The sequence below is a fragment of the Amycolatopsis sp. NPDC005961 genome (genome assembly GCF_040629235.1).
GTDB classification, from domain to species: Bacteria; Actinomycetota; Actinomycetes; order Mycobacteriales; family Pseudonocardiaceae; genus Amycolatopsis; species Amycolatopsis camponoti.
On sequence record NZ_JBEXVF010000071.1, the window covers coordinates 1 to 47,076 of the forward strand.

44 protein-coding genes are annotated in these 47,076 nt (G+C 70.5%); 21 read left to right on the plus strand and 23 right to left on the minus strand.

All coding sequences use genetic code 11. The features are described from left to right. From ABZ342_RS40095 to ABZ342_RS40110, 4 genes are all read left to right on the plus strand, one after another. Positions 1-746: ABC transporter permease (locus ABZ342_RS40095; RefSeq protein WP_360484726.1), on the plus strand; the 746-nt coding region annotated here is incomplete at its 5' end. Positions 747-778: 32 nt separating this feature from the next. Beyond that, on the plus strand, positions 779-3,274 hold the full coding sequence (locus ABZ342_RS40100; RefSeq protein WP_360484729.1) for a LamG-like jellyroll fold domain-containing protein: 2,496 nt from the start codon (positions 779-781) through the stop codon (positions 3,272-3,274). Positions 3,275-3,358: 84 nt separating this feature from the next. Continuing rightward, positions 3,359-5,722 (plus strand): DNRLRE domain-containing protein, encoded by a 2,364-nt coding sequence (locus ABZ342_RS40105; RefSeq protein ID WP_360484732.1) that lies wholly within the window; start codon positions 3,359-3,361, stop codon positions 5,720-5,722. A gap of 79 nt (positions 5,723-5,801) precedes the next feature. Then, the gene (locus ABZ342_RS40110; RefSeq protein ID WP_155544642.1) at positions 5,802-6,200 is read left to right on the plus strand and encodes a carboxymuconolactone decarboxylase family protein; all 399 of its coding nucleotides are present in this window, start codon (positions 5,802-5,804) and stop codon (positions 6,198-6,200) included. A gap of 17 nt (positions 6,201-6,217) precedes the next feature. On the opposite strand, the gene ABZ342_RS40115 is transcribed toward ABZ342_RS40110, so the two are convergent. Genes ABZ342_RS40115 through ABZ342_RS40125 form a run of 3 tightly spaced genes read right to left on the minus strand, consistent with a single transcriptional unit; the run spans position 6,218 to position 8,710 of the window. After that, a complete protein-coding gene (locus tag ABZ342_RS40115) occupies positions 6,218-6,874 on the minus strand; it encodes a TetR family transcriptional regulator (RefSeq protein WP_155544641.1) in 657 nt (218 codons plus the stop codon). 19 nt (positions 6,875-6,893) lie between these two features. Continuing rightward, entirely contained in the window at positions 6,894-7,310 is a 417-nt protein-coding gene (locus ABZ342_RS40120; protein WP_155544640.1) for a PGPGW domain-containing protein, read from the minus strand. Then, a complete protein-coding gene (locus ABZ342_RS40125; RefSeq protein WP_360484736.1) occupies positions 7,277-8,710 on the minus strand; it encodes a serine hydrolase domain-containing protein in 1,434 nt (477 codons plus the stop codon). Before ABZ342_RS40125 ends, ABZ342_RS40120 begins: the two co-directional genes overlap by 34 nt. Positions 8,711-8,833: 123 nt before the next feature. Between ABZ342_RS40125 and ABZ342_RS40130 the strand changes: the two genes are divergently transcribed. The 4 genes from ABZ342_RS40130 to ABZ342_RS40145 all read left to right on the plus strand — a co-directional run bounded on the left by ABZ342_RS40130 (position 8,834) and on the right by ABZ342_RS40145 (position 11,806). Then, complete coding sequence (locus tag ABZ342_RS40130; RefSeq protein WP_360484739.1) at positions 8,834-9,169, plus strand: metalloregulator ArsR/SmtB family transcription factor; 336 nt, start codon at positions 8,834-8,836, stop codon at positions 9,167-9,169. After that, positions 9,166-9,627, plus strand: a complete 462-nt coding sequence (locus ABZ342_RS40135) for an SRPBCC family protein (RefSeq protein WP_360484741.1) — start codon at positions 9,166-9,168, stop codon at positions 9,625-9,627. Before ABZ342_RS40130 ends, ABZ342_RS40135 begins: the two co-directional genes overlap by 4 nt. A gap of 1 nt (position 9,628) precedes the next feature. Then, the gene (locus tag ABZ342_RS40140) at positions 9,629-10,228 is read left to right on the plus strand and encodes a dihydrofolate reductase family protein (protein WP_360484744.1); all 600 of its coding nucleotides are present in this window, start codon (positions 9,629-9,631) and stop codon (positions 10,226-10,228) included. 162 nt (positions 10,229-10,390) lie between these two features. Then, positions 10,391-11,806, plus strand: a complete 1,416-nt coding sequence (locus ABZ342_RS40145; protein ID WP_360484747.1) for a DUF222 domain-containing protein — start codon at positions 10,391-10,393, stop codon at positions 11,804-11,806. Between the two features lie 481 nt (positions 11,807-12,287). Here the strand turns inward: ABZ342_RS40145 and ABZ342_RS40150 are convergent, their stop codons facing one another. The 3 genes from ABZ342_RS40150 to ABZ342_RS40160 are packed head-to-tail and all read right to left on the minus strand — an operon-like array spanning position 12,288 to position 14,451. Then, positions 12,288-12,722, minus strand: a complete 435-nt coding sequence (locus ABZ342_RS40150; RefSeq protein WP_360484750.1) for a VOC family protein — start codon at positions 12,720-12,722, stop codon at positions 12,288-12,290. Positions 12,723-12,760: 38 nt separating this feature from the next. Next, positions 12,761-13,348 carry a CE1759 family FMN reductase gene (locus ABZ342_RS40155; protein ID WP_360484753.1) on the minus strand — a complete coding sequence of 196 codons (588 nt, stop codon included), beginning with the start codon at positions 13,346-13,348 and terminating at the stop codon, positions 12,761-12,763. Beyond that, positions 13,345-14,451, minus strand: coding sequence for an LLM class flavin-dependent oxidoreductase (locus ABZ342_RS40160; protein ID WP_360484756.1), 1,107 nt, complete (start codon positions 14,449-14,451; stop codon positions 13,345-13,347). Before ABZ342_RS40160 ends, ABZ342_RS40155 begins: the two co-directional genes overlap by 4 nt. A 107-nt stretch (positions 14,452-14,558) precedes the next feature. Here ABZ342_RS40160 and ABZ342_RS40165 point away from each other — a divergent pair, with 107 nt between their 5' ends. From ABZ342_RS40165 to ABZ342_RS40175, 3 genes are all read left to right on the plus strand, one after another. Continuing rightward, positions 14,559-15,938 (plus strand): hypothetical protein, encoded by a 1,380-nt coding sequence (locus tag ABZ342_RS40165; protein ID WP_360484759.1) that lies wholly within the window; start codon positions 14,559-14,561, stop codon positions 15,936-15,938. 135 nt (positions 15,939-16,073) lie between these two features. Further along, a complete protein-coding gene (locus ABZ342_RS40170) occupies positions 16,074-18,125 on the plus strand; it encodes a DNA topoisomerase IV subunit B (protein ID WP_360484762.1) in 2,052 nt (683 codons plus the stop codon). 27 nt (positions 18,126-18,152) lie between these two features. Beyond that, on the plus strand, positions 18,153-20,636 hold the full coding sequence (locus ABZ342_RS40175; protein WP_155544629.1) for a DNA topoisomerase IV subunit A: 2,484 nt from the start codon (positions 18,153-18,155) through the stop codon (positions 20,634-20,636). Between the two features lie 281 nt (positions 20,637-20,917). Here ABZ342_RS40175 and ABZ342_RS40180 read toward each other — a convergent pair whose 3' ends face one another. The 7 genes from ABZ342_RS40180 to ABZ342_RS40210 form a co-directional block, all read right to left on the minus strand. After that, positions 20,918-21,754, minus strand: a complete 837-nt coding sequence (locus tag ABZ342_RS40180; protein WP_360484767.1) for an SDR family oxidoreductase — start codon at positions 21,752-21,754, stop codon at positions 20,918-20,920. After that, positions 21,754-22,584, minus strand: coding sequence for a MaoC/PaaZ C-terminal domain-containing protein (locus ABZ342_RS40185; RefSeq protein WP_360484770.1), 831 nt, complete (start codon positions 22,582-22,584; stop codon positions 21,754-21,756). Before ABZ342_RS40185 ends, ABZ342_RS40180 begins: the two co-directional genes overlap by 1 nt. Beyond that, a complete protein-coding gene (locus tag ABZ342_RS40190) occupies positions 22,581-23,012 on the minus strand; it encodes an SRPBCC family protein (protein ID WP_360484773.1) in 432 nt (143 codons plus the stop codon). Before ABZ342_RS40190 ends, ABZ342_RS40185 begins: the two co-directional genes overlap by 4 nt. A gap of 8 nt (positions 23,013-23,020) precedes the next feature. Next, on the minus strand, positions 23,021-24,205 hold the full coding sequence (locus ABZ342_RS40195; protein WP_360484776.1) for a lipid-transfer protein: 1,185 nt from the start codon (positions 24,203-24,205) through the stop codon (positions 23,021-23,023). 71 nt (positions 24,206-24,276) lie between these two features. Then, the gene (locus ABZ342_RS40200; protein WP_360484779.1) at positions 24,277-25,584 is read right to left on the minus strand and encodes a family 1 glycosylhydrolase; all 1,308 of its coding nucleotides are present in this window, start codon (positions 25,582-25,584) and stop codon (positions 24,277-24,279) included. A gap of 68 nt (positions 25,585-25,652) precedes the next feature. Further along, on the minus strand, positions 25,653-26,933 hold the full coding sequence (locus ABZ342_RS40205) for a ThuA domain-containing protein (RefSeq protein WP_360484782.1): 1,281 nt from the start codon (positions 26,931-26,933) through the stop codon (positions 25,653-25,655). A gap of 32 nt (positions 26,934-26,965) precedes the next feature. After that, complete coding sequence (locus tag ABZ342_RS40210) at positions 26,966-28,792, minus strand: glycoside hydrolase family 3 N-terminal domain-containing protein (RefSeq protein WP_360484785.1); 1,827 nt, start codon at positions 28,790-28,792, stop codon at positions 26,966-26,968. Positions 28,793-28,946: 154 nt separating this feature from the next. On the opposite strand from ABZ342_RS40210, the gene ABZ342_RS40215 reads away from it, so the two are divergent. The 3 genes from ABZ342_RS40215 (at position 28,947) to ABZ342_RS40225 (ending at position 31,450) form a co-directional block, all read left to right on the plus strand. After that, positions 28,947-29,438, plus strand: coding sequence for a DUF664 domain-containing protein (locus ABZ342_RS40215; protein ID WP_360484788.1), 492 nt, complete (start codon positions 28,947-28,949; stop codon positions 29,436-29,438). A gap of 32 nt (positions 29,439-29,470) precedes the next feature. After that, entirely contained in the window at positions 29,471-30,238 is a 768-nt protein-coding gene (locus ABZ342_RS40220) for a helix-turn-helix transcriptional regulator (protein WP_360484791.1), read from the plus strand. A 72-nt stretch (positions 30,239-30,310) separates the two neighbouring features. Continuing rightward, positions 30,311-31,450 carry a 4-hydroxybenzoate 3-monooxygenase gene (locus tag ABZ342_RS40225; protein WP_360484794.1) on the plus strand — a complete coding sequence of 380 codons (1,140 nt, stop codon included), beginning with the start codon at positions 30,311-30,313 and terminating at the stop codon, positions 31,448-31,450. A gap of 739 nt (positions 31,451-32,189) precedes the next feature. Here ABZ342_RS40225 and ABZ342_RS40230 read toward each other — a convergent pair. The 6 genes from ABZ342_RS40230 to ABZ342_RS40255 all read right to left on the minus strand — a co-directional run bounded on the left by ABZ342_RS40230 (position 32,190) and on the right by ABZ342_RS40255 (position 35,976). After that, entirely contained in the window at positions 32,190-32,684 is a 495-nt protein-coding gene (locus ABZ342_RS40230) for a YbaB/EbfC family nucleoid-associated protein (RefSeq protein WP_360484797.1), read from the minus strand. Positions 32,685-32,690: 6 nt separating this feature from the next. Then, entirely contained in the window at positions 32,691-33,071 is a 381-nt protein-coding gene (locus ABZ342_RS40235; RefSeq protein ID WP_360484800.1) for a YbaB/EbfC family DNA-binding protein, read from the minus strand. A 9-nt stretch (positions 33,072-33,080) separates the two neighbouring features. Beyond that, positions 33,081-34,214 carry an NlpC/P60 family protein gene (locus ABZ342_RS40240; protein WP_360484803.1) on the minus strand — a complete coding sequence of 378 codons (1,134 nt, stop codon included), beginning with the start codon at positions 34,212-34,214 and terminating at the stop codon, positions 33,081-33,083. Beyond that, the gene (locus tag ABZ342_RS40245) at positions 34,211-34,549 is read right to left on the minus strand and encodes a hypothetical protein (RefSeq protein ID WP_360484806.1); all 339 of its coding nucleotides are present in this window, start codon (positions 34,547-34,549) and stop codon (positions 34,211-34,213) included. Before ABZ342_RS40245 ends, ABZ342_RS40240 begins: the two co-directional genes overlap by 4 nt. A 110-nt stretch (positions 34,550-34,659) precedes the next feature. Further along, on the minus strand, positions 34,660-35,397 hold the full coding sequence (locus ABZ342_RS40250; RefSeq protein ID WP_360484809.1) for a thioredoxin domain-containing protein: 738 nt from the start codon (positions 35,395-35,397) through the stop codon (positions 34,660-34,662). Positions 35,398-35,469: 72 nt separating this feature from the next. After that, a complete protein-coding gene (locus ABZ342_RS40255) occupies positions 35,470-35,976 on the minus strand; it encodes a MauE/DoxX family redox-associated membrane protein (RefSeq protein WP_360484834.1) in 507 nt (168 codons plus the stop codon). Positions 35,977-36,064: 88 nt separating this feature from the next. Here ABZ342_RS40255 and ABZ342_RS40260 point away from each other — a divergent pair, with 88 nt between their 5' ends. The 4 genes from ABZ342_RS40260 to ABZ342_RS40275 all read left to right on the plus strand — a co-directional run bounded on the left by ABZ342_RS40260 (position 36,065) and on the right by ABZ342_RS40275 (position 41,223). Beyond that, positions 36,065-36,895: a glutamate ABC transporter substrate-binding protein gene (locus tag ABZ342_RS40260; RefSeq protein ID WP_155544614.1), complete on the plus strand. Its 831-nt coding sequence runs from the start codon at positions 36,065-36,067 to the stop codon at positions 36,893-36,895. Continuing rightward, positions 36,892-39,450, plus strand: coding sequence for an ATP-dependent helicase C-terminal domain-containing protein (locus ABZ342_RS40265; protein WP_360484813.1), 2,559 nt, complete (start codon positions 36,892-36,894; stop codon positions 39,448-39,450). Before ABZ342_RS40260 ends, ABZ342_RS40265 begins: the two co-directional genes overlap by 4 nt. A 70-nt stretch (positions 39,451-39,520) precedes the next feature. Continuing rightward, positions 39,521-40,435, plus strand: a complete 915-nt coding sequence (locus tag ABZ342_RS40270; protein ID WP_155544612.1) for an ATP-binding cassette domain-containing protein — start codon at positions 39,521-39,523, stop codon at positions 40,433-40,435. Continuing rightward, on the plus strand, positions 40,432-41,223 hold the full coding sequence (locus tag ABZ342_RS40275; RefSeq protein ID WP_360484817.1) for an ABC transporter permease: 792 nt from the start codon (positions 40,432-40,434) through the stop codon (positions 41,221-41,223). The genes ABZ342_RS40270 and ABZ342_RS40275 overlap by 4 nt, the downstream gene beginning before the upstream one ends. 256 nt (positions 41,224-41,479) lie before the next feature. On the opposite strand, the gene ABZ342_RS40280 is transcribed toward ABZ342_RS40275, so the two are convergent. Further along, positions 41,480-42,019 (minus strand): TetR/AcrR family transcriptional regulator, encoded by a 540-nt coding sequence (locus ABZ342_RS40280; RefSeq protein WP_360484820.1) that lies wholly within the window; start codon positions 42,017-42,019, stop codon positions 41,480-41,482. 51 nt (positions 42,020-42,070) lie between these two features. On the opposite strand from ABZ342_RS40280, the gene ABZ342_RS40285 reads away from it, so the two are divergent. Then, positions 42,071-43,219, plus strand: a complete 1,149-nt coding sequence (locus tag ABZ342_RS40285) for an FAD-dependent monooxygenase (RefSeq protein WP_360484823.1) — start codon at positions 42,071-42,073, stop codon at positions 43,217-43,219. On the opposite strand, the gene ABZ342_RS40290 is transcribed toward ABZ342_RS40285, so the two are convergent. From ABZ342_RS40290 to ABZ342_RS40300, 3 genes are read right to left on the minus strand one after another with little or no spacing between them, the layout of a single operon-like run. Next, a complete protein-coding gene (locus tag ABZ342_RS40290; RefSeq protein ID WP_155544610.1) occupies positions 43,164-43,838 on the minus strand; it encodes a response regulator transcription factor in 675 nt (224 codons plus the stop codon). The genes ABZ342_RS40285 and ABZ342_RS40290 overlap by 56 nt on opposite strands. Beyond that, positions 43,835-45,394 carry a histidine kinase gene (locus tag ABZ342_RS40295; protein WP_360484826.1) on the minus strand — a complete coding sequence of 520 codons (1,560 nt, stop codon included), beginning with the start codon at positions 45,392-45,394 and terminating at the stop codon, positions 43,835-43,837. Before ABZ342_RS40295 ends, ABZ342_RS40290 begins: the two co-directional genes overlap by 4 nt. A 46-nt stretch (positions 45,395-45,440) precedes the next feature. Further along, positions 45,441-46,148, minus strand: a complete 708-nt coding sequence (locus tag ABZ342_RS40300) for a dienelactone hydrolase family protein (protein WP_360484829.1) — start codon at positions 46,146-46,148, stop codon at positions 45,441-45,443. A gap of 25 nt (positions 46,149-46,173) precedes the next feature. Between ABZ342_RS40300 and ABZ342_RS40305 the strand changes: the two genes are divergently transcribed. Then, positions 46,174-46,383 (plus strand): hypothetical protein, encoded by a 210-nt coding sequence (locus ABZ342_RS40305; protein ID WP_086863938.1) that lies wholly within the window; start codon positions 46,174-46,176, stop codon positions 46,381-46,383. Then, a partial coding sequence (locus ABZ342_RS40310; protein ID WP_360484832.1) for a hypothetical protein occupies positions 46,380-47,076 on the plus strand: 697 nt, incomplete at its 3' end. The genes ABZ342_RS40305 and ABZ342_RS40310, both read left to right, overlap by 4 nt.

Sequence of the window (47,076 nt, forward strand, 5' to 3'; positions counted from 1 at the left end):
GTTCGAACTACGCGCTCGGTGGCGTCCTCGCCGCGTACGGCGCGCAGTACGGCCTGGTCGTCGCGATCCTGTTGCCGCTGGCCGTGTGTTCGCTGATCGGCTTCATCAACGGCGTGCTCATCGCGCGCACCGGGATGGCGCCCTTCATCGTCACGCTGGCGTCGCTGCTGTTCGCCCGGGGCCTGTTGCTCGCGCTGACCTCCGAAGGCGCGACGACGTACAAAGTGGACCCGGGCTCGGCGTTCCTCTGGCTCGGGCAGGGCACCATCTTCGGCATCGGCGTCCCGGTCTACCTGACCCTCGTGCTGTTCGCCCTCGGCGGGCTGCTGCTGCGCCGCACCCGGTTCGGCCAGTCGGTGTTCGCCATCGGCGGCGCCGAGCAGTCCGCGCTGCTCATGGGCCTTCCGGTGGCCCGCACCAAGATCAGCCTCTACACGCTGAGCGGCGCGCTCGCCGGGTTCGCCGGCGTCCTCACCGCCGCGTACCTGCAGTCCGGCGTCACGGTGATCGGCGTCGGCACCGAGCTGGACGCGATCTCGGTCGTCGTCATCGGCGGCACGCTGCTCACCGGCGGCGCCGGGACGATCATCGGCACGCTCGTCGGCGTGCTGCTGCGCACGCTGATCCAGAACGTCATCAACCAGATCGGCACCCTCGACTCCAACTACCAGACGGTGGTGAGCGGGGCCTTCCTGCTCGTCGTCGTGGTGATCCAGCGCCTGCTGGCGCGTTCCCGAACCCGCTGAGGTCCCTTCCCCCTCACCAGGAGGTCTCAACGATGTTCCGTCCTGCCCGAAAAACCCGGAGATGGCTGACCGCCGCCGCGGCGTTCGCCGTCGCGGTCGCCGGCCTCGGCACCGTGCCGGCCGCGAGCGCCGCCGACGCACCGCAGTGGCAACGGCTCACCCCGCCGTTGTCGACGCCTTGGACCAAGGACGTCTCGCCGTCGAACGCCCTCCCCGACTACCCGCGGCCGCAGCTGACGCGCGACAAGTGGCAGAACCTCAACGGCGTCTGGGAGTTCGCCAAGGCGGCCCCGGGTGAGGCCGCGCCGATCGGCAAGACGCTCGGCGAGCGGATCCTCGTGCCGTACCCGGTCGAGTCCGCGCTGTCCGGGATCATGCGCCACGAGACGAACATGTGGTACCGCCGCACGTTCGAGGTCCCCAAGAACTGGCAGATCGGCAAGGGACAGCGGCTGCAGCTGCACTTCCAGGCCGTCGACTACGACGCGACGGTGATCGTCAACGGCAAGACCGTCGCCCGCCACACCGGCGGCTACGACGCGTTCTCCGTCGACGTCACCAACGCGCTGACCACGGCCAAGACCCAGGAGATCGTGGTCGGCGTCGCCGACCCGAACGACCAGGGCGGGCAGCCGATCGGCAAGCAGCGCCAGCCCGGCGACGGCATCTTCTACACGCCGTCCTCCGGCATCTGGCAGACCGTCTGGATGGAGCCGGTCGCGACCGCGTACATCGACCGGCTCGACGTCACCCCGGACGTGGCGAGTGGCTCGGTCACGGTGAACGCCCTGGTCGGCGGGCCGGTGAAGCAGCGCGTCGAAGCGACCGCCTACGACCACGGCCGCCCGGTCGGGCACGTGTCCGGCGACGCGAACAAGCCGTTGAAGCTCAAGGTGGACCGGCCGCACCTGTGGTCGCCGGACGACCCGTTCCTCTACGACCTGCGGGTGAAGCTCTCCGGCGGGGACGAAGTGGGTTCGTACTTCGGCATCCGGTCGATCAGCGTCGGCAAGACCGCCGACGGCAAGCAGCGGATGCTGCTCAACGGCAAGTTCGTCATGCAGGTCGGCCCGCTCGACCAGGGCTTCTGGCCGGACGGCATCTACACCGCGCCGACCGACGCGGCGCTGAAGTTCGACCTGGAGCAGGAGAAGGCGCTCGGCTTCAACATGGTGCGCAAGCACATCAAGGTCGAGCCGGACCGCTGGTACTACTACGCCGACAAGCTGGGCCTGATGGTCTGGCAGGACATGCCGGCGATGAAGGACGACGTCGAGCCGTCGGCCGCGTCGCGCGTCAACTACGAGTCCGAGATGAAGCGGATGATCGACCAGCACCGCAGCTTCCCGTCGATCGTCACGTGGGTGCCGTTCAACGAAGGCTGGGGCGACTACGAGGTCGGCCGGATCGCGGACGAGGTCAAGTCGTGGGATCCCTCGCGCTTGGTGAACGCCGAGTCCGGCGTCAACTGCTGCAGGTCCGAACCGGACAGTGGTCGCGGCGACATCTACGACGACCACACCTACACGGGCCCCGGAACGCCGGTGCAGACCGGAACCCGGGCGGCCGTCGACGGCGAGTACGGCGGCCTCGGCCTCAAGGTCGCGGGCCACGAGTTCGACGCGGCGGGCAGCTTCGCCTACGAGATGGAGCCCGACAGCGCGACGCTGACCCGGCGCTACGGCGAACTCCAGCAGCGCCTGCTGCTGGTCGCCCAGCGCTGCGGCGTCTCGGCCGGCGTCTACACGCAGACCACGGACGTCGAGAAGGAGGTCAACGGCTTCTTCACCTACGACCGGCAGGTGAAGAAGATGGACTTCGCGGCGGTCCGCGCGGCGAACCTCGCGGTCATCAAGGGCGCGACGGGTACGCCCGTTTCGGGCCCGTCGGTGCCCGCGGGCACGCCGGGCATCGACGGCATCGCGGCGTACCCGTTCGACGAGAACGCGGGCACCACGGCCGCCGACAGCGTCGGCGACCACGACGCCACGCTCGTCGGCGGCGCGTCCTGGACGACGGGCAAGAGCGGCTCGGCGCTGGCGGTGAACGGGTCGGGCCAGTACGCCGACACGGGCGCGTCCCTGGTGAACACCGAAGGCAGCTACAGCGCGGCGGCATGGGTGAAGTTCAACGCCGTCGGCGACGGCTTCCAGACGATCGTGAGCCAGGACGGCGACAACACCAGCGCGTTCTTCCTGCAGTACTCGGGCCAGGACCACCGGCTGGCGATGAGCTTCGTGGGCACGCGTGCCCTGGCGCCGGCGGCGCCCGAGGCGAACCGCTGGTACCACGTGGTCGGCGTCCGCGACGCGGCTTCGGGCACGTTGAAGCTGTACGTCGACGGGCAGCTGGCGGCCACGAAGAGCGTCTGCCTCGGCGACGCGTCGACGGGCCACACGGTGATCGGCCGCGGCAAGTACGGCGGCGGCCCGGTCGACTACCTCAACGGCGCGGTCGACCAGGTCCACGTCTACGACCGGGCCCTGTCCGACGCGGACGTGAGCGCGTTGTATTCCAGCGGGAAGTAGGCAACCGGAAGTACACCTGAGGCGTGTTGAGCCCGGGGACCGCGATCGTGGTCCCCGGGTTTCGCACTTCAGGGGGTGAGCCTTTTGGGCTCTCGAAGAACGAAAGCGGGCATCGTCGCCGCCACGGCGGCACTGCTGATGGCCGGCACGGCGCTGCCGGCTTCGGCCACGCAGATCACGTCGATCCAGTCGACGTCGTGGTCGTACATCGACTCGGCCCAGCCGGGGAAGAGCTTCGTCAACCCGGCCGGCGACGCGCCGATCGGCGCGAAGGTCGACCACGGCCAGAAGCACGTTTCGAAGTCCTACTTCACTTTCGACCTCTCCGGGCTGCGCGGCACCAAGGTGCTTTCCGCGGAGCTGTCCGGAAAGGAGACGGCGGTCGCCGACTGCTCGGCGCCCCGCGGCACCGAGCTGTGGGTCACGGCCCCGGCGAAGAAGGCGCCGACCTGGAACGACCAGCCTCGCGAGCTGACCAAGCTGGCCGGGCCGGGCAGTCTCGACGTCTGCCCGTCGGACTACCTCGACTGGGACGCCGCACCGGTGCTGCAGCAGGCGATCGACGCCGGCCGGACGTCGCTGACGATGGTGCTGCGCCTGCCCGACGGCCAGCAGCACAACCCGCGGTTCGGCCGCACGTACCGGCCGCTGCTGTACGTGAGCCTGGAGAAGAACCAGCCGCCGTCAACACCGACCGCGCTCAAGACCGGCACGCACGCCTGCGCCGAGACACCGCTCGTCCGCCACGGCGGCGCCGCGATGTCGGCCACCGTCAGCGATCCGGACGACTACAGCTTCACGGCCGAGTTCGCCTGGTGGCCGGTGGACCACCCCGACCAGCGCGCGACCGGCACGGACGACGTCTACGGCTCCGGCGCGTACTTCGACCCCGACAGCCGGCTCGCGGACGGCGTCACCTACGCGTGGCAGGTCCGCGCGAAGGACAGCCTGGCCACGAGCGCGTGGAGCGAGACCTGCCGGTTCACCACGGACTTCACCCCGCCGGCCACGGCGCCGGTGATCACCTCGACCGACTACGTGTACGAGGTGCCCGGCAAGGGCGGCGTCGGCATCCCGGGTGACTTCACCCTCGACGCGGGCGGCGACACCCAGGTCGTCGGCTTCCAGTGGCAGGCCGGCTACACCGACAGCGGTTACGTCGCGGCCGACCGGCCCGGCGGCAAGGCCACCGTCCGGTACACCCCGCGCGACGACGGGCCGATGAGCATGTCCGCCTACGGCCTCGACGCCGCCGGGAACTACGGGCCGTCGGGCGACTACCGGTTCTTCGTGGCCCGCAACGGTCCGTCGATGACGTGCACCCCGGCCCGCGCCTTCCTCGGCGAGACCCGGCAGTGCACGTTCGCCCCGCATGGCACCGACGGCGCCACCGAGTACCTCTACAAGATCGACAACGGGCCGGAGGTCACCCTGCCAGCGGGCCCGGACGGCACCGCGGCGATCAGCGTCACCCCGACCGACGCCGCGAAGTCCTACCGCGTCAGCGTGCGGGCCCGGATGACCAACGGGAACCTGTCCGGCGACGGCGGCGGTCAGATCGACATCGACCGGGGCGCGCCCACGGTCGACGCGCCCGCCGACGCCATGGTCGGCAAGCCGGTCGTCCTGACGCTGCACGCCGTGCTGCCGGGGTCGACGTCGTTCACCTACGACTGGGACTACGGCGAGCCGGCGACCGTCCCGGTGGGCCCGGACGGCACGGCGCGGGTCACCGTGGTGCCGGACCGGCCGTACTACCACACGATCCGGGTGTCCACGACGACCGCGGCCGGGCTCGTGTCGGCGACGAACGAGGAGAGCGTGCAGGTCGGCTCGGACGGGCCGGCCATCACGAGCACCGAATTCCCCGAGTGCTGCGAAGGCGGCTACGTCACGACGCCGGGCACGTTCACGTTCTCGTCGCAGCTCCCGGGCGTCGTGAGCTACACGTACTCGTACTTCGGGGCGGCGCCGGTCACGGTGCCCGCGGGGCCGGACGGCACGGCGAGCGTCGTCCTCACGCCGCTCACCACCGACACGCAGTACCTCGACGTGACGAGCACGTCCGCCGACGGCTGGGTTTCCCAGCCGGGGTACTACCGCTTCTACCCGAAGTCGGCCGCCCCGCCGCTCGTCTGTGACGGGACGGGCAACCTGCGGCCCGGCCAGGTGGTCCACTGCACGCTGACGCCGGTCCAGCCCGGCTTGGCGGCGTACGGCTACCGCATCCGGCCGAACGGCGAGACGGGGCCGGACGTGGTGGTCCAGCCGGGCGCGGACGGCACCGGGGCGTTCGAGTTCACCGCACCGGCGACCGACACCAAGATCTGGCTGTACGTGGACGCGTGGAGCGTCAACGCGGCCGGGCAACGCACGGACAAGTCGTACACCAGTTATTACGTCGACCCGGCCGCGAGCGCGGCGAACCGGGCGACTCACGCGGTCTGACCGCGCCCCGTGACGGCCACCCGCCGGGGTGGCCGTCACGGTTGTCCTGGAGCGCGCTCCAGCCACTACCGTCGCGGCCATGACCGAAGATCGCTTCGAACGCGGCCGTGAGGCCCTGATCGACCTCAACGGCGAGCAAACCGCCCAACGCGTGCTCGACAGCCTCGCCGACATCTCACCGAAACTGGCCGACAGCCTCGTCTCCTGGGGCTTCGGCGAGATCTACACGCGACCGGCGCTCGTGCCACGGGACCGCCAGCTCGTGACGCTCGGCATGCTGACCGCACTCGGCGGGTGCGAGCCGCAGCTGGAGGTGCACGTCAACGCGTCCTTGAACGCCGGGCTCACCCCGGAGGAGATCGTCGAGGCGCTGCTGCAGTCGGCCGCGTACTGCGGATTCCCGCGGGCGCTGAACGCGACAGCGGTCGCGAAGAAGGTCTTCGGCGAGCGCGGTTTGCTGCCGGTGACCGAACCATGAGGGCGTGACCTGTGTGGTCACCGCCGCCGCGCGACAAGGCCGGCCAGCAGGTTCGTGAGCCCCTCGGCCAGCGCCTCCGCGAACGTCGGCATCCCGCCCAGCTCGGCCGCGGCCGCCGCGACGGCGTCGGTCGGGTTGGCGTAGGGCCACGCCCCCGACACGATGATCACCACGCCGAGGGCGAACTGCCGGGCGCCGTCGGCCGACAGCTCCGGCACCCGTTTCCGGACCAGTTCGCCGAGCCGCTCGGTGCTGGCCGCCGCGCGGCCCTTGAAGCTGCGGGCGAACTCCGGCGAGATGTTGCGTTCCAGCACCGGCGCCATCGCGCTGATCAGCTCGCACAGCGACCGCCGCTCGGCGAGCGTCGCGGCGATCTTCCCCGCGACACGCTCTTCGCGCGCGAAGCCGGGCTCTGCCGGGCCCGGCTCCCCGAGCGCGAGAGCGTCCAGCCACGCCGACCACTCGGCGTCGAGGACTTCGAGGAAGACCGCCTCGCGGCTGTCGAAGTAGCGGAGCACATTGGACTTCGCGAGCCCGACGCGGCAGGCCAGCTCCCGCAGGCTGATGTCGGCGACCGGCCGCTCGGCCAGCAGCTCCCGCGCGGCGGCGAGGATCGCGGTGCGGCGCGCCTCGATCTGCTCGGGCCGCCGGGCTCGCTGGAATCCGGCGCTCATGGCGCCGACAGTATCGCCCTCAGCCGCGGTGGGCGGCCTCCCGGCGCGTCTTGACCCGCCGGTAGCTCCAGATCAGCAGCGCGAACAGGATCACCGACGACAGGATCAGGCTCGACCCGGTGCTCCAGCCGCTGAACGGCAGCGACTTCACCGTGCCCCAGACGATCCCCGCGGCCAGCAGCGCCAGCCCGGCCAGCACCGACCCGGCGATCCGCAGCGGCGACGACACGCTCTCCTCGGCCGCCTTCATCGCGCGGTCGCGCACCGGGTCGACGTACCGCTCGAGCGCCGGGAACTCCGACGCGAGCAGCAGGAGCCCGGCGAGCACGAGCAACAGCCCGGGGCCGGGCAGGACCAGCAGCAGCACCCCGACGATCAGCAGGACGGCACCCGCCACCGTGATCAGGATCCGCTTCGCCTGTTTGCCGATGCCCACTGGGCGTCTCCCCTCGTTTCGCCCGATTCTTCCGGGTTGCGGGCCCGCGTGCCACTCACGAGGGCCCGCGCCCTCGCCACGGCCACGGCCAGGCCCGCCAGCGCCAGCACGCCGAGCGCGGCCACGAGCCCCGGCCAGACGTAGAGCACTTGGGCGTAGGTACCCCGTCTTCCGGCGAATACCACCCCGAGCAGCTGCGGCAGGAAAGCGAGCGGGACGAGCGGCAGCAACGGCGGCACGACCCGCCACCACCGGAGCTTCCGCCGGGCCCGCCGCACACCCACCACGGCGAGTCCCACGGCGATCAACGCCAACGCCGCGAGCCCCCGGTCCGCGAGCACCCCGGCCGGCAGCGCAGGCTCCGGCGATCCGCCCTGGACCAGCGTCGCGATGTCCTGCGCGAGCAGCTCGGCCTCGTTGTCCAGCGCCATCCCCATGGTCGTCACCACCGCGATGCCGTAGCCGTCCGGGAGCAGGACCTGCGCCGCGGTGTGGCTGAACCACTCGCCGGTGTGCGACACCCGGCCGTCCCGGACGCGCCAGCCCAGCGCGTAGTCGCGGCCGGGCGCGGGGGTGCGCGCCAGCGCGGCCGACTCCGCGGACAGCGCGCCGCCGCCGTCCCGCTGCGCCGCCAGCCACTTCGCCAGGTCCTCGGCGGTGGTGACGACGCCGTGGCTGCCGCCGGTGAACCAGTCCGGTTCGGCCACCGGGACCTCGAACCCGAACGCCCGGACGTACCCGGTGGTCCCGGCCGGCGGCCCGTCCACAGTGGTGCTCGACGCCATCCCGAGCGGCGCGAACAGCCGCGTCCGGAGGTGGTCCGCGAACGGCTGCCCGGCCACGACCTCGACGATCCGGGCGGCCACCTCGTAGTTCGGGTTGTGGTAGTGGAACTCCGCGCCGGGCTCGCTCGCGAGCGGGGCGTCCCGCAGCCGGTCGACGGCCTCGGCGAGCGTGTGCGGCTGGGGCAGCCGCAGGTCGGGGAACGCGGAGTCGGCCATCCCGGACGTCTGGTCGAGCAGCATCCGGACGGTGATCCGCGCGCCGCGCTCGTCGGCGAGCCGGAACCCGGGCAGGTAGCGCGTCACGGGCTCGTCCAGCCCGAGCCGGCCTTGTTCGACGAGCTGGAGCACGGCGAAGGCCGTCATGGACTTGCTCAGCGACGCGACCGGCAGCCGGGTCGACGCGGTGAGCGGCGCGCCGTCGGCGTCGTGGCCATAGCCGGCAACGCGGACAACGTCACCGTTGTGGGTGACGGCGACCGCGGCGCCGGGCAGGCCGGTGTGGTCGAGGTAGGCGCGGACGTACGCGTCGATGTCGTTCGTCGCGGCGGCCGCCGGGGCCGCGGTGCCGAGCAGGAGCACCGCGAGGACGAGGAAGAGCCTGGTCGTGAGGGTCAACGTAGGGAGCGGACGGGGTCGCGGGCCGCTGCCGGACGACGTCGGCCACCCCCGACTTTAGGCAGGTCTTGACAGCCCACCTATAGTCAACACATAGTTTGATAAACAGATTGGTTGATAAAGATGACGGTTGACGAGGAGGCGCTGGACCGGGCGTTCACCGCACTCGGCGACCCGGTCCGCCGGGCGCTGGTCGCGCGGCTGTCCCGCGGCGAAGCGACGGTCAACGAGCTGGCCGAACCCTTCGCGATCACGAAGCAGGCGGTGTCGCGGCACATCCAGGTGCTGGAGCAGGCCGGCCTGATCACGCGCAGCCGCGACGGGCAGCGCCGGCCGTGCCACCTCGTGCCGTCCGCCCTCGAAGCCCTGACCAGCTGGATCGACACGTACCGGCTGGCCACCGAACGCAGCTACCGGCGCCTCGACGCCGTTCTGGACACCCTGGAGGAAAAGCCATGAGCACCACGATCACCGCCCAGCCGGGAACGCCGTTCATCGAGATCACGCGCGAGTTCGCGGCCCCGCCGTCGGCGGTCCTGCGCGCGCACACCGATCCCGAGCTGATCGTGCGCTGGCTGGGCCCGCACGGGATGGAGATGGAGATCGTCGAGTTCGACGCCCGCTCAGGGGGTGCGTACGACTACATCCACCGCGACGAGCGCGGCGAGTACCGTTTTCGGGGCGTGTACCACACGGTGAGCGCCGACCGGATCGTCCAGACTTTCGAGTTCCTGGGCGCGCCCGGCGAAGTCACGCTCGACTCGCTGGCGCTGACCGACCTCGGCGACGGCCGCACGCGCACCGTGACGAGGTCGGTGTTCCCGTCGGTGGAGGCACGCGACGCGGCGCTGGAGAGCGGGATGAGCCGCGGGATCACGGAGTCGTACGAGCGGCTCGACAAGGTGCTGGCGGACTGAGATGACCGGCGTGGTAGCGAGCTTCTGCATGTCACTGGACGGTTTCGTGGCGCGGCCCGACGATTCGGTCGGGCCGCTGTTCGACTGGTACACGGCGGGAGACGTGGAGGTGCCGATGGTCGGTTACCCGATCACCTTCCGCGTTTCCCCGTCCAGCGCGGACTACCTGAGTTCCTTTTTGGACTCGGTTCGCCACAGCGCGTTCGTCTGCGGGCGACGGGTGTTCGAGTACACGCGCGGCTGGGGAGGGAACCCGCCTGGCGGAGGTGCCGCTTTCGTCGTCACGCACCGGCCTCCGCCTTCGGATTGGCCCGCTTCTTCCCTGGCGCCGTTCACTTTCGTGTCTTCTGTTCCGGAGGCGATCGAGTCGGCCAAGGCTGCCGGGGACGGGACTGTGGGTGTATCCGGGCCGAATATTGCGCAGCAGTGCTTGAAGCTTGGGCTTCTCGATGAGGTCCGAGTTGATCTCGTACCCGTCGTTCTCGGGGAGGGGGTTCGGTACTTCTCTTCTCTCGGTTCGGCTTCCTTGGAACGAGTCGAGGTTGTTGCCGGGGCTGGGGTTACTCACTTGCGTTATCGGGTCTGCTACCCACAGTCTTAAAGATGCGGCTTCGCCGGGGCGTGGGAAATCGGCGCTTGCCTGCGGTTGTTCGCCGCTCGGTGCGGGAGCGCCGATTCCCCACGCGACGGTGTCCCTGCCGGACTCCTTGCTTCCACCTGATCGAGTGATGAACATGCGTTCGGGCGGCGGTAATCTTGGTGTGTGGACAGTGAAGCGGTATGGAAAGCGGATGCGGTGGCCTTGGCCGACCGCATCTCCGCCCTGCTCACTGTTGTGCGGTCTGCGGAGGCCGAGATCGGTTCGCTGCTCGCGGAAATCGAGTCACGCGGGGTTATGGAGCTGTTCGGATATCGTTCTGTGGCACGGCTTTTCGAGCATCTGGCCGATGTTCCCAAGGCTGCCGCTGAGGCTGTGGTGAAGCGTGCCCGGGCTCTCACACCCAGCTGCGCGCTCGACGGCACTCCGGTGGCTGCCGTTGCTCCTGGCACCGGGGTTGCCGCCTTGAATGGCCGGTTGAGCACCCCGATGATCGACACGATCGTCGGGGTCATGACGCAAGTCCCACTCGAACACCGCGCCGACGCCGAGCAGCATTTGTTGTCTTTCGCCTCCGACGCTGGGCACAAGCAGGTCGCGGCGTTGGGTGCGCGGATCCTGGCCCACCTCGACCCCGACGGTGCCGAGCCCGACGCGACCGAACCGGCCACCCCTCGCCGCGAACTATCGTTGCGGCGCAAAAGATCCGGGACGTGGGAGCTGAACGGCCGTTTCGACGACGAGACCGGCACCCGGGCCAGCGCCCTGCTGGACTCCCTGGCCCACCGCCGCACAACCGACGAAGACCCAGACTTACGCTCCCCACTGGAGCGCTACGGCGACGCGTTCTCCGACGCGATCGACTTGGCGTTGAACTCCCCGGAGTTGCCGATGCAGGCCGGCGAGCGAGCCCACGTGATGGTCGCGGTGTCGCTGGAAGACTTGAAGACCGGCCTCACCCAGGCCCCTCACGGCGACAACCGAGCCATGCCCCCGACCGCCGGCCAAGCACTACCCGGCGGCAACGGCACCTTGCCCCAGTCCAGCGACCAAGCAACGCCCGCCGGCTACGGAACTCTGCCCAAAGCCGCCACCAACCAAGCCACCCACGGCGGCAAAGGAAGCACACCCAAGTCCGGCACCGGCCGAGCCACCCTCGGCGAACTCGGCACAATCTCCGCAGCCGAAGCCCGGATCCACGCCTGCGACTGCATGCTCATCCCCGCAGTCCTGGGCTCAAAGAGCGAACCCCTCGACCTAGGACGCCAACGCCGCCTGATCCCACCCGGAATCCGCCGCGCGCTCTACGTACGCGACCGCGGCTGCGCCTTCCCCGGCTGCCACCGCCCACCCCGCCACTGCCAAGGCCACCACATCCGCCACTGGGCCGACGGCGGCCCCACCAACCTAAGCAACCTCGTCCTGATGTGCGCCCACCACCACCGGCTCCTCCACCGCTCCGGCTGGCAGGTCCGCATCGCCGCCGACGGCCTACCCGAGTTCCTCCCACCAGCCTTCCTGGACAAACGCCGAAAACCCAGGCGCAACAACCTCCACCAACCCCTACCCTTCGCAGCCTGAACAGGACATGGGAAAGGCCCGCAGCCACCGGCTACGGGCCTACACCCACGTCCCGAACAATCCACAAGCCGCCCTCGGCGAGATCACAGCCCGGGCCCCCAGCTCAGCCACGCCCGACACCGACAGCTCGGCGACTCCGGCATGGTCCCCAGACAAGCCATGGCCTGCGCAGCGCACCATCTCTCCCGGCCTGCACCCCGGGTCAGTCACATCCCACGAGCGACAGCCACCGAACTCGTACCGGCAAGCGACTCCAAGCCCTCACCCAGCTCCGCCTGCCAGGCAACAAACTCCAGGCCAGCACACAACGCTTCAAGGCCCGCACTAACCAGCAGGCCCCGAGCAACTCCGAGCCAAACCATCCACGGCAGACCCGACCCGTGCCGCCTACAGCTCGCACCCGCCGCCCCCAACCCCACCGGCACAACGCGCCAAACCATCCACAGCAGACCATCCACCGCAGCGGCCGAACCAGCCCCCCTCAGTCGAGGCAGAACTCGTTGCCCTCCACGTCCTGCATCACGATGCAAGACTCGTTGAACCCATCAGCCCGCAGCACCTCCACGACCACGGCCCCCCGCTCGACCAACCGCGCAGACTCGGCCTCGAGCGCGGCCAGACGCTCCTCCCCCACCAGCCCGGTCCCCACTCGCACATCCACGTGCACCCGGTTCTTCACGACCTTGCCCTCCGGCACGCGCTGGAAGAACAGCCGCGGCCCCACGCCCGACGGGTCGGCGCAAGCGAACGCCGCTCCCTGGCGCTCCGGAGGCAGCGACCGGTCGAAGTCGGCCCACGTCGCGAACCCCTCCGGCGGTGGTGGGACCTCGTACCCCAGCACCTCGCACCAGAACCGGGCCACGCGCTCGGGTTCCGCGCAGTCGAACGTGATCTGAACCTGCCTGATCGACCCCATCGCCCCACCCTAACGCGCCCCGGCGAGGCGGCGGGCCCTCACTCGCCGATGCCCGCCAGCAGCTGGTCGAACGGCACGAACGCCGGCTCCTCGGCCACCGCGGGGCGGCCGGCGGCGAGCGAAGCCAGCTCCGCCCCCGCCGTCTCGATCCGGCGCTGCAGCGCGCCCTCTCCGCTGCCCCAGTCCGACGAAGCCGCGTAGACCCCGGTCGCGACCGGGTCCGCCTTCAAGTACCCGAACAACGGCCGCAGCTGGTAGTCCAGGACCAGGGAATGCCGCTCGGTCCCGCCCGTCGCTCCCAGCAGGACCGGCTTGCCCACCAGCGAGTCCGCGTCCAGCACGTCGAAGAACGACTTGAACAGCCCGCTGTACCCGGCCGTGAACACCGGTGTCACCACGATCAGCGCGTCCGCGTCGACCACCGTCGAGATCGCCGCGCGCAGCTCCGGGCTCGGAAACCCGGTCAGCATGTTCTTCGTGACGTCCACCGCGATGTCCCGCAGCTCCACCACCGAAACCGACACCGGCGACGTCGACGCGGCCACCGTGGCCGCCGCCAGGCGGTCGGCCAGCAGCCGGGTCGACGACGGGACCGACAGCCCCGCCGTCACCACCGCGAGCTTCATGCCGACACCCCCGTCGAAACAGACTCGGAAGCCGAAGCCGCCGAAACCAGCGAAGCGTGCGTCGGAGCGTCCGGCACGTGGGCGGGACGCAGCGAGTCCAGCTCCTTGCGCAGCACCGGCACGACCTCCGAACCCAGCAGGTCGAGCTGCTCCAGCACCGTCTTCAGCGGCAGGCCCGCGTGGTCCATCAGGAACAGCTGGCGCTGGTAGTCACCGAAGTGCTCCCGGAAGGTCAGCGTCTTGTCGATGACCTCCTGCGGGCTCCCCACGGTCAGCGGCGTCTGGTCGGTGAACTCCTCCAGCGTCGGGCCGTGGCCGTACACCGGCGCGTTGTCGAAGTACGGGCGGAACTCGTTCCACGCGTCCTGGGACTTGGGCCGGATGAACGCCTGGCCGCCCAGCCCGACGATCGCCTGGTCCGCCGTCCCGTGGCCGTAGTGCTCGAAGCGCTGGCGGTAGAACGCGATCAGCTGCTGGAAGTGCGACGTCGGCCAGAAGATGTGGTTGGCGAAGAAGCCGTCGCCGTAGAACGCGGCCTGCTCGGCGATCTCCGGGCTGCGGATCGACCCGTGCCACACGAACGGCGGCACGTCGTCCAGCGGCCGCGGCGTGGACGTGAAGCCCTGCAGCGGCGTGCGGAACTTGCCGGACCAGTCCACGACGTCCTCGCGCCACAGCCGGCGCAGCAGCGCGTACTTCTCGATCGCCAGCGGGATGCCCTGGCGGATGTCCTCCCCGAACCACGGGTACACCGGGCCGGTGTTGCCGCGGCCCATCATGAGGTCGACGCGGCCGTCGGCCAGGTGCTGGAGCATCGCGAAGTCCTCGGCGATCTTCACCGGGTCGTTCGTGGTGATCAGCGTCGTCGACGTCGACAGGATGATCTTGGACGTCTGCGCGGCGATGTGGCCGAGCATCGTCGTGGGCGACGACGGCACGAACGGCGGGTTGTGGTGCTCACCCGTCGCGAAGACGTCGAGCCCGACCTCCTCCGCCTTGAGCGCGATCCGGACCATCGCCTTGATCCGCTCGTGCTCCGTCGGGGTGGTTCCGTTCGTGGGATCGGTCGTGACGTCGCCCACCGAGAAGATTCCGAACTGCATGACCTGCTCCCTTCGCGAGCACCATCTTACATGCGCGTTCAACTACTTCCAAGCAAGAGATATTCCGGCCGTCAAAGCCGTAGGGGGCACCAAGTAAGGTCTGGGACATGGACGCGGAGCTCGGTCGGCTGGGTCTGGCAGAACGTTCGGTACGACTTCTCACGGGCCGCGACATCTGGGGTTCGATCACCCCGCTGCTCGCGCCTCGCCGGAACCTGGTGGCCGCCTTCGGCCACGTCGGTCCCGGCGCGGCCGCGCTGTTGCCGCTGGAACCCGGCGACACGGTGATCACGGACGCGAGCCTGGACACCGTGCTGTCCGGCGCGACGAGTCCGCACGCCCTGTTGCACTGGGTGAAGGCGGGCGTGATCGTGCACTCGCTGCGCGGACTGAACGCGAAGCTGGTGATCGCCGAGGACGACCCGTCGTTCGTGGTCGTCGGCTCCGCCGACGTCACCGCCGCCGGCCCGCGGCAGCTGTTCGAGGCGGTGACGGTCTCCCACGAGAAGCACACCGTCGAGGAGGCCCAGGAGGCCTGGCTCGAGTGGTGCGACCTGGCGGGACCCGCGCTGACGGCGGGTGACCTGGAGCCGCTCCTGGAGCAGTACGGCGCCGGCAAGCTGGTCACCGCGCCGCGCGCCACCACCCCCTCGCGCCCGGCGGCACCGGCCCGGCCGGTGGTGACGAGCCGCCCGGCGACGCCCGTCCGCCCCGCGGCGCCGGCCCCGCCGCCGTCCCCGGTGCGCCCGGCCCCGCCCGCGCCGTCCCCGGTCCGGCCCGCCGCTCCCCCGGCCGCCTCGCCGGTCCGTCCGGCCGAGACCGGCACGACCGACACTCCGGAAACCGGCTCCGCACCCGCGGTCCAGGACGCGCCCAGCGCCACCCCGAGCCCCGAGGATGCCCCGGCCGCCACCACCGGAACCCCGGAACCGGTTGCGGCCGAGGCCGAGCCGGACACCGGCGAAGCCACCGAAGCCACCGACGTGCCCCGGCCGAACTGGCCGCGTCCGGCGGAGCTGTACCTCGTCAGCCTCGTCGAGGGCGGCGAGCCGTCGGCGGAGGCCGAGTACCGGCTCGAAGAGCTGGCGCGCGAGTACACCCACCCCGGCGAAAACGGCGAACAGCCGTTCCGCGTCGAGCTGTTCTGGGCCGACGACGGCCAGGGCCAGGACCCGCCGCGCACGCTGCGCGCGGGCGTGCACGTGATCCGCGTCTACAGCCAGAAGCAGGGCCGTGCCCTGGTCGGGTCGCGGATCGAGGCCCCCGGTCTCGTGCTGCAGGCCTACACCGACGAGTTCGCGTACCCGCGCCGCACCTACTGCTACATCCTGACCCGGGAGTCGGCCGCGCGGCCGGCGTTCGGCGAGCTCCGCAAGGGCCTCGCGACGATCGGCGAGAAGCCGAACTTCCGGAACAGCTTCCAGGTCCCGCGGAAGATCGAAGCCCTGCTCGGCCTGTGGCCGGACCTGGGCTACGACCCCAAGTAGCGGACGGCGCGCGCCACTCCGGAGCAGGGAGCGCGCGGAAGTTGTCGGGGGTGGCGGATATCCTGCAGTACGGTGCAGGCCAAGTCCGCACCACCACCAGCACTTTCGCGAGCCACGATCCGGGAGAACGACCCTGTGACTGCCGAGACCTTGTACGGGGCCGATGACCTGACCCATCTCGAGGGTCTCGAGGCCGTCCGCAAACGCCCCGGGATGTACATCGGCTCCACCGACAGCCGGGGCATCAACCACCTCTTCTCCGAGGTCGTGGACAACTCGACGGACGAGGGTGTCGCCGGCCACGCGACGAAGATCGTCGTCACGCTGCACGCCGACGGCAGCGTCCAGGTGGACGACGACGGCCGCGGCATCCCCACCGGCACCCACGCGAAGTCCGGTTTGTCCGGCGTCGAACTGGTGCTGACGCGGCTGCACGCCGGCGGCAAGTTCGGCGGCTCCGGCTACAAGACCTCCGGCGGCCTGCACGGCGTCGGCGCTTCGGCGGTCAACGCGCTGTCGCACCGCTTCGACGTCACGGTGAAGCAGGACGGCAAGGTCCACCAGATGTCGTTCAAGCACGGCGTTCCCGGCACGTTCGACGCGCCCGGCCCGAAAGCGAAGTTCACCCGCCGGTCCGGGCTGAACCTCGTCGGCAAGATGAAGCGCGGCGAGCGCGGCGGCACGTCGATCCGCTACTGGTACGACTCGCGCTACTTCGAGTCCGGCGCGACCCTCGACGTCGAGGGTGTGCGGGCCAAGCTGCGCAACACCGCCTTCCTCGTCCCGGGCGTCACCTACGTGCTGCGCACGGCGATGGAAGACACCATCAACGAGGAGACCTTCCACTTCCCGCACGGGCTGGTCGACATGGTCGACTTCCTGACGCCGTCGGGCGAGAAGCCGGTCTGCGGCACGCTGCTGATCACCGGCGAGGGCACGTACAAGGAGAACGCGGCCGACGCGGCGGGCGTCATGCAGTCCAATGTGGAGCGTCACGCCGAGGTCGAGGTGGCGCTGCGCTGGGGCACCGGCTACGAGCGCACGGTCGAGTGCTTCACCAACACGATCCGCAACGTCCACGGCGGCACCCACCGCCGCGGCTTCGACCGCGCGATGGCGAAGGCGTTGCAGGACGCGATCTCGAAGACCCGCGGGCTGCTCAAGCCCAAGGAGGACATGCCGACGATCGAGGACGTCCTCGAGGGCATGACGGCCGTGGTGCACGTCCGGCTGCCGGAGCCGCAGTTCACGTCGCAGACCAAGGACGAGCTGTCCACCGCCGGCATCACCCGCGTCATCCAGGCCATCGTCGACAAGCACGTCAAGGCCTGGACCGAAGACCGCAAGACCAAGTCCGAGGCCAAGGTCGTGCTGCAGAAGGTGGTCGACGCCTCCCGCGTCCGGCTCACCCAGAAGCAGCAGAAGGACGCGGCCCGGCGCAAGACCGCGCTGGAAGGCGCGGCGATGCCGCCGAAGCTGGTCGACTGCCGCACCACCGGCGTCTCCCGCAGTGAGCTGTTCCTGGTCGAGGGTGACAGCGCGCTGGGGTCGGCCCGCATGGCGCGCGTGTCGGAGTACCAGGCACTGCTGCCGCTGCGGGGCAAGATCCTGAACGTGCAGAAGGCGTCGCTCGGCGACACGCTGAAGAACGCCGAGATCGCGTCGATCGTGCAGGTGCTCGGCGCGGGCACCGGCCGCACGTTCGACCTGACGACCATGCGCTACGGCCGCGTCATCCTGATGGCGGACGCGGACGTCGACGGCTCGCACATCCGGACCCTGCTGATCACGCTGTTCGCGAAGTACATGCGCCCGGTGATCGAGGACGGCCGGCTGTACGCGGCGATGCCGCCGTTGCACAAGCTCGTCACGAAGGGCCGCAACCCGGAGACGCACTTCACGTACACGCAGCAGGAGATGGAGTCCAAGTACGCGGAGCTGGAGCGGGCGGGCAAGAGCATCGTCACGCCGGTGCCGCGGTTCAAGGGCCTCGGCGAGATGGACGCCGACGAGCTGTGGGACACCACGATGAACCCGGCCAGCCGCTCGGTCCGCCGGATCACCATGGACGACGCCGAAGCCGCCGAGGGCGCGCTGGAGCTGCTGATGGGCGAGAAGGTCGAGCCCCGGCGGAACTGGCTGGTCGCCTCTTCGGACCGGATCGACCGCGACGCCATCGACGCTTAATTTTCGCAGCTACCAAGGAGTTCTGCCGTGGCACGCCGCAAGGGCACCACCACCAAGGTCGATCCCAGCGCGTTCGACTCCGCCGGGGCGAACGTCTTCGACAACTCGCTGAAGACCGAGATCGAAGACAGCTACCTGGAATACGCGTACTCGGTCATCCACTCGCGCGCCCTGCCGGACGCGCGGGACGGGCTGAAGCCGGTGCACCGGCGGATCCTGTACTCGATGAACGAGAACGGCTACCGCCCGACGCACGCGTACGTGAAGTCGTCGCGCGTGGTCGGCGACGTCATGGGCAAGTACCACCCGCACGGTGACGTCGCGATCTACGACGCGATGGTGCGGCTGGCCCAGGACTTCTCGCTGAACGTCCCGCTCATCGACGGCCACGGCAACTTCGGCTCGCCCGACGACGGCCCGGCCGCCTCGCGGTACACCGAGGCCCGCATGTCGCCCGAGGCGATGCAGCTGGTCGGCGAGCTCGGCGAGGACACCGTCGACTTCCGGCCGAACTACGACGGTTCGCTCGAAGAACCGTCCGTGCTGCCCGCGGCGTTCCCGAACCTGCTGGTCAACGGCACGTCCGGGATCGCGGTCGGGATGGCGACCAACATGATCCCGCACAACCTCGGCGAGGTCGTCGCGGCGGCGCGGTGGCTGATCACGCATCCCTCCGCCACGCTCGACAAGCTGATGGAGTTCGTCCCCGGCCCCGACCTCCCGACCGGCGGCAGCCTGCTGGGCCTCGACGAGGTCCGACGTGCGTACGAGACCGGCCGCGGCGTGGTCCGGATGCGCGCGAACTGCGAGACCGGGCCCCTCGAAGGCAGCCGCGGGCGGCAGGCGATCACCGTCACCGAGCTGCCCTACGGCGTCGGGCCGGAGAAGGTGATCGAGAAGATCACCGACGAGGTCAACAAGTCCAAGCGGCTCACCGGCATCGCCGACGTCAAGGACCTCACCGACCGCGAGAACGGCACGCGGCTGGTCATCGAGTGCAAGGTCGGCGTCAACCCGCAGGCCCTGCTGGCCGACCTGTACCGGCTCACGCCGCTGGAGCAGTCGTTCGGCATCAACAACCTGGTGCTCGTCGACGGCCAGCCGCAGACACTGGGGCTGAAGGAGCTGCTGGAGGTCTTCCTCCGGCACCGCTACGAGGTCGTCACGCGGCGCACGAAGTACCGGCGCCGCAAGCGCGAAGAGCGGCTGCACCTGGTCGACGGCCTGCTGATCGCCCTGCTGAACATCGACAAGGTGATCAAGCTCATCCGCGAGAGCGACAACGCGCAGGCCGCCAAGGACGGCTTGATGACGCGCTTCAAGCTCTCGGAGATCCAGGCGACGTACATCCTCGACACCCCGCTGCGCCGGCTGACCAAGTACGACCGCCTCGAGCTGGAGTCGGAGCAGGATCGGCTGCGCGAAGAGATCGCCGAGCTGTCGAAGATCCTCGACGACGAGTCGGTGCTGAAGAAGCTGGTCTCGGCGGAGCTGGCGAAGATCGCGAAGGACTTCCCGACCGAGCGCCGCACGTCGCTGATCGACGGTGACCTGAAGGAGGTCCTGGCCGCGTCGAAGCCGTCCGGTCCGCTGGAGGTCACCGACGACCCGTGCCAGGTGATCCTCTCGGCGACCGGCCTGGTCGCGCGCACGGCGGCGGAGTCCGAGGAGTCGACGGAGACGCGCCGTCGCAACGGCCGCGTGAAGCACGACGCCGTCGCGGCAGTGGTCCACACGACCGCGCGCGGCCAGATCCTGCTGGTGACCAGCCGCGGCCGGGCGTTCAAGACGGACGTGCTGCCGTTGCCGGTCCTGCCGGAGCAGGCGGGCACGGTGTCGTTGCGCGGCGGCATGGCGGCTCGCGAACTGGTCCCGCTCGACAAGGGCGAGACGGTCGTCGGGATCGCCCCGCTGGGCGAGCAGGCGGCGGGTTCGCCGGGCCTGGCACTGGGCACGAAGGCCGGCGTGGTGAAGATCTGCTCGCCGGAGTGGCCGGTCCGTTCGGACGAGTTCGAAGTGATCTCGCTGAAGGACGGCGACGAGGTGGTCGGCGCGACGTGGCTGACGGACGGCTCGGAGACGTTGGCGTTCGTGTCGTCGGAGGCGTCCCTGCTGAAGTACGCGGCTTCGCTGGTCCGCCCCCAGGGCCTGAAGGGCGGCGGCATGGCGGGCATGAACGTGGGCGCGGGAACAGTGGTGTTCTTCGGAGCGATCCGCACGGACGACGACGAGCACGGCGAGCCCCTGGTGATCACGTCGTCCGGCCAAAGCGTCAAGGTGACGCCGTTCAGCGAGTACCCGGCCAAGGGCCGGGCGACGGGCGGAGTCCGAGCGCAGCGGTTCCTGAAGGGCGAGACGGCGCTTCGCGTCGCGTGGATCGGCCCGCGTCCGGCAGGTGCGGCCCGGAACGGGGATCCGGTGGAGTTGCCGGAGATCGACGTCCGCCGAGACGGATCGGGTCACGCCCACCCCGGCCCGGACGTGGTGGGTCACCTCATCGAACGAGACTGACGCCGGCGGCGGAGTCGTCCCCGGACGACTCCGCCTTCACCGCTCCGCGCGCAAGCGCAGCAAGGCCTTCCGCAGCCGGACGCGCTCGTACCCGGCCCGAGCGGCTCGCCTTGGCGGCGGCCCTGAACTCCGGCCAAGTCAGGTCTTCCCCGCAGGCCTGCCACATCGCCCGTTCCGCGCTCGCCAGCACGGGACCCATGACCGCGCCGAAAAACCCGCCCGCGCCGAGGCCGGTCAGCGCCACGCCCCACCACGGACCGTCCGGCCACACCACGCCGGCACTACGGCAGCCTCGCCGCGATGTCGTCGATCTCCCATGGGCCTTCGGTCTCGATCAGCTTCACGTCGTGCCAGCCGGCCAGTTCCGAGATCGCGCCGCCCTGGACCGCGAACACCTTGCCCGTCAGCGTGCACTTCTCCGAGGCCAGGTAAGCCACCAGCGGGGAGATGTTCGCCGGGGAGAACGCGTCGAACTCGCCTTCCTCCACAGGCAAGGCGAAAATCGCCCCCATTCCCGGGGTCGCCAGCGTCAGGCGCGTGCGGGCGATGGGGGCGATCGCGTTGACGCGCACCCCGTAACGCTCCAGCTCGGCCGCCGCCACCAGCGTCATTGCCGCGATGCCCGCCTTCGCCGCGCCGTAGTTCGCCTGCCCCGCGTTCGGCAACGTCACGCCGGACGCCGAGGCCGTGTTGATCACCGACGCCGACGGCTGGGAACCCGCCTTCGACGCCGACTTCCAGTACGCCGCCGCGTGGTGCAGGACCGCCGCGTGGCCCTTGAGGTGGACCGCGATCACCTCGTCCCACTGCTCTTCCGTCATGCTCGCGACGAACGCGTCGCGCAGGATGCCCGCGTTGTTCACCACCACGTCCAGCCGGCCGAACTCGGAGACCGCCTGGTCCACCAGCTCCGCCGCTCCCGCCCAAGACGCCACGTCCGACGTGTTCGCCACGGCCGAACCACCGAACGCGCGGATCTCCGAGACCACCGCGGGGTCCGGCTCGACGTCGTTGACGACCACCGAAGCGCCCTCGCGGGCGAACAGCAGCGCGTGCTCCCGCCCGATCCCGCGGCCCGCGCCGGTGACCAGCGCGACGCGCCCCTCGAGTGCACCCATCACAGCTCCGCGAGTCCGTCTTTGAGCACGAGTGTGTCTCCTACCGTGGTTTCGAAGGCGTACGAAGAAGGACCCGCCGCCCAGATCGACGTCGACAGGTCCTGCCCGGGCAGCACCGGCGACGCGAACCGCACGGCCAGCCGGCGCAGTCTGTCCACAGAGGACCCGGCGACCTCGGTCAGCACGGCCCACGACGTGAACGCCATCGTGCAGAGCCCGTGCGCGATGATTCCCGGCAACCCCGCCGCCCGGGCGACCTCCTCGTCGAGGTGGATCGGCATCGGGTCACCGGCGGCCGGGCCGTAGCGGAACGTCTGGTCGTCGTCGATGTGCTGGCTCACCTTCGCCACCGGAGCCCGAGCACGCAAAGACTCGTCGAACCGGTGCGAAGGGCCCAGCGAACCCTCCTTCGCGCCGGTGTCGAAGCCGCGCACGAAGAACGTCACGTACTGCTCGTTCACCAGGTCCCCGGAAGCAGTGCGGCACTCGAGGTAGACCGTCGCCCGGGTGCCCTTCGGCAGTCCTTCGAAGCCGGTCATCTTGGCCCGCGACACCAAAGAATCACCCGGCCGGATCGGACGGTGGAACCGGAAGTCCTGCTCACCGTGGAGAACCCGGCCGAACAGCGACGTCGGCACCACCTCCAGGGCCGGTTCGAGCAGCGACTGGAACACCGGCACGATCGCGAACACCGGGCTCGCGACGTCGCCGGCGCGGTGGGCCGGGATCGGGTCGTTGGTCGCCGCCGCGTACTCGGCGAGCCGCTCGCGCGTGACGTCGAACGACACCGGCTCGGTCCACTTGTCCAGGCCGGCGGGATCGAACTTCATGCGACCAGTGCCTTGAGCTTTTCGAGCGACTCGTCGAGGTTCTTCTTGCCGTCCTTCTCGACGGCCTTGCCGAGCGCGCCGACGATCATCTGGCCGGTGAACTCGGCGTCGATGGTGGCGGCCGACCCCGCACCGGCCGCCGCCACCGACAGCGAGAACTTGATCTTCACCCCGGCCATCCCGGTACCCGAGATGACCAGCTGCGAAGGCGCTTCGTAGGAGTCGACGGTCCAGGTGATCGTGTTCGCCATGCCCAGCATGGTGACCACTTCGGACACCTGCGAGCCCTGCGAGAACTCGTCGGGGACGTCACCCTTCCACTTGGTGTGGATGGTCAGCCACTTCTCGAAGTTAAGGGGGTTCGAAAACTCCGCCCACACCTTGCCGGGTGCGGCGGGCAGGTCGACGGACGCGCTGATCCGGCCCACGGTTTCTCCTAAGCTCGCTGGTAGGCGGTGACGACGGCGGCGCCACCGAGTCCGATGTTGTGCTGCAACGCGGCTTGGACTCCCGGCACCTGGCGCGCGTCCGCGTCACCGCGCAGCTGCCAGGTGAGTTCGGCGCACTGGGCGAGCCCGGTCGCGCCGAGCGGGTGCCCCTTCGAAATGAGCCCGCCGGACGGGTTCACGACCCACCGGCCGCCGTACGTCGTGTCGCCGGCGTCGACGAGCGAACCGCCTTCGCCTTCTTCGCAGAGCCCGAGCGCTTCGTACGTCAGGAGTTCGTTGGCGGAGAAGCAGTCGTGCAGCTCGACGACCTGGAAGTCGGCGGGCCCGAGCCCGGCTTGCTCGTACACCTGCAGCGCAGCCTGCCGCGTCATGTCGTAGCCGACGATGTTCTTGGCGCTGCCGTCGAAGGTGCTGCGAAAGTCGGTGGTCATGGCCTGGCCGACGATCTCGACGGCCCGCTCGGCCAGGCCGTTCGTCTCCACGAAGGCCTCGCTCGCGAGGATCGCCGCACCCGAGCCGTCCGACGTCGGCGAGCACTGCAGCTTGGTCAGCGGGTCGTAGATCATCCGCGACGCCAGGATGTCGTCGAGGGAGTAGACGTCCTGGAACTGCGCGTACGGGTTGTTCACCGAGTGCCGGTGGTTCTTCTCGCCGATCTTCGCGAAGTGCTCGGCGGTCGTCCCGTACTGCTTCATGTGCTCGCGGCCGGCGGCGCCGAACATCCACGGCGCGGGCGGGAACAGCACCTCCGAGATCTCGGCGAGCGCCTGCAGGTGGTTGCCCATGGGCTGTTCGCGGTCGTCGAACGTCGAGCCGAGCGAGCCGGGCTTCATCTTCTCGAACCCCAGCGCCAGCACGCAGTCCGCGCGGCCGCCGCGGATCGCCTCCGCGGCCAGGTACAGCGCGGTCGAGCCGGTGGAGCAGTTGTTGTTGACGTTGACCACCGGGATCCCGGTCATCCCCAGCTCGTAGACGGCGCGCTGCCCGGAGGTCGACTCGCCGTAGACGTACCCGACGTAGGCCTGCCGCACGGCGTCGTAGCCGAGCCCGGCGTCCTCCAGCGCCTGGGTCCCGGACTCGCGCGCCATCTGCGGGTAGTCCCAGCCTTCGCGCCGCCCGGGCTTCTCGAACTTCGTCATCCCGACGCCGACGACGTACACCCTGTTCGTCATGGCAACAAACATACAGACCGGCATGTATTTATCAAGAGCGGACCACTGACCCGCAGGTCAGTGGTGGAAAATCAGCCCAGCGGAGCGACCGGACCCGGGTAGCGGGCCGGGTCGAGACAGCTGCCGAGCCCGTCGACGACCGAGCAGAAGCCCGGCGGCCGCACCGGCGTGTAGCCGGCCGGGACGCCATGGCCCGCGATCAGCTGCCGGTACGCCGCGACGGCGTCGGTCGGCCGGCGCGTCAGCGTGGCGTCCGAGCGGGCGTCCACTGTGTACAGCCCGAACCGCGGCTGGTAGCTGCCCCACTCGTAGTTGTCGGTGAGGCTCCAGTAGTTGTAGCCGATGACGTTCATGCCGTCGGCCTTCGCGCGCTGCACCCAGTAGATGTGGTCGCGCAGGTGATCCGAACGCGTGTAGCCGTCGGGACGCGCGTTGCCGTTGTCGGTCGGCATCCCGTTCTCGACGACGTACAGCGGCAAGCCGGGGAACTTCCGCGCGTAGTAACGCAATGCGTAGTAGATGCCGTCCGGCTGCGGCGTCACCTTCCAGAACTCGCCGCTCGCCGCGTGGATGGCACTGAGGTTGTCGAGGCTCGCGCCGTAGTAGTAGTCGAGGCCGGCGAAGTCGAGCTTGTCGCGCACCTGGTCGAGGAACGACGCGTCCAGGATGCCTTGCGCGGCGGGGATGTAGGCGGTGTTGCTCGAGACGAGCGCACCGGGGTCCAAAGAGTGGATCAGGTCGTAGGCCGCCCGGTGCACCTTCACCAGCCGCGCCTGCGCCCACGGCAGCTTCCACCCGGCGAGGCCGCCGTTGGCCGTCTCGTTCTGCAGGTAGACGGTCGGCTCGTTGATCGTGATCCAGATCGCGCCGAGGCCCTTGTAGCGATCGACGACGCGGCGAGCGTTGGCGAGCCAGGCGTCGACGGTGCGGTCGCTGTCCCAGCCGCCCTGGTCGGCGACCCAGCCCGGGTAGACCCAGTGGTCGAGGGTGATCATCGGCCGCATCCCGGCGGCGGCGACGTGCCGCACGACGTCGTCGTAGTACGCCAGCTCGGCCTGGTCGACCTGGCCGGGGCGCGGCTCGATCCGGGCCCACTCGACGCTGAAGCGGAACACGTTCACGCCGAGCTGCTTCGCGCGGTCGATGTCCTCGGCGTAGTGGTGCCGGAAGTCGACGGACTGGAGGTAGGGCTCCTTGATCGACGACGTCTTCGCCTGCTCGTAGCGGCGCCAGTTGCTGTCGGGCGCGGAGCCTTCCGCCTGGTAGCCGGAGGTGGCGACGCCCCAGAAGAACGGCGTCGTGGCCACGGCCGGGGACACACCGGCGAGCATTCCCGCCAGCAGGGCCACGACCACGAGGATCACTGGCTTTCCGCGCACCACGGCACCCTCCTCAGCCAACGTGAAGGTCATTCACATTAGCCGAGGGGGTGCCGTGGCGCATCCCGCTAGGCGACCTTGAACGATTGAGCGGCGCTGCCGTCACAGGTCGACTGGACCAGCTGGACGCTGTCCGCGGTGGAAGCACCCGGCACGGTCAGGCACTTGCCGGTGTGGCGGACGACCAGGTGGTAGTACCCGCCGCCCTCCGACACGGGCTGCCACTGCTGGTTGTTCCCACCGCTGTAGGACCACAGCTGCAGGCCGGCGTTGTCCGTCGTCGCCACGTTCGTGACGTCGATGACCTCGGCCGGGTTCGTGCGGTTGTTGATCCGGTCGAAGCCGCCGCTGGTCGGGGCGAACTGGTACTGCTGGGCCGTGGTCGCGTTGCAGGTGTACTGCTGGATCACGGTGCCGTTGGTGCTGCCCGCGGCCCGCGCGTCGACGCACTTGCCGGAGGCCTTGTTCGCCACGGCGTACCAGGCCGACGGGTCGATCGAGCCGTCCGGCGGCGGGGTGGTCGTGCCGCCGCCACCGAGCCACTTCAGGCCGTCGAGCAGGAAGCGGTTCTGGTCGGCGCTCTCGAACGTCGAGGACAGCGCGGTGTTCGTCTGGTAGTTCATCGCGTTGTGACCGAAGTTCGAGTAGATCATCTTGTAGTTCTTGTTGGTCCACGAAATCGGGTAGTACCCGCTGTTCCAGGTCTGGCTCGGGTCGGTGCCGATCGGGAACGTGGACTGGTCCATCGCCGCCAGGATGGTGATGTTGCTGTTCTGGCGCAGGTCGTTCTGCCAGGCGTACCACTCGGACGTCGAGGACTTGATCGTCGCCGGCAGGTTCACCGTCGACGGGTGCGTGCGGTTCTCGATCTTCAGCGTCTCCGGCGTCGGGCCCCACGTGTTCGACGTGAAGCGGCCGGTGCCGAGGAAGTCGTTGTGGAACCAGTTGGCGTACGACGGCGTCGAGCTGTCGTTGTAGGCCGTGACGTGGAAGCCGTAGAACGCGCCACCCGCCTGCATGTACCGCTGGAAGCCCTGGAACTGCGCCTGCGACTGCGGCTGGTCGTCGAGGAACATGACGACCTGGTACTGGCTGGGCGTGATGCTCGTCAGCTGGTTCCAGTCGGTCGTCGAGGTGTAGGTGAAGCCGTTGGCGCCCGCCTGCTGCGGGAACCAGACGTTGGCCTCCTTCTCGAAGCTGATGTGCGCGGCGTCGTAGGTGCCGCTGTAGAACGCGAGCACCTTGAACGGCGTCGCGGCCTGCACGGCCGGGGCGCCCAGGCTCAAGCCCAGGCAGGCGGCGAAGAAGGCCAATATCCGGATCAGGGGGCGGCGGGATCTTGACGACATGCGTGTTCCTTCCGGTGGGGGCGGGGAAACGGTCACCAGTGGCGCGGGTAGTGCAGGCCGTAGCCGAAGGGGAACAGCGCGGGCTTGCCGTCGCCGGCGTTGATCGGCTGCTGGTCGGCGCTGCGCATCCAGGTCACGGGCAGCTTGCCGGTCGGGTTGTAGGCGCCGAAGAGGACGTCGGCGACGCCCTGGCCTTCGCTGCCCGGCAGCCACGACTCGACCAGCCCGGCCCAGTCCGGCAGCTGCGCCGCGATGTCGAGCGGGCGCCCGGATACCAGGACGACCACCGTCGGCACACCGGAGTCCTTCAGCTTCTGCAGCGTGGCGAGGTCGGCAGCGTCGAGTCCCATCCCTTGTGGACGGTCACCCTTGCCCTCCGCGTACGGCGTCTCCCCCACGACCGCGACGGCGACGTCGTAGCTCTTGTCGATCCCGGTGCCGTCCTTGGCGTAGGTGACCTTCTTCGAGTTGCTCGTGATGCCCTGCAGGATCGTGGTGCCGGGGATGACCGGGCCGCTGGTGCCCTGCCAGCCGACGGTCCAGCCCCCGGACTGGTTGCCGATGTCGTCCGCGTTCTTGCCGGCCACGAAGATCTTGTCCCGCTTCGAAAGCGGCAGCACGTGGTTGTCGTTCTTCAGCAGCACCTGGGATTCGCGGACCGCCTGGCGCGCGAGGTCGCGGTGCTGCTCGCTGCCGATCGTGGTCAGGAACCGGCGATCGGTCAGCGGGTGCTCGAAGAGACCGAGTTCGAACTTCTTGGTCAGGATGCGCTTGTTCGCGTCGTCGATCCGCGACATCGGCACGCGGCCCTCTTGCACCAGCGTGCGCAGCGTGTCGATGAACTTCTGCCACTCGTAGGGCACCATCACCATGTCGATGCCCGCGTTGATCGACGCCTCGACCTCTTCGGGGGTGAACCCGGTCTTGCCGTCGATCTTGTCGACGCCGTTGTAGTCCGAGACGACGATGCCCTTGAAGCCGAGCTCCTTCTTGAGGACGTCGTTGACCAGGTAGGAGTTGGCGTGCAGCTTCACGCTGTTCCAGCTGCTGTAGGAGATCATCACCGAGCCGACCCCGCGCTGGATCGCGGCCTTGAACGGCGGCAGGTGGATCTGCCGCAGCTCCTGCTCGCTGATCTCGGTGTTGCCCTCGTTGACGCCGCCGGTGGTGCCGCCGTCACCGACGTAGTGCTTGGCGGTGGCCATGACCGAACCCGGCCGGTTCAGCTCTTTCCCTTGCAGGCCGGTGATGATCGACGTCATCTCGGTGGCCAGCTGCGGGACCTCGCCGAAGGACTCGTAGGTGCGGCCCCAGCGGTCGTTGCGGGCGACGCACAGGCAGGGCGCGAAGTCCCAGTCGATGCCGGTGCCGGAGACCTCTTCCGCGGTGGCGCGGCCGATGCGTTGCACGAGGTTCGGATCCCGCGTCGCGCCGAGGCCGATGTTGTGCGGGAAGACGGTGGCGCCGTAGAGGCCGTTGTGGCCGTGGACCGCGTCGACGCCGTAGATCAGCGGGATGCCGAGCGGCGTGGCGAGGGCGGCCTTCTGGAAGCCGTCGTACATGTCGGCCCAGGTGACGGGCGTGTTGGGCGTCGGCTGCGAGCTGCCGCCGGAGAGCAGCGAACCGAGCCGGCCGGTGGTGACGTCGGCCGGCGACTTCACGCCGAGACGTTCGGCCTGCATCATCTGGCCGAGCTTGTCGTCGAGGCTCATCCGGGACATCAGGTCGGCGACCCGCACCTTCACCGGGCGCCAGGAATCCTTGTACGCCGGGGTGTTCCCGGCGAGGGCCGGGGTTTCCGACGCCACCAGCAATCCCAGTGCCAGCGCGCCGATGCCCAGTCTGCGTCCGAGACCCATCCGGGTCCTCCTCGTCGAGAGACCGAAATTCACGCCTTGAATTAAGACACAGGTTTTCGGCGTTGGTCCAGACCTCTGACCGAACTCGGGTGCCGCTCAGCGGGATTGCGGCTTCCGGTCAGGTTCTGGCCTAGTTCGGTTCTACGGTGTCCTCATGACTCGCGAACACGAAGACCTGCTGGGCCTGCTGGCCGAAGTGCGGAAGCGCTTGCTGATCCCGGTCCGGGACATTTCGGACGCCGACGCGGCGAAGCGCACGACGGCCAGCGAGCTGACCCTGGGCGGGTTGGTCCGCCACCTCGCGACGGGCGAGCGCATGTGGCTCCAGGTCCTGAAGTCCACGGACGGCGCCCTCCCGGGCGGCATGCTGGACACGGCGCAGTACTCGATGAGCGAGACCCTCGCGCACTGGCTGTCGGCCTACGCCGCGGCGGCTGCGGAGACGGATGCGTACGTGCGTTCGTTGCCCTCGCTGGACGTTTCGGTGCAGCTGCCGACGACACCGTGGTCACCGCCGGAACCCCAGTTCTGGTCGGCGAGGCGGATCGTCCTGCACCTGATCCACGAGACGGCCCAGCACGCGGGCCACGCGGACGTCATCCGGGAGTCCCTGGACGGCGCGAACTCCACCGCCCAGCTGGCGTAACCGCCGTCGGTTCTCCGGTAGGCTGGCGGGTGATGCCGGAAACCCGCCACTTCACCCTTCCTCCCGGGGAGACGCCGGAAGGGAAGGGCTGGCTGCCGCCCGGCTTCCACCTCGGCACCCACCGCCACGCCGACGGCCAGCTCGTGTACGCGGCCGCCGGCGGGTTCGCCACGACCACCGCGCTCGGGACCTGGGTCGCGCCGGCCAACCGGGTCACCTGGACGCCGCCGGGGTTCGACCACTCGCACCGCTGCTACGGCCGGACCGACTTCCGGCTCGTCGTCATCCCGGCCGAGTCGTGCGGTGAGCTCGTGGCGCACCCCGGCGTGTTCGCGGTGAGCCCGCTCCTGCGCGAGGCCCTCCTGGCGCTGACCGGCCCGCGGGAGAGCCGCCCCGGCGCCCACCGGCGGCTGCGCGCGGTCGTCGTCGACGAGCTCGCCGGGCCGCCCGAGCAGTCCCTGCACCTGCCCGAACCGCGCGACGACCGGCTGCGCGCCGTCACCGGCCTCCTCCACGCCGACCCCGCGCGGCCCGAGACGCTGAGCGAGCTCGGCCGGACCGCCGGGGCGAGCGAACGCACCCTCAGCCGCCTGTTCCAAGCCGAGCTCGGCATGGGTTTCCTGCGCTGGCGCACCATCCTGCGCGTCCACCACGCCCTGGTCCACCTGACCGAGGGCCGGTCGGTCCTCGACACGGCGATGGCGTGCGGGTGGTCCAACCCGTCGAGCTTCATCGACGCCTTCACCGACGTCGTCGGCCAGACGCCGGGCCGGTACCAGGCCGGGCTGGACCCGCGCTGACTTGGCGGGTTTCCGGTATCCGGTGTCGCTTCACCGGTTGGTGGCGCTGCTTTCCAGGTCCATTGTGGAGCCATGACCGAACACACCACCGTCGTCGTCATCGGGGCCGGGGTCGCCGGGCTCACCCTCGGGAACATCCTGCTGCGCAACGGAATCGACTGCGTCGTCCTGGAGAAGCACAGCCGCGCGTACGTCGAGCAGCGGCAACGGGCCGGGACCATCGACAGCCGCGGCGTGCGCATGTTCCGCGAGTGGGGGCTCGAAGAGGTCCTGGTGAGCGACGCCCCGACCGACCTGGAGGGTGGCTTCTTCCTCGACGGCGAGGAGCTGCCCATCGAACTCGACGACGACAGCGACAGCGTCTTCCTGCCCCAGCAGGTCCTCGTCCGGAACCTCACGGACGTCTTCCTGCGCGCCGGCGGCGACCTCCGGTTCGAAGCCGACGACGTCACCCTGGAGAACCTCGAACACCCTGTCGTGCGGTACGCGGACCACGTCGTCACCGCCGACTTCATCGCCGGCTGCGACGGCGACCGCGGGGTCAGCCGGACGACGATCCCCGACGGCGTCCTCACCCGGTACTCGCGTGAGTACGCATACGCCTGGCTGAGCGTCCTGGCCGAAGTGCCCGCGAAGCCGTCCGGCATGGCGATCCATTCCCGCGGCCTGGCGGGGATGATCCCCCGCGGCCCGCACGCCAGCCGCGTCTACCTCCAGTGCGCACTCGACGACGACCTCGCGCAGTGGCCGGACGAGCGCGTCTGGAGCGAACTGGCCGCCCGGTTCGGCCGGCCGGTCACGCCCGGCCGGATCGCCGACAAGCGGCTGGTGCCCCTGCGGAACGTCGTCCACAGCCCGATGCACCACGGCCGGCTGTTCCTGCTCGGGGACGCGGCGCACATCGTCCCGCCCATGAGCGCCAAAGGAATCCACCTCGCCCTCTTCGACGCCGAGGTCTTCGCGCGCGGCGTCCTCCGGCACGTGAAGGAGGACGACCCGAGCCTGCTCGACGCGTATTCGGAGACGTGTCTGAGCCACGTCTGGAACTACCAGGCCTTCGCGTCGTGGATCACCGACGTCATGCACGACGCCGGGGACCCTTCCCACGCCGGGGAGTTCCGCAAGCGGATCGCCCGCGCGGAACTGGAGCGCCAGTTCACCTCACCCGCCGCGAGCCGCCTGTTCGGCGAGTTCATGGCCGGGGTGAACTAGCGGTCCGAGCGCAGCAAAGCCGGGTCGATCGTGCTCCGGTAGGACGTCGCGGTCTTGTCAAAGCGGAGGGCGATGGCACGGAACTGTTTGAGTCGGTTGAAGCAGCGTTCGACGATGGTGCGGCGTTTGTCGGCGGCGCTGTCGAAGGCCGGTGGGCGACCACCGGCCCCGGCGTAGCCGGTTGGCCTGCTGGTCCCGTCGTTCGGGAATGGTCGCTGGGACGTGCCGTCGGCGCAGGTAGCACCGGATAGCGCGGCTGGAGTAGCCCCTGTCCGCCAGAACCCTGCTCGGCGGGTTCGGCGGACGACCTGGGCCTGACCGGCGAAACTCGATTCCTGCCATGACCTGCGTGACATGCTGCAGTCGTTGACATTGCCACCGGTCAACACGATCGACAGCGGCCGTCCGCGGCCGTCGCAGGCGAGATGGATCTTGGTGGTGGGTCCGCCGCGGGAGCGGCCGATGGCATGATCATCTGGCTCGCTGTGTCCGCCGCCCGGGTGTGCTTTCCCCCTGTGTGGGACCCGGTCGTGCGGCGGGCGGCGGCGTGCTGATGCGCGCGCACGATGCTGGAATCCACCGAGACCCCCCGGTCGAGTTCGTCGATCGTCTCGGCGGTCACCCGAACCTGCGCCACCAGCGCGGACAGGGTGCCGGTGCGTGACCAGCGCCCACTCATGCGTGCGCGCCGCAGCCCAAGATCAAAGCAAATCACCCGCACCAGCTATGAGGACGGGCCCTAGCGGTCCGAGCGCAGCGAAGCCGGGTCGAAGGAGTCCCAGTAGGCGTCTTCGTCCTCGGAACTCGGCGGTGCGGGAGGTTCCGGCGGCGACGAACCGAGCCGCTCCGCGCGCAGCCGCTGGAACTCCTCGACCGTCATGCCCGGGTCGTCGTCCTCGGCTCGCGCGGGCGCCGGCATCCCGGTCATCTGCTCGATCATGTACGTCATGTCTTCGCCCAGCAGCAAAGCGACCTTGTTGTAGCCGTCCTGGGTCGCCTCGCGCATGGCCGCCTGGGTGATCTCCACGACCAGCGGCCCGAGGCTCTCGCCCAGGTTCACCGCCGACGGCGCCAGCCACAGCCGCAGCAGCTTGCCGCGTCCGTCGACCGTTGCCTCCACCTGACCGTCGAGGTCGTGGGCGGTACCGGTGGCGGACGCGAGCAGCTCGTCCACTTTGGACATCGCCTCTTCCCGGGCCCGGGCCTGGGAGATCAGGTCACGCGTCGAGATCACCGGCGCTCACCTTCCGTACGAGTAGGTGTCGGCGTCCGGGTCGTCGTCCGGAATCGGTTCATAACCCAGGACTTCCAGCTGCGACGCGTCCACCACCGGCGCCAGCGCGTGGTACATCTTGTCGCCCGCGCGGCGGGTCGCGCGCTGGGCCAGCTCGAGGATCTGGTCGGCGATGACCGCCGACCCGTGCCGCAGCGCCGACCGGTGGATGGTGAGCCCGGTCAGCAACCCACCGGGCGCCACCTGGACCTCGATGGTGCTGTCCGGGAACGACGCCTTGCCCACCACCGGACCGGTCCGGGAGAAGCGCGCCTCGGCCTCCGCGCCCGCGCGGTCCGCCTGCTCCGCGATCCGCGAAGAAGCCAGGTCGATGTCGAAGTCAGCCACCGGAAGAACTTAACCCGTCGGGCGGTAGAAGCCGATGAACGACTGTCCCGCGTTCGTGGTGCGGATCTTGCTGATCTGCACCGGGTCGCCGGCCTCGACCATCTGGCCGTCGCCGATCACCATCGCCACGTGCCCTGACCAGACGACCAGGTCGCCGGGCAGCAGCTGGTCGATCGAAGGCACCTCGGCCCCGACCGTCTGCTGCGCGGCCGTCCGCGGCAGCTGCAGGCCGACGTCCTGGTACGACGTCATGGTCAGCCCGCTGCAGTCGAGGCCCTGGCCCCGCGCGGTGCCGCCCCAGACGTACGGCACGCCGAGCTGCGAAAGCGCGTTGCGCACGGCCTTCGCCGCGGTCTCGTTGGGCGCCATGACCTGCTTGCCGCCGGGCAGGTTGATCGCGACGCCGGAGCCGGGCTGCGGCGGGATCGCGACCGGCAGCCGCGGCTTGTGCACGGCACCGCCGCCACCACCTCCGCCGCCTCCCCCGCCACCGCCGCCGCCCCCGCCATCGGAGCCGCCCGAGTAGCCGGAGTTGCTGTTGAAGGATGAGCCCACCTTCGTCGACGGCGCGCTGCTGGCCGACGTCGTCTGCTCGCCGCCGCCCAGCCGCGTCCCGATGTCGGTGAGCTGGTTGATCGTCTGCTCGCTGAAGGTCGCGGCCTGGCCGGTGAGCTGGCTGATCTTCGTCTGCAGCTTCATCAGGATGTCGCGCGACGCGGCCGCCCGGCTCTCGGGCGGCTGGATCGACTTCACCGCCGCCAGCGCCTTCATCGACGCCGAGATCTCCTTGATGATCTGGTCGCGGACCTGGTCGTTCTTGATCTCGCCGACGTGCAGCGACTCGGCCGCCTCGGCGACGGCCTTCTCGATCTCGGCGCTCTCGTCGAGGAGGTCCTGGACCTCCTGCTCCAGGCTCTTCGACGTCGCGGTGGCGCGGTCGGTCGTGGAGCCGGAGCTGGCGGAGGTCAGGTTCACGCGCTGATCGGCGGCGGCGTCGCGGGTCTGCCCCACCGACGTCTGCAGCGCGAGGTGCGCGTCGCGCGCGCCACCGATCGCGGCCGGGTCGTGGCGCAGCTTGTCCGCGAACTGGTTCGTGGTGTCCAGGCTGTGCCGGACGAGCTGGTCGGTGTGGTGCTCGGTCACGAGAGGTCCTGCCCGAGGCGCCGGACGACGTCGCCGTGCTCGCCCTCGACCGCCGCGTAGTTGCGGTCGGTCTGCCGGGCGGCGTCGCCGACCTGCCGCCAGCCGCCGCCGACGCGGTGCATCCGCTCCTGCAGCGCGCGCATCCGGCCGCTGTAGGCGCCGGAGAAGCCGGACTCGCCGCCCATCTCGGAGAAGCCGTGGCCGCCGAGCGTCACGTGCGGGCCGACGTGCTTTTCGGCCGCCCCCTTGACGTCGTCGCCGAGCGGATCGACTTCACGGGCGTACCGCGCGTACGCGCCGTCGTCGACGTGAAACCCCTGCTGCGAACCGTCCACTGGCCCTCCCTGTCACCGGGAGTGCGACGTGCGCGCGCCACCCCCGGTTCCCCTGCTGCGGGATTCAGCCTAGTCCACAGTCCGTCCCCGAGTGGGCGAATTGCCCGGACTCAGCCGGTGACCGTCGTGAGCCAGCTCGGGTCCTGCCAGTTGACGATCGCGCCGTTCGCCGTGACCGTCGGCGTGCCGAAGCCGCTCTGCCCGTTGCCGAAGTCCTGCGCCAGCTTCGGATCTTTTTCGATCTGCTGGAAAGCGTCGCTGACCTGCTGGTCGTACGTGCCGGCGTTGACCGTCTGGGAGAACGCCGGATCGGTGATGCCGACGTCCTGGCCGAGCTTGATCAGCTGCGCCTTGTCGTAGCCGCGCTTGCCCTCCTCGGGCTGGTTCGCGAACAGCGCGTCGTGGAACTGGAGGAACTTGCCGGCGTCGGCCGCGGCCAGCGCCGCGTTCGCCGAGTCGAGGGAGTAGCCGGGCGGGTCGGAACGGTCGTTGAGCAGCGGCACCATGTGGTAGCGCACCTGCAGCTTGCCGTCGTTGATCGCCTGCTCGACGCCGGCCTTGTAGGTCTTCTCGAACTGGCCGCAGATCGGGCAGAGGAAGTCGGCGTACACGTCGATCGTGGCCTTCGCACCCGCCTTGCCGACGGTGACGACCACGCCGTCGCGCTTCTGCGTGACGTCACCGGACAGCGACGTGCCCCCGGCGGCGATCGTCTGGCCCTCGGTCTTGTTCTTGTCCGAGATCGTCCAGATCACGCCGCCGATCACCAGCGCGGCCACGACGACCACGGCGGCGATCCCGATGATCCACTTCCGCTTGTCGGTCGATGCGCCCCTGGCCTGGGCCACCGCCTTCGCTCCCCCGGCCTGTGCGGCCTGACGACGCTTCCGAGCGGTCCGCTCAGCTCCACCCACTGTGTATCAGTTCCCTTCCGCGATACCCGAGTAGTCGTGCTCGGGCTCGGTGGAGTTCCCGCGACCTCGCGCCAGCCAGCCGTCCAGCGACAGCCACGTGCGCGGGCGCGCCAGCAGCCACACGGCCAGCAGCGCGAACCCCGAGTCGCGGAGGATCTCCTGCGGGTACTCCGTCTGTCCCGCCGCCACCTGCCCGCCGCCGCCGAAGCACCCGCAGTCGATGCTCAGCCCGCGCGCCCACGACTGGGCGATCCCGGCGATGAGCACGACGAGCAGCACCAGCGCGGCGCCGCCGACCCACCGGGTCGCCAGGCCCGCGAGCAGGAACAGCCCGAGCACGAGTTCGACGAGCGGCAGCGCGATGGCCACCACGTTGGCGAGTGCGTCCGGCAGCACGTCGTACGCCTTCACGGCGATCAACGTCTGGCCCGGATCCGCCAGCTTGAGCGCACCGGAAACGAGCCAGACGGCAGCCAGCCCGAGCCGGGCGAGCGTGCCGACGGCGTCCAGCACGGGTTGGGACGGTCGCACCACGCACTTAGGCTAACGGGAGGACCTGAGAACTTCGTGAGGGCACGGCGGTGGTGGAGGGAGCGGCGGAATGCGGTGGCGCACGCTCCTCGGTTCGGTGTTGCTGCTGGTCACGGCGACGGCGTGCGGACCGGGCAAGGTCTCCCCGACCGACTCGCTGGTGACCCGCGCCAGTGCGACGGATCACCTGACCATCGGCATCCGGTTCGACGCGCCGGGGCTTTCCGAGCGCACGATCGACGGGCGATTCGTCGGGTTCGACGTCGACGTCGCGACTTTCGTCGCATCGGAACTGGGGGTGGCCGCGAAGGACATCACGTGGCGCGAGACGACCTCCGCGACGCGTGAGACGGACCTCACCTCCGGCTCGGTCGACCTGGTCGTCGCCACCTATTCGATCACCGACAAGCGCAAGCAGCTCGTGTCGTTCGCCGGGCCGTACTTCACCACCGGGCAGGACCTGCTGGTGCGGCGCACGTCACCGGACATCACCGGCCCGGAGACGCTCAACGGGCGCCGGCTGTGCTCGGTCACCGGCTCGACGCCGGCGCAGCAGGTGAAGGACAAGTTCGCGCAGGCCGTGCAGCTGGTCGAGTACCCGCGGTACCCGGACTGCGTGACCGCGCTGCTGGCCGGCCAGATCGACGCGATGACCACCGATGGGGTGATTCTCGCGGGCTACGTCACGCGCGACCCCGAGCTGCTGAAGGTCGTCGGGAAGGCGTTCTCGAAGGAGAGCTACGGCGTCGGCCTGCGCAAGGGCGACACCCAGGGCGTGAGCGCGGTCGACGACGCGATCCGCAAGATGATCTCCTCCGGCGAATGGCTGCGCTCGCTCAACGCGAACATCGGGCCGTCCGGGTACCAGCTGCCGTCCCCTCCCGAGGTCACCGAGAAGTGAAGCTCCCCGATCTGCCGGTCCGCGCGGTCCTGCCGGACGTTCTTTCGGCCTTGGACGCGCACGGCACCGCGGTGCTCGTCGCGCCGCCCGGGACGGGGAAGACGACGCTGGTCCCGCTGGCGCTGGCCGCTTCGGGGTCCGGCCGGGTCGTCGTCGCCGAGCCGCGGCGCTTGGCGGCGCGCGCGGCCGCTTCCCGCATGGCGGCTCTATTGGGTGAACCGGTCGGCGAGACAGTGGGATACGCCGTCCGCGGTGACCGGAAGGTGTCGTCGCGGACGCGGGTCGAGGTCGTGACGTCGGGGCTGCTGGTGCGGCGCGTGCAGGGCGATCCCGAGCTGCCCGGGGTGTCGACGGTGCTGCTGGACGAGTGCCACGAGCGGCACCTGGACGCGGACCTGCTGCTGGCGTTGCTGCTCGACGTCCGCGCGGGGCTGCGCGACGACCTGCGGCTGCTGGCGACGTCGGCGACGGTGGCCGCCGGGCGCCTCGCGACGCTCCTGGGCGACGCCCCGGTCATCACGGCCACGGCGCCGACGTTCCCGGTTTCCTTCTCCTACGTTCCGCCGGCGCGCGGGGAACGCATCGAGGCTTGCGTGGCCCGGGCGGTGCGGACGGCGTTGTCGTCCGGCGACGGTGACGTCCTCGCGTTCCTGCCGGGCGCGGGCGAGATCGCGCGGACGTCGGGAATGCTGTCACTGTCCGATGTGGACGTCCTGCCGCTGCACGGTCGGCTCTCGGCGGCGCACCAGGACGACGCCCTGCGGCCGCGCTCACGGCGTCGCGTGGTGCTGGCGACGGCGGTGGCCGAGTCGAGCCTGACGGTCCCGGGCGTGCGCGCGGTGGTGGACTCGGGCCTGGCGCGGGTCCCGCGGGTCGACCACCGGCGCGGGCTGCCCGGGCTGGCGACGGTGCGGGTCTCGGCGGCGGTGGCGACGCAGCGGTCCGGGCGCGCGGGTCGCGAGGGGCCCGGGCGGGCGTACCGCTGCTGGGCCGCGCACGAGCAGGCGTTGCTGCCGGCGTACCCGGAGCCGGAGATCAGAACGGCCGAGCTGGGCCGGCTCGCGTTGGAGCTGGCGTGCTGGTCGACACCGGACGGGAGCGGCCTGGCCTGGTGGGACCCACCAGGCGAGGGGGCCCTCGCGGCGGGGCGCGCGTTGCTGGCGACACTGGGAGCGACGGCGGACGGCGTGGTCACCGCGCGCGGACGGCGGATGGCGGAGCTGGGGCTGCACCCACGCCTGGCGCGGGCATTGCTGGACGGCGCGGCGGCGGTGGGCCCGCGGAACGCGGCGGAGGTGGTGGCGCTCCTGGACGCGGGTGCCACGCTGACGGACGTGAACGCGGAGTTGCGAAGACTGCGGTCAGCCGGCGACGACGCGGCACGACGGTGGAAGCGCGAAGCCCGGCGCCTCAAGAGCTTGGCGACCAAGTTTTCAGTGACTGAAAGAAGTCGTGCGACTGAAAGCGTTGAGCTTGCCAAGCCCGCCAACGCCGCCCCTCGCACGTCCCCTGCATCCCGCGCATCCCGTACATCCGCTGCACCGCCGCCAGTCGCTCACCATAATTCAGCCACTGAACTCCGTACAGTGACTGAAGCCACTACACCCACCATAGCCAAGCGAGCGGATGCCGCGCTGGTCGTCGCGCTCGCGCATCCCGAACGGCTGGCTCGGCGGCGTCCCGGAGGCGCGCCCGTCTACCTCATGGCCGGCGGCACCGCGGCCGAACTCCCGCCCGGCAGCGGGCTCGACTCCGAATGGCTGGCCATCGCCGAAGCCACCCGCGACCCCGGCCGCGTCCACGGCACCATCCGCCTCGCCGCGGCCGCCGACGAGCAGCTCGCCACCCGAGTCGCCCCGGTGTCCGAAGTGGACGAAGTCACCTGGGACGGCGACGTCGTGGCCCGGCGCGTCCGCAAGCTCGGCGCCATCACCCTCTCCGAGAAGCCGCTCAAGAACCCGGACGTCCACGACGCCCTCGTCACCGGCCTCCGCGAGAACGGCCTCGGCCTCCTCAAGTGGAGCCAGGACGCGACCCGGCTCCGCGAGCGGATGGCGTTCCTGCACCGCGTCCGCGGCGAGCCGTGGCCGGCGGTCGACGACGCCACCCTCCTGTCCGATGTGGACAGATGGCTCGACCTGTCCGGGGCCCGCCGGAAAGCGGACCTCGCGACCATCAACGCGGGCACCGCGCTCAAAGCCCTCCTGCCGTGGCCGGAAGCGGCCAAGCTGGACGAGCTCGCCCCGGACCGGCTCGAAGTCCCGTCGGGGTCGCACATTCGCGTCGACTACCAGGCCGACCAGCCGGTGCTCGCCGTCAAGCTGCAGGAAACCTTCGGCTGGACCGAAACCCCCACCGTGTCCGGCATCCCGGTGGTGCTGCACCTGCTCTCCCCCGCCGGCCGCCCGGCGGCCATCACCGCCGACCTCGGGAGCTTCTGGACCACCGGCTACCCGGCGGTGCGCGCCGACCTGCGCGGCCGCTACCCGAAGCACGCCTGGCCCGAGGACCCGGCCACCGCGGTCCCGACCCGGCACACCCGCCGACGTCCCTGACGAAAGTCGGGGGCCGTCCGCGACCGTCGGCCGATGCCCGCGCACCCCCGCGGACCGCAGACTTCGTCCCATGATCACGCTCAGAGGACTGACGAAACGTTACGGGGAAAAGACCGTCGTCGACGCGCTGACCTGCGACGTCGCGCCGGGCCATGTGACCGGGTTCCTCGGCCCCAACGGCGCCGGGAAGTCGACGACCATGCGGATGACCGTCGGGCTCGACCACCCCCAGGCGGGCGAAGTCCTGGTCGGCGGCAAGCGCTACGCCGAGCTGCGGCACCCGCTGCGCGAGGTCGGCGCGCTGCTCGACGCCAAGGCCCTGCACCCCGGCCGCAGCGCCGGGAAGCACCTGAAGGCGATGGCGCAGAGCAACGGCATCGCGACGAGCCGCGTCGAGGAAGTCCTCGCGACGGTCGGGCTTTCGGACGTCGCGGGCAAACGGGCCGGGCAGTTCTCACTCGGGATGGGCCAGCGGCTCGGCATCGCGGGCGCGCTGCTCGGCGACCCGGGCACGCTGATGTTCGACGAGCCGGTCAACGGCCTCGACCCGGACGGAGTCCGCTGGGTCCGCCAGCTGATGCGCTCACTCGCCGCCGAGGGGCGCACGGTGTTCGTCTCGAGCCACCTGATGAGCGAGATGCAGCTGACGGCCGACCACCTCATCGTGATCGGCAAGGGCAAGCTGCTGGCCGACGCGCCGGTCGCGGAGTTCATCGCGGACAACTCCCGCACGACGGTCTCGGTGCGCGTCCCGGCCGAGGGCGAACGTTCGAAGCTCGACGCCCGGTTGCGCGCCGAAGGTGCGCTGACGCACCCCGGCGAGCCGGGCGAGCTGGTGGTGGACGGCGTCGACGTCACCCGCGTCGGCGACCTGGTGCACGAGCTGGGGATCCGCGTCCACGGCCTCGCCGAGCTGACGGCGTCGCTCGAACAGGCGTACCTGGAACTGACCGCTTCTTCGGTGGAGTACGGGGTGTCGGCATGACGACTGTGACGTCTTCAAGCGTGCGGACCGGGGGCCTGTCCGGCGCGGTGGCCGCGGAGTGGACGAAGTTCTGGTCGGTCCGCGCGACCTGGTGGTGCCTGATCGCGGGAACGGCGCTGATGCTGGGCTACAGCACGCTGTCCGGGATCGCCCAGCACTTCGACGACGACCCCCAGGCAGCGAACACGATCGCCCTCGGCGCCGGCTTCTACCTGACGCAGTTCGCGGTGATCGCGCTGGCCACGCTGTTCGTCACGAGCGAGTACACCGGCGGCGGCATCCGATCGACGCTGCTGTGGACCCCGGTCCGTTCCCGCGTGGTCCTCGCGAAGGCGGCGGTGCTGCTACCGGTGCTTTTCGCGTACGGCGTGGTCATTTCCTGCGCGGGCATGGCCTTGGCAAGCGTGGTGAAGAACGGCCACGGCCTCCCGACGACCCTCGAAGCCGGCTTCACGACGGCATTCGGCATGGGCGGGTATTTCGCACTGCTGGGTCTGGTGTGCACGGGCGTGGGCTGGGCCCTGCGCAGCGCGGCGGGGACGCTGGTGACGGTGATCGTGCTGCTGGTGCCCCTGCCGCTGATCGTGGCATCGCTGGGGCTGCCGGAGCTGATCCCGTACTTCCCGGGCATCGCGGGGGTGAACGCAATGGTCGAGGCCGGCCAGCCGAACCCGATCACGATGGCACCGGCACCGTACGCACCCTGGGCGGGCTTGCTGATCTGCGCGGCATGGGCCGGCGCGGCCCTGGCAGCTGGCGCAGCAGTACTACGCCGCCGCGACGCCTGACCCCAACAGAGCCCCCACCCTCCCTGGGGGGCGGCCCCGCTTCCAGCGTATCGGCCGCCTCCGACAGAGCCGGGAAAAACCGGGAGCCGAGGCCCGGTTGTCCACATTCGCGCCGGCTTGTGGACAACCGGGCTCAGCCGATCCCGAAGCCGATACCGATCAGGACTTCCGAGGTAAGACCAGCACCCAAGGCGGCCTCGGTCGCGATCAACGCACCGAAGGCCAACGCATCGAAGGCGGCCGTGGGATGCTCCCGTCAGGCCGAGCCGATGCCGATCCCCGTCAGGATCTCCCGCGCCCCGATCACCAAAGCCTCCCGCGAAGGCAGCCCCGAAGCCCCCACCAAGACCCCGAAAATCGTCCCCTCCATCCAATCCACCACCAACCCCGCATGCCGCGGCGGATCCGGCGAGCCCGCCGCCGACAGCATCTCCGCCGCCGCACGGCGGATCACCGCTCCGCCCGAGTCGTACTGCTCCCGCAGCTCCGGACGCCGCGTCGCCTCCAAAGCCAGCTCGTACCGCGCCAGCATGCGCGTGCGGCCAAGTCCCAGCGCCTCGGCCACGTAACCGGCGATCGACTCCGCCAACCCACCCGACGAAACCGTCACCTGGTCCAGCTCGAGAATCCGCGCGAAAGTCAAAGACAGCAACGCCGCCCGCGTGCGCGCGTAGTACGACGTCGAGCCGAGTGGCAGCCCCGCGCGGCGGTCGACCGCCCGGTGGGTCAGCCCGCGCAGTCCCTCCGCGGCGATCACCTCGATCGCCGCGTCACCGATCATCGGAAGACGCTCCACGAAACCGCACTCTACAGGTGTAGAGTCCTCTACGGGTGTAGAGGAGGAGTCATGCGAGCAGTGGTGGTCGGCGGTGGCATCGCCGGGCTGGGGGCCGCGATCGGGCTGCGTCGGGCCGGGTGGAGCGTCACCGTTCTCGAACAAGCCGAAGAGTTCGGCGACGTCGGCGCCGGCATCTCACTCTGGCCGAACGCCCTGCGCTGCCTCGACGAACTCGGCCTCGACCTCAGCGAACACCTCGCCGCCCAGGACCAGGGCGGGCTCCGCGACCGCCGCGGAAGGTGGGTCGCCCGGTGGGACGCGGCCGGTTTCCGAAAGGTCCACGGACGGCCGCTCGTCGGCATCCACCGGGCCGACCTCATCGCCGGCCTGCGCGACGCACTTCCCCCGGAGAGCCTGCGCACCGGCACCAAAGTCACCGAAGTGAGCGAAGACGGCGTCGTCCGCTTCGGCGGTGGCGAAATCCGGGCCGACCTCGTCGTCGCCGCGGACGGCATCCGCAGCCCGATCCGGCAGGCGCTCTTCCCGCACCACCCCGAGCCCGTCCACAGCGGCAGCGTGGCGTTCCGCGGCGTCACGCACCACCCGGGCACCGGGCTGAGCACCACCTTCGCCCCCGGCACCGAGGTCGGCGTGCTCCCGCTGACCGGCGGCGACGTCTACTGGTTCGTCTCCTACGTCGCCGGGCCCGGCGCCCGGCCGGCCGACCTCAAGGCGTACCTGACGGAGCACTTCGGCGACTGGCACGACCCGATCCCGGCGCTCATCGACGGGACACCGCCCGAAGCCCTGCTGTACCACGACCTCTACCACCTGGCGACGCCCCTGGAGACTTACGTCCGCGGCCGGGTCGTCTTCCTCGGCGACGCCGCGCACGCCATGCCGCCGTTCCTCGGCCAGGGTGGCTGCCAGGCTCTCGAAGACGCCGTCGTACTCGCGCACAATCTGTCCACAGTGGACAACCCAGAGGCCGCCCTCGCCCAGTACGACGCCGAAAGACGCCCACGCAGCCAGCGGGTCGCGCGCGCGTCGGTGCGGGCGGGCAAGGCCGGGCAGCAGCTGACCAACCCGGTCGCGGTCGGGATTCGCACCGCCCTGCTCAAGGCCCTCCCGGCCCAGGTGACCGCCCGGGTGGGCAAGGACATCAGCGGCTGGCGGCCTCCGCGTCTCCCCCGACCAGCCCCGCCTCGTACGCCGTGATCGCCGCCTGCACCCGGTTCTTCACGCCGAGCCGGGTCAGGATCGTGCTCACGTGCGCCTTCACCGTGCCCTCGACGACGAACATCCGCGCCGCGATGTCCGCATTGGACAGTCCGGAACCCAGCAACGTCAGCACTTCCCGCTCGCGCGGCGTCAGCACCGCGACCTTCGCGCGCGCCGCCGCGGCCCGGGAGAGCCGGCCGCCCGACAGGCGCGCGATCACCCGCTGCGCCACCTTCGGCGAGAGGAACGCGGCCCCGTCGGCGACGGCGTGGATGCCGGCCAGCAGTTCGCGCGGGTCGCCCGACTTCAGCAGGAACCCGCCCGCGCCGAGCCCGAGCGCGCGCTCGATGTACTCGTCCTCGCCGAACGTCGTCAGCATGATGACGCCGGTCGACGGCAGCAGCCGGCGGATCTCCGCCGCCGCGCCCAGGCCGTCCAGCCCGGGCATCCGGATGTCGAGCAGCACGACGTCCGGATGGGTGGCGAGCGCCTGCGCCACGGCCGAACGCCCGTCGGCGGCTTCGGCGACGACCTCGATCCCGGCGTCCGCGCCGAGGATCGCCGCCACCCCCGCCCGCATCAGCGCCTCGTCGTCGGCCAGCACGACCCTGATCACGATCCCCCCTCGGTGAACCAGTCCTTGGACACGAGCTTCCCGTCGGCGAAGCACAGCCGGTAGGCGGCGTAGTCGTTGTCGAGCCACGATCTTCCGGTGCCGTAGTACTCGCACGCGGCACCGGGGACCGGAGGCGGCTCCCCGCGCACCGGACGCGCGGCGCGCTGACGTTCCGGCAGGGTCAGCTCGGCCCGCGACTGCCCGAGCCGCAGCCGGTCGTAGACGCCGCCGGGCAGCTCCGAAGAGTTCCACTGGTAGAGGAAGGCGATTCCGCTGACCGCGAGGAGCACCCCGAACAACGCGAGCGGGACGGCGACCGCTTGGAGAAGGCTCCGCCGCACGTCGCGCCGGGCCAGCTCCAGGGCCCGGGCCGACGTCGACTGCCCGACCTCGTCGTCGGCGGCCTCCCGCAGCTCCGGGGTCTCCTCGACCGGCGCGGCGTCGTGCGGCAGCGTCGCGGTGACGGCGAACCCGCCTTCGTGCGGTCCGGCGCGCAGCGTCCCGCCGACGAGCCGGACGCGTTCGCGCAGCCCGATCAGCCCGAGGTGCCCGGACGCGGCGCCGGGCAGCGGGCCGGCGGGCGGCGGCGCGTTCACGACGCGGACCGAAGTCTGCGAGCCGGTGCTCGTCACGCGCACGGTCACCGCGGCGCCCGGCGCGTGCTTCGCGACGTTCGTCAGGGCTTCCTGCACCACGCGGTACGCGGCCCGGGCGACCATCGGGGGCGCCAGCTCGCTGTCCACTCCCGCGTCGATGAGCAGGCCGGACGCCCGCGCCCGCGCGATCAGCTCGCCGAGGTCGCCCTGCACCGGCTCGACCGGCGCGGCGTCTTCGCGCAGGACGCCGATGATCTCGCGCAGCCGGTCGGTCGCGGCCGCGGCGCTGGTCCGCAGCTCCGCGGCCGCGTCGCGCTGGACGTCGTCGAGCCCGCCCGCGACCTCCAGCGCCGCGGCCCGGACGGCGATCAGGCTCAGCTCGTGGCCCAGCGAGTCGTGCATGTCGCTGGCGATCCGCGCGCGCTCGCGCAGGCGGGCCTGGTCGGCGACCAGCCGCTGCCGGCTCTCCATCTCCTCGGCCCGGCGCCAGCCGGTGCGCGCGAGCTCGCCGCGCACCCGGACGTACCGGCCGAGCAGCCACGGCGAGAGCCCGGCGAACACCAGGATCGCCATCATCGAGCCCCAGTCGCCGAGGCCGTCGGGGCCGACGAGCAGCGACAGCGGGATGCCCAGCAGCGAGACGGCCGCGCCCGTCAGCAGCGCGGGCCGGGCCCGCTCCATCCGCAGCGCGGCCTGGTAGCTCATCGCCACCAGCACGAACACCGTCCACACCGGCACGCGGTCGCCGTAGGGGAACGGGACGGCGAGCGTCCCGGCCAGGGCGATGCCGAGCGAGACGGCCGGGTACCGCCGGGCCGTCACGACCGATCCCGCGACGACGACCAGGCCGCCGGCCAGCTCCCAGTACGACGGCGCCCCGACAACCACGGTGAAGGCGAGAAACAGCCCGGGGAGCACGTCCAGCACCACGCGCCACCTGCGCTTCGTCACCTCTCGCACAGGTTCGAAGCTACAAGCCGTGACCGCGGGCGACCACTGCCGAAAGTCAACCCTCGAGGACGTCCAGGAAGGCCAGCGTCTGCGGCCAGGACAGCGCGTACGCGTCGGCGTTGACGGCGGTGCCGTGCCGTGAGGAGTCGCTGAAGCCGTGCTCGGCGCCCGGGAAGTGCTGGGTGAACGTCGCGCCGCGCGGGCGGGACTGCAACGCCGTCTGCAGGCGGGCGAACGTCTCGTGCGAGACGACGGCGTCGGCCTCCGGGTAGGCGACGAGCACCGGCGCGGTGATCGTGGTCGACAAAGCGACCGTGTCGAGGTCGTGGTTCGGCGGCGCCGGGTCGCGGACCGTCGGGTGGTACGCGACGACGCCGGAAAGCCGCTGGTCACGGGCGGCGAGCAGGAGCGCGAAGCGGCCGCCGAGGCACCAGCCCATGACCCCGGCCGACGTGCAGCCGAGGTCGCCGAGCAGGTGGTCGAGCAAGGCGGTCTGCTCGGCCAAGGCGGCCTCGTCGCGCAGTTCGCCGAGCTTCGCGCCGAGGTCCTCGCGGGAGGTGTTGTCGGTGCTCGCGCCGTGGAAGACGTCCCAGGTCAACGCCGTGATCCCGCGGCCGGCCAGCTCATCGGCCCACGCCCGGACCTGCTCGCCGATGCCGGTGATCATCGGCAGGAGCAGCATCCCGCGCTGCGAGCCACCCGACGGGCGGGCCAGGTACGCGGAGAGGTCGCCGACACGGACCGTGGACGTCTCGATGCTCATGTCCGCATGATGCATGATCTCCACCATGGCCGAGCGCACCCTCGCCGAACAGTTGGGCGGCTACCTCCCCGAAGGCATCGAGGCCCTCGAAGAGCACGAACGGCAGGACCTCGCCGACGCACTGCGCGACGCGCGCAGACGTCAGGCGAAAGCCCTCGCCGAAGCGGGCGAAGAGGGCCTTCGGTACGTCCCCGCGCTGCTGCGCGGCGCGGTCCGGAAGGCGGTCGGGCTGTGACGAACCAGGCGGGGACGGACTACGCGGCCGAAGCCGAGATCCTCAAGCTCGCGCGCGTCCTCGACGTCGAGCCGGCGCGGCTCGAGTACCTCGCCCGCGTCGACGCCGACGACCTGCAGGCGTTCCGCGAGCAGGTCACCGACACGCTGTTCGACGCGAACATCGCCGTGCTGCAGCGGATGGCGCTGGCCGCGCGGCTGCTGCCCGGCGGGGTGCTCGCCAAGATCGCCGAGAAGGTGTTCGGCCCGCTGCTGTGCGCGCGGATCGCCGGGCTGGTCGAGGTCTCCCGCGGCGTCGACGTCGCCAAGCGGCTGCACCCGCGGTTCCTCGCCGAGGTCGCCGCCGAGCTCGACCCGCGGCGCGCGAGCGCGATCATCTCCCGCATCCCCCTCGAAACCGTCCTCGCGGTGGCGGCCGAACTGGGGCGCAAGGAGGACTGGATCACCCTCGGCCGGTTCGTTGGGCACCTGCCCGACGCGACCGTGCGGCGCGCCCTCGACGAGATCGACGACCCCGGCCTGCTGCGGATCGCCTTCGTGCTCGACGACAAGAACCGCATCGACCACGTCGTCGGCCTGCTCCCGGCGCACCGGCTCGGCCGCGTGATCACCGCCGCCGGGGCCGACGAAGCCCTGTGGACCCCGGCGCTCGACATGCTGAACCACCTGAGCGCCGAGCGCCGGGGCACGCTGG

What these genes read in the sequence shown, in the direction of transcription:
- ABZ342_RS40180 (WP_360484767.1), bottom strand. Translation starts at nt 21,754, where the DNA reads ATGGGTGCACTCGAGGGGCGCGTCGCGCTGGTCACCGGCGCGGGCCGC.
- ABZ342_RS40270 (WP_155544612.1), top strand. Translation starts at nt 39,521, where the DNA reads ATGATCACGCTCAGAGGACTGACGAAACGTTACGGGGAAAAGACCGTC.
- ABZ342_RS40100 (WP_360484729.1), top strand. Translation starts at nt 779, where the DNA reads ATGTTCCGTCCTGCCCGAAAAACCCGGAGATGGCTGACCGCCGCCGCG.
- ABZ342_RS40285 (WP_360484823.1), top strand. Translation starts at nt 42,071, where the DNA reads ATGCGAGCAGTGGTGGTCGGCGGTGGCATCGCCGGGCTGGGGGCCGCG.
- ABZ342_RS40115 (WP_155544641.1), bottom strand. Translation starts at nt 6,874, where the DNA reads ATGAGCGCCGGATTCCAGCGAGCCCGGCGGCCCGAGCAGATCGAGGCG.
- ABZ342_RS40210 (WP_360484785.1), bottom strand. Translation starts at nt 28,792, where the DNA reads ATGGGTCTCGGACGCAGACTGGGCATCGGCGCGCTGGCACTGGGATTG.
- ABZ342_RS40150 (WP_360484750.1), bottom strand. Translation starts at nt 12,722, where the DNA reads ATGGGGTCGATCAGGCAGGTTCAGATCACGTTCGACTGCGCGGAACCC.
- ABZ342_RS40300 (WP_360484829.1), bottom strand. Translation starts at nt 46,148, where the DNA reads ATGAGCATCGAGACGTCCACGGTCCGTGTCGGCGACCTCTCCGCGTAC.
- ABZ342_RS40110 (WP_155544642.1), top strand. Translation starts at nt 5,802, where the DNA reads ATGACCGAAGATCGCTTCGAACGCGGCCGTGAGGCCCTGATCGACCTC.
- ABZ342_RS40205 (WP_360484782.1), bottom strand. Translation starts at nt 26,933, where the DNA reads ATGTCGTCAAGATCCCGCCGCCCCCTGATCCGGATATTGGCCTTCTTC.
- ABZ342_RS40140 (WP_360484744.1), top strand. Translation starts at nt 9,629, where the DNA reads ATGACCGGCGTGGTAGCGAGCTTCTGCATGTCACTGGACGGTTTCGTG.
- ABZ342_RS40260 (WP_155544614.1), top strand. Translation starts at nt 36,065, where the DNA reads ATGCGGTGGCGCACGCTCCTCGGTTCGGTGTTGCTGCTGGTCACGGCG.
- ABZ342_RS40215 (WP_360484788.1), top strand. Translation starts at nt 28,947, where the DNA reads ATGACTCGCGAACACGAAGACCTGCTGGGCCTGCTGGCCGAAGTGCGG.
- ABZ342_RS40225 (WP_360484794.1), top strand. Translation starts at nt 30,311, where the DNA reads ATGACCGAACACACCACCGTCGTCGTCATCGGGGCCGGGGTCGCCGGG.
- ABZ342_RS40130 (WP_360484739.1), top strand. Translation starts at nt 8,834, where the DNA reads ATGACGGTTGACGAGGAGGCGCTGGACCGGGCGTTCACCGCACTCGGC.
- ABZ342_RS40305 (WP_086863938.1), top strand. Translation starts at nt 46,174, where the DNA reads ATGGCCGAGCGCACCCTCGCCGAACAGTTGGGCGGCTACCTCCCCGAA.
- ABZ342_RS40165 (WP_360484759.1), top strand. Translation starts at nt 14,559, where the DNA reads ATGGACGCGGAGCTCGGTCGGCTGGGTCTGGCAGAACGTTCGGTACGA.
- ABZ342_RS40135 (WP_360484741.1), top strand. Translation starts at nt 9,166, where the DNA reads ATGAGCACCACGATCACCGCCCAGCCGGGAACGCCGTTCATCGAGATC.
- ABZ342_RS40185 (WP_360484770.1), bottom strand. Translation starts at nt 22,584, where the DNA reads ATGAAGTTCGATCCCGCCGGCCTGGACAAGTGGACCGAGCCGGTGTCG.
- ABZ342_RS40160 (WP_360484756.1), bottom strand. Translation starts at nt 14,451, where the DNA reads ATGCAGTTCGGAATCTTCTCGGTGGGCGACGTCACGACCGATCCCACG.
- ABZ342_RS40275 (WP_360484817.1), top strand. Translation starts at nt 40,432, where the DNA reads ATGACGACTGTGACGTCTTCAAGCGTGCGGACCGGGGGCCTGTCCGGC.
- ABZ342_RS40220 (WP_360484791.1), top strand. Translation starts at nt 29,471, where the DNA reads ATGCCGGAAACCCGCCACTTCACCCTTCCTCCCGGGGAGACGCCGGAA.
- ABZ342_RS40155 (WP_360484753.1), bottom strand. Translation starts at nt 13,348, where the DNA reads ATGAAGCTCGCGGTGGTGACGGCGGGGCTGTCGGTCCCGTCGTCGACC.
- ABZ342_RS40195 (WP_360484776.1), bottom strand. Translation starts at nt 24,205, where the DNA reads ATGACGAACAGGGTGTACGTCGTCGGCGTCGGGATGACGAAGTTCGAG.